41 protein-coding genes, 4 tRNA genes and 1 pseudogene (1 of these 46 running past the window's edge) are annotated in these 57,671 nt (G+C 59.3%); 27 read left to right on the top strand and 19 right to left on the bottom strand.

What is annotated here, in order from left to right; genetic code table 11:
- Positions 1 to 213 precede the first annotated feature (213 nt).
- Positions 214 to 1,017 carry a Cof-type HAD-IIB family hydrolase gene (locus MUW49_RS00295; RefSeq protein ID WP_201985636.1) on the top strand — a complete coding sequence of 268 codons (804 nt, stop codon included), beginning with the start codon at positions 214 to 216 and terminating at the stop codon, positions 1,015 to 1,017.
- Positions 1,018 to 1,087: 70 nt separating this feature from the next.
- Here the strand turns inward: MUW49_RS00295 and MUW49_RS00300 are convergent, their stop codons facing one another.
- The 5 genes from MUW49_RS00300 to MUW49_RS00320 all read right to left on the bottom strand — a co-directional run bounded on the left by MUW49_RS00300 (position 1,088) and on the right by MUW49_RS00320 (position 2,220).
- Positions 1,088 to 1,606 carry a lectin gene (locus tag MUW49_RS00300; RefSeq protein WP_049637084.1) on the bottom strand — a complete coding sequence of 173 codons (519 nt, stop codon included), beginning with the start codon at positions 1,604 to 1,606 and terminating at the stop codon, positions 1,088 to 1,090.
- A gap of 170 nt (positions 1,607 to 1,776) precedes the next feature.
- A tRNA-Pro gene (locus tag MUW49_RS00305) sits at positions 1,777 to 1,853 on the bottom strand.
- Positions 1,854 to 1,911: 58 nt separating this feature from the next.
- Positions 1,912 to 1,997, bottom strand: a tRNA-Leu gene (locus tag MUW49_RS00310).
- Between the two features lie 20 nt (positions 1,998 to 2,017).
- Positions 2,018 to 2,093, bottom strand: a tRNA-His gene (locus tag MUW49_RS00315).
- A gap of 50 nt (positions 2,094 to 2,143) precedes the next feature.
- A tRNA-Arg gene (locus tag MUW49_RS00320) sits at positions 2,144 to 2,220 on the bottom strand.
- A gap of 263 nt (positions 2,221 to 2,483) precedes the next feature.
- Between MUW49_RS00320 and MUW49_RS00325 the strand changes: the two genes are divergently transcribed.
- The 6 genes from MUW49_RS00325 (at position 2,484) to MUW49_RS00350 (ending at position 17,321) form a co-directional block, all read left to right on the top strand.
- On the top strand, positions 2,484 to 3,074 hold the full coding sequence (locus MUW49_RS00325) for a TetR/AcrR family transcriptional regulator (RefSeq protein WP_244812288.1): 591 nt from the start codon (positions 2,484 to 2,486) through the stop codon (positions 3,072 to 3,074).
- The gene (locus MUW49_RS00330; protein ID WP_244812289.1) at positions 3,071 to 4,177 is read left to right on the top strand and encodes an efflux RND transporter periplasmic adaptor subunit; all 1,107 of its coding nucleotides are present in this window, start codon (positions 3,071 to 3,073) and stop codon (positions 4,175 to 4,177) included. Before MUW49_RS00325 ends, MUW49_RS00330 begins: the two co-directional genes overlap by 4 nt.
- Before the next feature lie 15 nt (positions 4,178 to 4,192).
- On the top strand, positions 4,193 to 7,273 hold the full coding sequence (locus tag MUW49_RS00335; RefSeq protein ID WP_244812290.1) for a multidrug efflux RND transporter permease subunit: 3,081 nt from the start codon (positions 4,193 to 4,195) through the stop codon (positions 7,271 to 7,273).
- Positions 7,274 to 7,393: 120 nt separating this feature from the next.
- Positions 7,394 to 9,352: an ATP-binding protein gene (locus MUW49_RS00340; protein ID WP_244812291.1), complete on the top strand. Its 1,959-nt coding sequence runs from the start codon at positions 7,394 to 7,396 to the stop codon at positions 9,350 to 9,352.
- Positions 9,353 to 9,428: 76 nt separating this feature from the next.
- The gene (gorA, locus tag MUW49_RS00345; RefSeq protein WP_244812292.1) at positions 9,429 to 10,778 is read left to right on the top strand and encodes a glutathione-disulfide reductase; all 1,350 of its coding nucleotides are present in this window, start codon (positions 9,429 to 9,431) and stop codon (positions 10,776 to 10,778) included.
- Between the two features lie 396 nt (positions 10,779 to 11,174).
- Positions 11,175 to 17,321: an ATP-binding protein gene (locus MUW49_RS00350; protein ID WP_244812293.1), complete on the top strand. Its 6,147-nt coding sequence runs from the start codon at positions 11,175 to 11,177 to the stop codon at positions 17,319 to 17,321.
- A 421-nt stretch (positions 17,322 to 17,742) separates the two neighbouring features.
- Here MUW49_RS00350 and MUW49_RS00355 read toward each other — a convergent pair.
- Positions 17,743 to 18,947 (bottom strand): IS3-like element ISAs17 family transposase gene (locus tag MUW49_RS00355; protein WP_244812294.1). Its coding sequence is split into 2 segments (ribosomal slippage): positions 17,743 to 18,629 and positions 18,629 to 18,947, totalling 1,206 coding nucleotides; the frame shifts between segments, so codons are not numbered across the junction.
- Between the two features lie 101 nt (positions 18,948 to 19,048).
- Between MUW49_RS00355 and kdpA the strand changes: the two are divergent.
- From kdpA to MUW49_RS00380, 5 genes and pseudogenes are all read left to right on the top strand, one after another.
- Positions 19,049 to 20,731: pseudogene (gene kdpA / locus MUW49_RS00360) on the top strand (potassium-transporting ATPase subunit KdpA).
- Positions 20,732 to 20,786: 55 nt separating this feature from the next.
- Positions 20,787 to 22,844, top strand: coding sequence for a potassium-transporting ATPase subunit KdpB (gene kdpB / locus MUW49_RS00365; RefSeq protein WP_244812295.1), 2,058 nt, complete (start codon positions 20,787 to 20,789; stop codon positions 22,842 to 22,844).
- 58 nt (positions 22,845 to 22,902) lie between these two features.
- Positions 22,903 to 23,430 carry a K(+)-transporting ATPase subunit C gene (gene kdpC / locus MUW49_RS00370; protein WP_210556339.1) on the top strand — a complete coding sequence of 176 codons (528 nt, stop codon included), beginning with the start codon at positions 22,903 to 22,905 and terminating at the stop codon, positions 23,428 to 23,430.
- A 102-nt stretch (positions 23,431 to 23,532) separates the two neighbouring features.
- Positions 23,533 to 26,121 (top strand): sensor histidine kinase KdpD, encoded by a 2,589-nt coding sequence (locus tag MUW49_RS00375; protein WP_244812296.1) that lies wholly within the window; start codon positions 23,533 to 23,535, stop codon positions 26,119 to 26,121.
- A 38-nt stretch (positions 26,122 to 26,159) separates the two neighbouring features.
- The gene (locus tag MUW49_RS00380; RefSeq protein WP_069651584.1) at positions 26,160 to 26,843 is read left to right on the top strand and encodes a response regulator; all 684 of its coding nucleotides are present in this window, start codon (positions 26,160 to 26,162) and stop codon (positions 26,841 to 26,843) included.
- 96 nt (positions 26,844 to 26,939) lie between these two features.
- On the opposite strand, the gene MUW49_RS00385 is transcribed toward MUW49_RS00380, so the two are convergent.
- Positions 26,940 to 28,067, bottom strand: a complete 1,128-nt coding sequence (locus MUW49_RS00385; RefSeq protein WP_244812297.1) for a multidrug effflux MFS transporter — start codon at positions 28,065 to 28,067, stop codon at positions 26,940 to 26,942.
- Between the two features lie 92 nt (positions 28,068 to 28,159).
- Between MUW49_RS00385 and MUW49_RS00390 the strand changes: the two genes are divergently transcribed.
- Entirely contained in the window at positions 28,160 to 28,984 is an 825-nt protein-coding gene (locus MUW49_RS00390) for a helix-turn-helix transcriptional regulator (protein WP_244812298.1), read from the top strand.
- Here the strand turns inward: MUW49_RS00390 and MUW49_RS00395 are convergent.
- A complete protein-coding gene (locus tag MUW49_RS00395; protein ID WP_041214189.1) occupies positions 28,914 to 29,147 on the bottom strand; it encodes a hypothetical protein in 234 nt (77 codons plus the stop codon). The two genes, MUW49_RS00390 and MUW49_RS00395, sit on opposite strands and share 71 nt — an antisense overlap.
- 283 nt (positions 29,148 to 29,430) lie before the next feature.
- On the opposite strand from MUW49_RS00395, the gene MUW49_RS00400 reads away from it, so the two are divergent.
- A complete protein-coding gene (locus tag MUW49_RS00400; protein ID WP_244812299.1) occupies positions 29,431 to 30,681 on the top strand; it encodes a valine--pyruvate transaminase in 1,251 nt (416 codons plus the stop codon).
- Between the two features lie 73 nt (positions 30,682 to 30,754).
- Here the strand turns inward: MUW49_RS00400 and MUW49_RS00405 are convergent, their stop codons facing one another.
- A complete protein-coding gene (locus MUW49_RS00405) occupies positions 30,755 to 31,195 on the bottom strand; it encodes an Hsp20 family protein (protein ID WP_244812300.1) in 441 nt (146 codons plus the stop codon).
- Positions 31,196 to 31,287: 92 nt separating this feature from the next.
- Entirely contained in the window at positions 31,288 to 31,701 is a 414-nt protein-coding gene (locus tag MUW49_RS00410) for an Hsp20 family protein (protein WP_010672291.1), read from the bottom strand.
- Positions 31,702 to 31,957: 256 nt separating this feature from the next.
- Here MUW49_RS00410 and MUW49_RS00415 point away from each other — a divergent pair, with 256 nt between their 5' ends.
- Together MUW49_RS00415 and MUW49_RS00420 are read left to right on the top strand one after the other, a co-directional pair.
- Positions 31,958 to 32,728 carry an MBL fold metallo-hydrolase gene (locus MUW49_RS00415; RefSeq protein ID WP_244812301.1) on the top strand — a complete coding sequence of 257 codons (771 nt, stop codon included), beginning with the start codon at positions 31,958 to 31,960 and terminating at the stop codon, positions 32,726 to 32,728.
- Positions 32,729 to 32,813: 85 nt separating this feature from the next.
- The gene (locus MUW49_RS00420; protein WP_244812302.1) at positions 32,814 to 33,779 is read left to right on the top strand and encodes a helix-turn-helix domain-containing protein; all 966 of its coding nucleotides are present in this window, start codon (positions 32,814 to 32,816) and stop codon (positions 33,777 to 33,779) included.
- 98 nt (positions 33,780 to 33,877) lie between these two features.
- On the opposite strand, the gene gyrB is transcribed toward MUW49_RS00420, so the two are convergent.
- The 4 genes from gyrB to dnaA all read right to left on the bottom strand — a co-directional run bounded on the left by gyrB (position 33,878) and on the right by dnaA (position 39,949).
- On the bottom strand, positions 33,878 to 36,289 hold the full coding sequence (gene gyrB / locus MUW49_RS00425; RefSeq protein WP_042879717.1) for a DNA topoisomerase (ATP-hydrolyzing) subunit B: 2,412 nt from the start codon (positions 36,287 to 36,289) through the stop codon (positions 33,878 to 33,880).
- Positions 36,286 to 37,389, bottom strand: a complete 1,104-nt coding sequence (gene recF, locus MUW49_RS00430) for a DNA replication/repair protein RecF (protein ID WP_069784372.1) — start codon at positions 37,387 to 37,389, stop codon at positions 36,286 to 36,288. The genes gyrB and recF overlap by 4 nt, the downstream gene beginning before the upstream one ends.
- A gap of 2 nt (positions 37,390 to 37,391) precedes the next feature.
- On the bottom strand, positions 37,392 to 38,495 hold the full coding sequence (gene dnaN, locus MUW49_RS00435; RefSeq protein WP_039040646.1) for a DNA polymerase III subunit beta: 1,104 nt from the start codon (positions 38,493 to 38,495) through the stop codon (positions 37,392 to 37,394).
- An 83-nt stretch (positions 38,496 to 38,578) separates the two neighbouring features.
- On the bottom strand, positions 38,579 to 39,949 hold the full coding sequence (gene dnaA / locus MUW49_RS00440) for a chromosomal replication initiator protein DnaA (RefSeq protein WP_010672285.1): 1,371 nt from the start codon (positions 39,947 to 39,949) through the stop codon (positions 38,579 to 38,581).
- A gap of 311 nt (positions 39,950 to 40,260) precedes the next feature.
- Between dnaA and MUW49_RS00445 the strand changes: the two genes are divergently transcribed.
- The 8 genes from MUW49_RS00445 (at position 40,261) to mnmE (ending at position 46,536) form a co-directional block, all read left to right on the top strand.
- A complete protein-coding gene (locus tag MUW49_RS00445; RefSeq protein ID WP_244812303.1) occupies positions 40,261 to 41,019 on the top strand; it encodes an amino acid ABC transporter substrate-binding protein in 759 nt (252 codons plus the stop codon).
- On the top strand, positions 41,020 to 41,688 hold the full coding sequence (locus MUW49_RS00450; RefSeq protein ID WP_010672283.1) for an amino acid ABC transporter permease: 669 nt from the start codon (positions 41,020 to 41,022) through the stop codon (positions 41,686 to 41,688).
- Between the two features lie 12 nt (positions 41,689 to 41,700).
- Positions 41,701 to 42,435, top strand: a complete 735-nt coding sequence (locus tag MUW49_RS00455) for an amino acid ABC transporter ATP-binding protein (protein ID WP_010672282.1) — start codon at positions 41,701 to 41,703, stop codon at positions 42,433 to 42,435.
- Between the two features lie 269 nt (positions 42,436 to 42,704).
- The gene (gene rpmH / locus MUW49_RS00460) at positions 42,705 to 42,839 is read left to right on the top strand and encodes a 50S ribosomal protein L34 (RefSeq protein WP_005307156.1); all 135 of its coding nucleotides are present in this window, start codon (positions 42,705 to 42,707) and stop codon (positions 42,837 to 42,839) included.
- Positions 42,839 to 43,198: a ribonuclease P protein component gene (gene rnpA, locus MUW49_RS00465; protein ID WP_010672281.1), complete on the top strand. Its 360-nt coding sequence runs from the start codon at positions 42,839 to 42,841 to the stop codon at positions 43,196 to 43,198. Before rpmH ends, rnpA begins: the two co-directional genes overlap by 1 nt.
- The gene (gene yidD / locus MUW49_RS00470; RefSeq protein ID WP_010672280.1) at positions 43,165 to 43,413 is read left to right on the top strand and encodes a membrane protein insertion efficiency factor YidD; all 249 of its coding nucleotides are present in this window, start codon (positions 43,165 to 43,167) and stop codon (positions 43,411 to 43,413) included. The genes rnpA and yidD overlap by 34 nt, the downstream gene beginning before the upstream one ends.
- A gap of 5 nt (positions 43,414 to 43,418) precedes the next feature.
- Entirely contained in the window at positions 43,419 to 45,065 is a 1,647-nt protein-coding gene (yidC, locus tag MUW49_RS00475; RefSeq protein WP_113978282.1) for a membrane protein insertase YidC, read from the top strand.
- 109 nt (positions 45,066 to 45,174) lie between these two features.
- Positions 45,175 to 46,536, top strand: a complete 1,362-nt coding sequence (gene mnmE, locus MUW49_RS00480; RefSeq protein ID WP_244812304.1) for a tRNA uridine-5-carboxymethylaminomethyl(34) synthesis GTPase MnmE — start codon at positions 45,175 to 45,177, stop codon at positions 46,534 to 46,536.
- Positions 46,537 to 46,606: 70 nt separating this feature from the next.
- Here mnmE and fhuB read toward each other — a convergent pair whose 3' ends face one another.
- From fhuB to MUW49_RS00505, 5 genes are read right to left on the bottom strand one after another with little or no spacing between them, the layout of a single operon-like run.
- Positions 46,607 to 48,589 (bottom strand): Fe(3+)-hydroxamate ABC transporter permease FhuB, encoded by a 1,983-nt coding sequence (fhuB, locus tag MUW49_RS00485; RefSeq protein WP_214005904.1) that lies wholly within the window; start codon positions 48,587 to 48,589, stop codon positions 46,607 to 46,609.
- On the bottom strand, positions 48,586 to 49,479 hold the full coding sequence (locus tag MUW49_RS00490; RefSeq protein ID WP_244812313.1) for an ABC transporter substrate-binding protein: 894 nt from the start codon (positions 49,477 to 49,479) through the stop codon (positions 48,586 to 48,588). The genes fhuB and MUW49_RS00490 overlap by 4 nt, the downstream gene beginning before the upstream one ends.
- Positions 49,480 to 49,510: 31 nt before the next feature.
- Positions 49,511 to 50,275, bottom strand: a complete 765-nt coding sequence (locus tag MUW49_RS00495) for an ATP-binding cassette domain-containing protein (RefSeq protein WP_049637211.1) — start codon at positions 50,273 to 50,275, stop codon at positions 49,511 to 49,513.
- A gap of 46 nt (positions 50,276 to 50,321) precedes the next feature.
- Complete coding sequence (locus MUW49_RS00500) at positions 50,322 to 51,968, bottom strand: multidrug ABC transporter permease/ATP-binding protein (RefSeq protein ID WP_244812305.1); 1,647 nt, start codon at positions 51,966 to 51,968, stop codon at positions 50,322 to 50,324.
- A 60-nt stretch (positions 51,969 to 52,028) separates the two neighbouring features.
- Positions 52,029 to 54,137, bottom strand: coding sequence for a TonB-dependent siderophore receptor (locus MUW49_RS00505; RefSeq protein WP_244812306.1), 2,109 nt, complete (start codon positions 54,135 to 54,137; stop codon positions 52,029 to 52,031).
- Between the two features lie 371 nt (positions 54,138 to 54,508).
- Here MUW49_RS00505 and mioC point away from each other — a divergent pair, with 371 nt between their 5' ends.
- The 3 genes from mioC to rsmG form a co-directional block, all read left to right on the top strand.
- Positions 54,509 to 54,958 carry an FMN-binding protein MioC gene (mioC, locus tag MUW49_RS00510; protein WP_039040628.1) on the top strand — a complete coding sequence of 150 codons (450 nt, stop codon included), beginning with the start codon at positions 54,509 to 54,511 and terminating at the stop codon, positions 54,956 to 54,958.
- A 508-nt stretch (positions 54,959 to 55,466) separates the two neighbouring features.
- Positions 55,467 to 57,356 carry a tRNA uridine-5-carboxymethylaminomethyl(34) synthesis enzyme MnmG gene (mnmG, locus tag MUW49_RS00515; RefSeq protein WP_010672271.1) on the top strand — a complete coding sequence of 630 codons (1,890 nt, stop codon included), beginning with the start codon at positions 55,467 to 55,469 and terminating at the stop codon, positions 57,354 to 57,356.
- Positions 57,357 to 57,376: 20 nt separating this feature from the next.
- A protein-coding gene (gene rsmG / locus MUW49_RS00520; protein ID WP_010672270.1) for a 16S rRNA (guanine(527)-N(7))-methyltransferase RsmG crosses the window boundary here: on the top strand, positions 57,377 to 57,671 show its 5' portion. The gene runs 332 nt beyond the window's last position; only the first 295 of its 627 coding nucleotides appear in the window; the start codon lies at positions 57,377 to 57,379; the stop codon falls past the right edge of the window.

The following is a 57,671-nucleotide window of genomic DNA, read 5'->3' on the forward strand; positions in this document are numbered from 1 at the left end:
ATGACGGTATAACCTGGCCAGAAGGAGGCAATATCAATATGATGCACGGCGACAGCAGGGTGATGGTGGTGGTGTGTTTGGCGACAACCAGTTTACCAGCACCCTGTCTGTCAACTTCCACTTTCCCAGGATCCCGCGAAGAACCTAAATAAATGGGGTGACGGCAGACGCTGGGGTACACTCCCCCGGCGTTCAATTGAAGTCGAGGTAATGATGTTCAAGGTAGTTGTGTCCGATCTCGATGGTACCCTGCTCAACGGGCAGCACCAGATCTCCTCCCGCACCCGGGATACCCTGCACCGTCTGGTCGATCAGGGCGTCAAGTTCGTGGTCGCCACCGGCCGTCACCATGTGGATGTACGCAGCATCCGCGATGCACTGGGGCTGGATATCTACCTCATTACCTCCAACGGCGCCGTGGTACACGACAAGCAGGATCAGCTGGTCTACAACCAGGCGCTGCCGAGCACGGTGGCGGCCGAGCTGATCGCCATGGAGCGCGACCCATCCATCCACATCAACGTCTACTACGGCGACGAGTGGCTGGTGGAAGAGGAGCTGCCCTGGTTGCTGAAGTTCCATCACGACTCCGGCTTCAGCTACCGCCTGGCTGATCTCGCCAGCCACCCGAAGGACAGGGTCAACAAGGTGTTCTACATCGGCGACCACGACAAGCTGCTGAAGATAGAGGCGCACCTCAACCAGCAATATGGTGATCGACTCAACGTCACCTTCTCCCTGCCTGACTGCCTCGAGGTGATGCATGCCGGTGTGCACAAGGGTAATGCCGTGCGCGCCGTGCTGGAGCAGCACGGCCTGGAGATGTCACAGGCCGTGGCCTTCGGCGATGGCATGAACGACTTCGAGATGCTGAGCATGGTGGGCCGTGGTGTGGTCATGGGCAACGCCCACGATCGCCTCAAGCAGGCCCTGCCAGAGCACGAACAGACCCTCACTTCCGATGAAGATGGCGTTGCCGTCTATCTGGAGAAACTGTTCGCCTCCCAGACCCGCTGATTAGGCATCCCCATCGCGGATCGAAAAAGGGTGGCCCATGTGGCCACCCTTTTTGTTTCTCGCTCTCTTGTCACCACGCCAGTGCCGGGTGCATCAGACGGTTCAACAGCGTGCCGGATGGCGTCCACTCAAAGCTCTGGTTGGCGCCGCCATAGCATTCGGCGAGGCGCAGGGGGACGGCCGGCTTATGACGGCGACCCGCCACATCCAGGCGCAGCGACACCTGCCGATTAAACAGACGATCCCCCTGCCACTGCCATTGATGGCTCTCCTCCCGGCACACCTCCATCCCCAGACCATCTTCCCCTCTGGCGACCAGGCAATCCCCGGCCAGTTGCAGGGCGCCGACATCCCAGCTGAATGACTGGTTCGGTTGCTGATCGCAGGGCTGGGTCAGCAGACGGCCCTGCTCGCTCAGGGTCACGCAGAAGCCACCACTGGTTACCAAGGTGGCCTCGAGTTCGGCCTTTGGCTTGGGGGCGGCGCCCATCAGAAGATCTTCCGGTTTCGGCTGCAGGGCGCAACCACCCAGCAGCAGTGCGGCCATGGCCAGCACGGAGAGTTGAAGAGAAGTGATATGGTGATGCATAGGCCTTGTATCTGGTCCGTGCCCGAGCGTCCCCTGTCTCGCGGCTCCGGGCCCAGCATACCGAACTCGTGGCGAACAGGCGCCTGAAGAAGTGTAAAAAGACGTGACGGGAAAAAGCGGAAGAGAAACGCCAAAAAGCAAAAACCCCGCCTGAGCGGGGTTTTCAAATGTGGTCGGTGATAAAGGATTCGAACCTTTGACCCTCTGGTCCCAAACCAGATGCGCTACCGGGCTGCGCTAATCACCGAGGGGTATTCTAAAAACACAAAGATGACCATCTGGTCATCCTCGTCATACAGCAAGTATGGTGCGAAGAGAGGGACTCGAACCCTCACACCCGGGGGGCACTAACACCTGAAGCTAGCGCGTCTACCAATTCCGCCACCTTCGCGTACCTGACAAGCTGTAAAATGGGGTGGCTGATGGGGCTCGAACCCACGACAACCGGAATCACAATCCGGGACTCTACCAACTGAGCTACAGCCACCACAGCTGTTTTCGTTCTTCAACACGCCCGTTTAACCGGCGCACTTTTGATGGTGCGCCCGACAGGATTCGAACCTGTGACCTCTGCCTCCGGAGGGCAGCGCTCTATCCAGCTGAGCTACGGGCGCTACGCTGTCGAACGGGGCGCATTATTGATGATGATGCCGACCTTGTCTACTCTTTTTTTGACACAAAGAATCAAGTGCCTGTTTTTCAATCACTTCCGACCCTTTTCAACTATTTTTGTTTTGTTCAGGCTGGATCCAGCAATTCCCCACTACTTTTTGAATCCCTCACCCCATAGGGTCAGAGATGATGGGCAATGCTTGACTTGCCTTTGCGCCCACCTAGAATGAATGAACGTTCATTCAGTCGTTGACCTCTGATAACCATGGATAAGAAAGAACGCATTTTCGAAGCAGCTCACGAGATCCTCGGCGAGCAGGGCTTGTACGGCCTTTCCATTGCCGTGGTCGCCAAGAAAGCCAAGGTGGCGGCAGGCACCATCTATCGCTATTTCAGCGACAAGGATGACCTGATCCGCCAGCTCTATCAGCACACTATCCTCAAGTGTCATCCCCTGGTCATGGAAGGTGTGCAGATAGAAGAGGTGTCCTATGAGCAGTATCGGCGCCTCTGGCTCAACATCGATGCCATCTTCACCAGCTACCCCAATGCACTCAAGTGCAAATTGCAGTACGAAAGTTCTCCATTGGGGGCTGAATTGGAGCGGGATCCGGTCATAATGGCGACGTGGGCGCCACTTGAGCGCTTCTTTGAGCAAGGACGCCAACAGGGACTCTTCATCGATCTCCCCATTCTGGTGTTGCAAGCATTGAGTCTGGATTGCGTGGCCAACCTGGCACAGCAACGCCGGGTTCACGATTTCGAATTGACGCAGGAACAGCTGGAGACGGTCATCCGGGCCAGCTGGAATGCCATTTTAAACCCTAATGTTTCCATCACAGGAGCCTGTTCATGAAAAAGTGGATGGCCGTCATGCTGCTGATAGCACTCGCCCTGTTTGGCAGTGTCATCGGTTTCAATATGTTCAAACAGAAGAAGATCGCAGAGTTCATGGCCAATCGTCCCGAGCCAGAGTTCCCGGTGACCGCCATGGTGACCAAGGCCCAGGACTGGGTCCCCACCATAGAGGCGATCGGCTTCATCGAGCCGAATCAGGGGGTCACCCTCTCCAGCGAGCTGTCAGGCACCATCGACGCCATCCGGTTTGAATCCGGGGCGCACGTCAAGGCGGATCAGCTGCTGCTGAGCCTGGACTCCAGCGTGGAAAAGGCCAACCTGAACTCTTCCCAGGCCAGACTGCCGGCGGCCCGGGCCAAGTTCGAGCGCTACAAGAACCTGTACCAGAAGAACTCCATCTCCCGGGACCAGCTGGATGATGCCGAGGCGAGCTACCGCTCCCTGGAAGCGGACATAGACAGCCTGAAGGCCACCATAGCCCGTCGCGAGGTGCGCGCCCCCTTCAGCGGCGCCGTGGGCCTGCGCAACGTATTCCTCGGCCAGTACCTGGAGCCGGGAACCGAGATAGTGCGGCTGGAAGACACCAGCGTGATGCGCCTGCGCTTCACCGTGCCCCAGACCGACATCTCCAAAATCACCCTGGGCCAAACCATCAAGATCAACGTGGATGCCTATCCCCAGACCCAGTTTGACGGCCAGATCACCGCCATCGAACCTGCGGTCAACTACCAGAGCGGCCTGGTCCAGGTGCAGGCGGACATCCCGAACAACGAGGGCCAGCTCCGCTCCGGCATGTTCGCCCGCGCCAGCATCATACTGCCCACGGTGAAGGATCAGATCGTGATCCCGCAGTCCGCCATCTCCTTCACCCTCTATGGCGAGAACGTCTACGTCATTCACGAGGTGGACGGCGTGAAACGCGCCAAGCAGGTAGTGGTCAAGGCGGGTGAGCGCCGTGGCAACGACGTCCATGTGCTCTCCGGCATCAAGGCCGGCGATCAAATCGTGCTGTCGGGCCAGGTTCGCCTGAGCAACGACACCAAGGTACGCGTGGTCGAGAACGATGCCCTCGCCGTCCCGGCACAAACCCCGATGCTGTAAACGCGGAGATCTGCGATGCGATTTACCGACATATTCATAAAACGGCCGGTGCTGGCGATCTCGCTCAGCTTCCTGATAGCCCTGCTGGGCTTCCAGGCCATCTTCAAGATGCAGGTGCGGGAATACCCCGAGGTCACCAACACGGTGATTACGGTCACCACCAGCTACTACGGCGCCAGTTCGGACCTGATCCAGGGCTTCATCACCCAGCCGCTGGAGCAGGCGGTCGCACAAGCCGACAACATCGACTTCATGACCTCCTCGAGCCAGCTGGGCAGCTCCACGGTAACGGCCTACATGAAGCTGAACACCGACCCCAATGCCGCGCTGTCCGACATCCTGGCCAAGGTCAACTCGGTGCGTTCCCAGTTGCCCAAAGAGGCGGAAGACCCCTCGGTCACCTCCTCCACCGGCTCCACCACGGCGGTGCTCTACATGGGCTTCACCAGCCCTGAGCTCAACTCCAGCCAGATCACCGACTACCTGGAACGGGTCATCAAGCCCCAGCTGTTCACCGTGGGCGGGGTCTCCAAGGTGGATCTGTACGGCGGGGTCGAGTTCGCCCTGCGGGTGTGGCTGGATCCGGCCAAGATGGCCGCCTTTGACCTGACCTCCAGCGACGTGATGACGGTGCTCAACAGCAACAACTATCAGTCTGCCACCGGCCAGGCCACGGGTTACTTCACCCTGTTCAACGGCAACGCCGAAACCCAGGTCAGCAACATCGAGGAGCTCAAGCGCCTGGTGGTGGCGACCCGGGACAGCAAGGTGATCCGCCTCTCCGACATCGCCAAGGTGTCGCTGGAGAAGAGCCACGACATCTATCGCGCCAGCGCCAACGGCCGCGAGGCCGTGGTATTGGCCATCAACGCGGCGCCGACCGCCAACCCCATCAACATCGCCCACGATGTGCTGGAGCTGCTGCCGAGCCTGAAGAGCAACATGCCGAGCACCATGCAGGTGAACGTCCTGTATGACTCCACCATCGCCATCAACGAGTCCATCCACGAGGTCATCAAGACCATACTGGAGGCGGCCGCCATAGTGCTGGTCGTGATCACCCTGTTCCTGGGTTCGTTCCGGGCGGTCATCATCCCCATCATCACCATACCGCTGAGCCTCATCGGGGTGGTGATGATGATGGACATGTTCGGCTTCTCGATAAACCTCATGACCCTGCTGGCCATGGTGCTGGCGATCGGCCTGGTGGTGGATGACGCCATCGTGGTGCTGGAGAACGTCGACCGTCACATCAAGGAAGGGGAAGAGCCGTTCCGGGCCGCCATCATAGGCACCCGGGAGATCGCCGTGCCCGTCATCGCCATGACGGTCACCCTGGCCGCGGTGTACGCGCCCATCGCCCTGATGGGGGGCATCACAGGCTCCCTGTTCAAGGAGTTCGCGCTGACCCTGGCGGGGGCGGTCTTCGTCTCCGGCATCATCGCCCTGACCCTGTCGCCCATGATGTGCGCCAAGATGCTCAGGGCCAACGAGGAGCCGGGCAAGTTCGAGCGTACCGTGCACGATCTGCTGGACCGGATGACGGCCCGCTACGACAGCATGCTGCATGCCGTGATGCAAAAGCGCATCGTGGTCATCCTGTTCGCCGTCATCGTGTTCGCCAGCCTGCCGCTGCTGTTCAAGTTCATCCCGAGCGAATTGGCCCCGTCCGAGGACAAGGGGGTCATGGCCGTGCTGGGCACGGCGCCCTCCAACGCCAACCTGGACTACATCGAAAACACCATGGCGGACGTGAACAAGATCCTGGACGACCAGCCCGAGATCGCCTACTCCCAGGTCTTCTCCGGGGTGTTCAACGCCAACCAGGCCTTCGGCATCGCCTCCATGGTGCCCTGGAGCCAGCGTGAGGCGAGCCAGAAAGAGGTGCTGGATCGGGTCGCCGGTCTGGTGAAGGACATCCCCGGGATGGCCATCACCACCTTCCAGTTCCCCGAGCTGCCGGGTGCGTCGAGCGGTCTGCCCATCCAGTTCGTCATCACCACCCCGAACAGCTTCGAGAGCCTGTTCCTGATCGCGGGTGAGATGCTGGCGGCCACCCAGGCCAACGGCCAGTTCGTCTATTCGGATCTCGATCTGAACTACGACTCGGCCACCATGAAGATCAGCATCGACAAGGACAAGGCGGGTGCCTACGGCATCACCATGCAGGACATCGGCATCACCATGGGCACCATGATGGCGGACGGTTACGTCAACCGTATCGATCTGGATGGCCGCTCCTACGAGGTGATCCCGCAGGTGGAACGCAAGTACCGCCTGAACCCCGAGTCCCTCAAGGGCTACTACGTGCGCGCCGCCGACGGCAAGTCGATCCCGCTGGGCAGCCTGATCAAGATTGAGGTGGTGGGCGAGCCCCGTGCCCTGCCCCACTTCAACCAGCTGAACTCCGCCACCATAGGCGCCGTTCCGGCACCTGGCGTGGCCATGGGGGATGCGATCAACTGGTTCAAGGCCACCGCGGAAGAGAAGCTGCCCCAAGGCTATCGTTATGACTTCATGGGGGAAGCCCGCCAGTTCGTGACCGAAGGCAATGCGCTCTACGCCACCTTCGCCCTGGCCCTGGCCATCATCTTCCTGGTGCTGGCAATCCAGTTCGAATCGGTGCGCGATCCCCTGGTGATCATGGTGTCGGTGCCGCTCGCCATCAGCGGCGCGCTGATCGCCCTGGCATGGGGCATGGCCACCATGAACATCTACTCCCAGGTCGGTCTCATCACGCTGGTCGGTCTGATTACCAAGCACGGTATTCTGATCTGCGAGGTGGCGAAGGAGGAGCAGCTGCTGCACGGCCTGAACCGGATGCAGGCCGTGATGCAGGCCGCCAAGGTGCGTCTGCGCCCCATCCTGATGACCACGGCAGCCATGATCGCCGGTCTGATCCCCCTGCTCTATGCCTCGGGGGCGGGCGCGGCCCAGCGCTTCAGCATAGGCATCGTCATCGTGGCGGGGCTGGCCATCGGCACCCTGTTCACCCTGTTCGTGCTGCCGGTCATCTACACCTTCCTGGCATCCGAGCACAAGCCGCTGCCGGAATTCGACGAATCCATCCCGGCAAAAGCCAAGGGCGGTCACTGATCCCAGCCCACACAAACAAGGCCCCGAAAGGGGCCTTGTTTTTATCCATTGGATGACACACGACATAAGTCCATGAAGCAGTTAAACTAAACCGCACTCAATCCAGACCGCAAGGACGCCATGTCAGGAATCTTCTCCAAGGCCGTCGGCCTTAACGGACTCTCTTATCGTCTGCTTTCCTACATTCTGATCTGCAGTACGGTGCTGGCACTGCTCATCACCGTGCTTCAGCTCGCCTGGGACTACAACAAGGATGTGACCGTCATCGAGGCCAGCATCGGCCAGATCGAGGCCTCCTTCCTGCAACCCATCTCGGCCAGTCTCTGGAATCTGGATGAAGAGCAGGTGAAGGTGCAGATCGAGGGCATCATGAACCTGCCCAACATGCAGTTCGTCATGGTCAAGGAGATGCTGGGCAATTCGGAAGTGCCCCTGCTCACCCAGGGGGTGGAGCAGCCCCAATACGACATCTCCCGCGAGTTCACCCTGAGCTATCAGGGGGAAGTGGTCGGCAAGCTGTTCGTCGCCGCCTCCCTGGAGCAGGTCTACCAGCGCCTCATCGAGAAATCCGTGCTGATCCTGGTCAGCCAGACCATCAAGACCCTGGTCGTCTCGTTCTGCATCCTGGTCATCATTTACTATCTGGTGATCCGTCATATCAACCGCATCGTCAGCTATGCCCAGAAACTGAGCCTGGATCGCCTCGCGGTGGAGCTGACCCTGGAAGGTCGCCCCCTGCCCCGCAAGTCCCCTGATGAATTCGATACCCTGGCCGCCACCCTCAACCAGATGCGCACCCGGCTGAACGACGAGTTCACGGCCCGCCATCAGGCCGCCGATCAGCTCCAGCAGGAGCGGGACTTCTCCGCCACCCTGATCAACTCCGCCAACATGGTCATCTGCTGCATGGAGCCGGATCTCAACATCGCCAGCATCAACCCGGCGGCCATCCTGCTCACCGGCTATCACCACCAGGAGCTGTTGCAGCACAACTGGCTGGATCTCTTCGTCAGCAAGGAGCAGCGTGACGAGCTGGCCGCCACCCTGGCCGATCAGGGCGCTCTGGAGGACAGGGAGATCACCATGCACGACCAGCAGGGCAACGAGCTGGTACTGCAGTGGACCTTCGCTCCCTTCTACGAGGGGCCCAACCTCAAGTACCTGATCGGCTTTGGCTATGACATCACCCCCCTCAAAAAGGTGGAGCGGGAGATCACCCTGTTCAACGAGCAGCTGGAAGGCAAGGTGGCGGAATGCACCCGCAGCCTGAGCGATGCCAACGACCAGCTGGGCAAGGCCTATGACGATCTCAAGCAGGCCCAGCAGACCCTGGTGGAGTCGGAGAAAATGGCCTCCCTCGGTTCCCTTGTTGCCGGCGTGGCCCACGAGATCAACACCCCCATCGGCATCAGCGTCACCGCCTCCTCCTACCTGCAGGAGCGGGTGGCCGACTTCAAGCAGCATATCGAGGCCAAGCAGCTCTCCCGCACCTACCTCAACGAATTCACCCAGAATCTCGACGAGTCGATGCAACTGCTGCAAGGTAACCTGAGACGCGCCTCCGAACTCATCGCCAGCTTCAAGCAGGTAGCGGTCGATCAGTCCTCCGAGGCCCGCTACAACTTCAGCCTCGCCGACAACCTGCATCAGGTGGTGGTCTCCCTCGGCTACAAGCTCAAGAAGGCCCAGTGCGAGGTGGACATCCAGTGCGATCCCAAGCTGAGCATCTACTCCTTCCCGGGCAGCTTCACCCAGATCTATTCCAACCTGATCCTCAACTCCATCCATCACGGTTTCGATGGCTGGGACAGGCCCAGAAAGATCACCATCCAGGTGGCGCAGCAGGGAGACGAGCTGGTCATCGACTACAGTGACAACGGCCGCGGCATCCCCCCGGAGATACTGCCGCGCATCTTCGATCCCTTCGTCACCTCCAAGCGGGGCCATGGCGGCAGCGGGCTCGGCACCCACATCATCTACAACCTGGTGGTGCAACTGCTGCGCGGCCGCATCCACTGCGCCAGCGAACCGGGACAGGGTGCCCAGTTCCACATTCGCCTGCCCATCCAGCAGAACTGAGCACCGGCTCTTGTGAGCCGGCCGCTTTGTCCCCATCATGCTGTGATTGCATCCTCAACGAGCGGAGAACCTCGCAATGGCACAGCATTTTGACTACATCGCCATCGGTGGCGGCAGCGGCGGCATCGCCTCGGCCAACCGGGCCGCCATGTACGGCAAGAGAGTCGCCCTGATCGAAGCCAAAGAGCTGGGTGGCACCTGCGTCAACGTCGGCTGCGTGCCGAAGAAGGCCATGTGGTATGCCGGCCAGATAGCCGATGCCCTGAAATACGGTGCCGACTACGGCTTCGACACCACCCTCAACCACTTCAGCTGGGCCAGGCTGGTCGAATCCCGCCAGGCCTACATCGGCCGCATTCACCAGTCCTACCAGAACGTGCTGGGTAAGAACCAGATCACCGTCATCAAGGGCTTCGCCCGCTTCGTCGACAGCCATACCGTCGAGGTGAACGGCGAGCACTACAGCGCCGATCACATCCTGATTGCCACCGGCGGCCGCCCCGAGGTCCCGACCATTCCGGGCGCCGAACTGGGTATCGACTCCGACGGTTTCTTCGACCTGCAAAGCCAGCCCAAACGGGTCGCCGTGGTGGGTGCCGGCTACATCGCCGTGGAGATCGCAGGCGTGATGCAGGCGCTCGGCTCGGAGACCCATCTGGTGGTGCGCAAGCACGCGCCGCTGCGCAACTTCGACCCCATGATCCACGAGACCCTGGTGGAGATCATGGCGCAGGAAGGGCCCAGGCTGCATACCCACGCCATTCCCAAGGCCGTCATCAAGAACGCCGACGACAGCCTGACCCTGCAACTGGAAGATGGTCGCCACCTCACCGTCGACTGCCTGATCTGGGCCATCGGCCGCGTCCCGGCCACCAACAACCTCAATCTGGCTGCCGCCGGCATCGAGCTGGACGAGAAGGGTTTTATCCCCACCGACAAGTTCCAGAACACCAATGTCGCCAACCTCTACGCCGTCGGTGACAACACCGGCCGCATCCAGCTCACCCCGGTGGCTGTCGCGGCGGGCCGCCGCCTCTGTGAGCGGCTGTTCAACAACAAGCCCGACGAGCACCTCAACTACGATCTGGTGCCGACCGTGGTGTTCAGCCACCCGCCCATCGGCACCATTGGGCTGACCGAACCGGAAGCCGTCGCCGAATACGGTGAAGATCAGGTCAAGGTCTACCGCAGCCAGTTCACCGCCATGTACTCGGCGCTGACCCAGCATCGCCAGCCCACCCGGATGAAGCTGGTCTGCGTCGGCCCGGAAGAGAAGGTAGTCGGCCTGCACGGCATCGGCTTCGCCATGGACGAGATCCTGCAGGGCTTCGGCGTCGCCATGAAGATGGGCGCCACCAAGGCGGACTTCGACAACTGCGTCGCCATCCATCCAACCAGTGCGGAAGAGTTTGTCACCATGCGCTGAGGCTGAGGGAGTTGGGACATAGAGGTCAAACCGACCACGGCATCCCCACTCCCCATCCGACCTGCACAGAAGAGTTTGTTATTATGAGGGGTTAATGTAGAAAACCCACCAACACACGTTCTTACTCTAGAAAAACTGATAGGCCAGAGCATCGTTCTCTGGCCTTCATTGACTCATCGATACTAAAACGTTATGCCCCATTCAAAGTTAGCAACGCGACTTGAGATGAGCGTCACTCGCCTAATGTTGACCAAAATTGAGTAATGCGACAAAGTGACGACTGAAACGGTAGCGATTCAGTGCCCTCCTCCACCCAACTACTAATATTCGTTAAGTATATTTTTCTTAAATATCTAAAAGGAAGCGTGGCATTGTCTTTTTAAGGAGCATATTAGAGTGTCGAATACTAATTCAGGTGACGGTGAACGCACTGCAATGCTGGGGTATGTTCCGCAGTATGAAATAGCAGCAGGCTTAATATATGAAGCTTTGCTTGATGGAAGTCTTGAATGGTTTCGAGTCGCCGATCCTGATGCTGGAAGCTTGGATGACATACTGATTGCGACTACTGGTAAGCTTGATGCGTATCAGGTGAAGTGGGCGGAATACGTTGGAACAATTAGCTATGCAGATTTTGTAAGGGATAGTTCGACAAAGCAGGGAGATGAGAAACTTAGCCTTTTCAGGCAACTTTCAGAGGGATGGAAGCACTTAAGTACAAATAATAAAGATAGAATTGTAAAAGTTCATTTGCTTCATAAGTCAGTACCTAGCTCAAGCTCTAAAGCTCAAATCCCTTTAGGCGACACGGCTCCTCGACATGCTCACTTTCAATCTTTCTTGAAAGAATGTTGGTTCGATAGACGATGGTGTGAAACAGGCTTAGATACAGTATCCGTGTGCTGGCAAAAGGCACTGTTGGATCTACAGAAACGATCAAAATTTAATGATGACCAATTTTTGAATTTCATTCGCAACTGTGAGCTTGAATTCAACTATAAGCGACCAGCAGATATCCCTATAACTAATCAGGGACAAGCAAGAAAACAGGAGGATATTGGAAAAATATATAACCTCCTGACGAAAATGGCGGGAGGTGAACGTCGAATTATTGAGCTGTCCAAAGATGATATGTTAGATACGTTGGCGTGGAGTCATAGGTTTAAGCATAAGTTTGTTCATGAATTTCCTATCGATCGAACTTATCAAGAAATTGAAGAAACTGTTGGTTCTATATCTGATGTTTTATCACAAACCAAGCAGGGCTATGTCGCATTGCTTGGAAGCCCTGGCTCAGGAAAGTCAACAACGCTTACTCATACTTTAAAGTATAAAGCAGGATATAAACTAGTTAGATATTACGCATATGTACCCGATAGCACCTACCAAGGGCGTGGTGAAGCGACTACTTTTCTTCATGACATAACATTATCGCTAAGAAATCACGGCTTTCGTGGTGAAAGTTCCGGGCAGCCAGGCTCAAGAGAAGAGTACCTATCATTGTTAGGAGAGCAGCTTCAACAAGCCCATGACAAATGGAAAAATGATGGCGTAACCACCATCATAATGGTTGATGGGTTAGATCATATTCAGCGAGAACAAAACCCATTACAGAGTTTGTTGTCAGATTTGCCTCTCCCGAACACCGTGCCTGATGGAGTGATATTTGTTCTAGGTAGTCAAACGCTAGAGTTGAACGATCTTTCTGATACGATAAAGGAGCATGTCAGCCATGGAAGTCGAACCATTGTTATATCTCCTCTTACTCGGACAAATGTCTATGCAGCCATAAACGAATGGCCAGGCTGTTCCGACCTAACAGATGATAATAAGAAGAAAATTTTTGAAAAGTCATTAGGGCACCCACTATCTTTGGTTTATTTGCTGCAGTTTATTACTGGCGGATCGGGTAGGAGTTATGATGAAGCTATTGATGAATTTCCTCTTTACCAAGGGCATATTGAGCAAAGCTATTCAGTTTATTGGCGACAAATAGAGAGTAATCAGAAGCTTGTTGACTTGCTTGCGTTATTGTCAAGATTGAGGGTGCCAATAAATACTCACGTGCTTGAGAAATGGTCTGATCATTCAACTATTCGCGCTTTTATTTCAAGTGCAGCCCACTATTTCAAGAAGGATAGTGATGTAAGTTGGCGCTTTTTTCATAACAGTTTTCGACAGTTTATTTTAGACAAAACGTGCCGAAACCTATTTGGTAATTTTGATGATTCAAAAAATATTGAATATCACAAGGTATTAGCTAAACACTGTATTCAATCGTCTGAGGATAATGATCCAATGCGATGGGAGGCGGTTTACCACCTTTTTAATGCTCAGCAGATGCAAGATGTAATTGATACAGGGACTCAAAGTTACTTTAGAGACCAGTTCTTTAATCTTCGGAATACTTTGAGCTTAACAGATGATATTGACGCTGTTCTATTGTCGGCTAAGGAGCTGAATGATCCGCTTGCCGTAGTGAGATGTCTCTTAATTGAAAGTGAGCTTAGAGAGCGAAGAGACGCCCTTAATGAGGTTGATATACTTGCTCTCTTATTTTCATCGGAGGGGGTAAATTCAGCACTTAGCTACATATTCGATGGTGAACTGCTAAGGGTAAGTGATTCAGAAGCACTCAAATTTTCTAAAGTTCTAGCTGAGAACAAATTCTTTAATGAAGCTAAAAGGGTCTTTGAATCTGCTGAGCCGCTAAGTTACTTGTCAGGTGGAGACGCTATTGATCCGCATCATGGGGGAGCTGAAGATTTGAAACGATGGGCTGATGCAGCTCATTATTTCATGCCGCTAAGCGACCTTGTCTCAACTATACACCAAACGAAGTGTGAAGTTGATGGTGTGGGATCATGGAGTGGAAATGATGAAGACCTACATGCTCGCTTAATGAGACAGTTGGTCAATGGTATCTATGAAACAAAAGACGAAGAAAAAATAACTGAGCTTTTCTATTTCTTGTCAGAAAAAAGGAAGCACTTTGATAGTCTTATAGATTTATGTGTCTCCATATGCATTAACCAATATCCATTGGCTTTGATAGACACCGCATTCGAGGCTGTCATTGATTGGTCTGAAAATAATGACTTGGATTTTTCAGAAAAGTTGTTGGTTGCTGAACTGGATTACAGATCCAATGGAAATATAGAAAAAGCTAAAGAATGGATTGAAAATTTTGAACAGCCAAAACTTTATAAATATGGTGTTCATGGCCAATGGAAGAACCTAAGTCCATTCGCAGATAGAATTCGTCTTAACAGACTACGAGCAGCCCTGGGACAAGATGTTGATCCTGTTAAGTTGGTTCCAAATGAAAGCGAAAAAGAGTATACAGGAAACGTCTTATTTGAACGTGCTTTAGTGAGGTTTTCAAGCATTTGGGGACGGGGTTGGGCTGGAGAGAAGCTGCTACCAAGTTTTATTGTTCAGGAGATAAAGCCATCATTTGAATTGTTACGAAAGCCTTATGATCAAACAAGGGATTGGATTGGGTGGTATGAGTTCGAATCAGCCGCTGTTGATTACTTTAACTTCGCAATCAGGGCTGCTGCTCAGCATGGACATGATTGTATTTTGGCTTTAGCCGATGCGTTTAGAAAAGATTGGGATAAACGGCATTGGCCGACTGGCTGGCGCAGAGAGATTGCTTTCACTTTGTATAAAGAAGGATATAGCAGGGATGGTTTAGTTGACGTACTGGATCAAATCGAAAAAGAGATCCCCGATTTTGACGACATTCACTCTAAAATGTCTGAGTACTATGAACTTTCTATAATGTGGTCAAAGATTGGTAAACCAGATCGAGCGGCTAGCCTGTTACCAAAAATCTTCAAGGGTTCTTTTGGAATATATAATAGGAAAGACAGGCAATTTTCCCATTGGGTATCGTGGTTAGGTAAGTTGATCAGACAATATCCTGATTTAGCCTACGGTGAAATATGTCGATTTTCTTTGGCGTTAGTATATTTTGAACAGTCGGGAAATGGTCGTGGTACGCAGGAAGCAGGACTTGATCTCATCACTATGACCACACGTTGGAATCCGGGATATGGTTTAAAGCTCTTGAGGTGGTTATTCGATCATAAAGGGCTTGATTATGCTCCTGGCCTAACAGGGTTGCTGTCTGGAATGCTTGATGGCTCTAGTCCGCCATTGAAAGAAATATCAGTGATGACGAGAAAGCTGCTGATCCCTTTCGAAGAGTACAATCCTTCTGATCTGCCTAAAAAATTAGTGTCTCGGACCTGTCAATCCTCTGCTGATAGGGTGACGGATGAGATAGAAAAGCTTATTGCATCTATCAATGTACACTTATTGCCTTCAAATCGTTACTCGTGGTTAGAAGGGGTAGCGCTTGGCGTCAGGGAAGCGGGGTTGGACAATAGTTTTTATGCCTCAATGGCGATTTCTACTCCCCAGGAAAAGCATGTTACTCATGAACCTTCTCTGACACTAAATACAGGAGAAAAACTTACAGAAGAAGAGACTCAACTGAAAATAAATTCTCCTGAAAACCTTTTTCAGCTTCTTCGAACTGTGAAATCCGTTGAATATTTCCGCTGGATGAACTTAATTCAACCTTTTTTAAAAGGTATGAATGTCCCTCAATTAGAGGAACTCTATAAGCTCTTAAAGCCAGTTAAACCTGATAATAATGTTGTTTCTTGTATTGCTGGTGCATTGTCTTCACATGGTGAAGTGGATAAAGCGAACAGTTTATTAGAAGGTTTATTCGATAACTCAGATGCTAAAGGTTGGGATTTGCATTGGGATGGGGGTTCTAGACAGTCGATATTTAGAGCCCTTGTTGAAATTGATGCTAAACAGTGGCGCCCTAAAGCGCTCGCTTGTTTAGTTGATGATTACATTGGTGAATATAGGTATCCAAGCAGTTTAATTTGGAACTTACCAGAAATTGTCGATATCCTCTTTGAGGATAAAGATATCCTGCCCATTTGGAAGGAAATCAAAGAACATGCATACCAGCTAGACGCTTTTGAACAAGGGGCTGAGAAACCACCGGCACTGTTAGATGACATTGGCGAGAAGAAGGATGCTAGTTTACTCATTGAGTTTGCATTCGATATGCTTGATGTGGCTATTCCTGAATTAGGGGTTATGGCTCATCAGGCAATCGTTGACTTGGCTAAAATTGAAAAAAATTGGCCAGAGATTCTTAGGCAAGTAGCTCATAGAATAGACAAAATTGGGTTGACGCAGGTAAAAGTAGTATCTTTGTTAAGCAGCTTAGCAAAGGATTTCAAAGGGTTTGTTCTTCAATTTGAGCAGGAAATATCTTCACTCTGTGCGTCGGAAGACTTTAGTGTGAGGATGATTGCCTTGGATTTGTCTAGTAGGCTAGAAATAAAAGGTCGGCTACCTCCATATGAACGCTCAAAGTTACCTTTGATATACGGATTGGAGTTACCAGAAATAAGTAATAAAAAGGAAGCTATTCCTTTTTCAGCTATCCGTCCTGGAGAAACACTTCCTGATGTTGATGACCCGATTGAGTTGCTTAGACCTTTGATGACTGAAGCGATGCTTGTGGCTGATATGTCAAACGTACCGTTTGAAAATTTAGCCTACAAAGTTTGTGAATTTATGAAAACTTTGATTCCAGAGAGTGAATGGAATAAGCAGGCTGAGGAAATTTATAGAAACTGGTTGGAAGGCGTTGGACTAAAGCTGACCTATCATCGACTGAGACCAAAAGTGGCCAAGCTAGCTCTCTCATATGCGGTATGCGAGTTATTGGATGCAGGGCGAATACCTCCTCAAGGAGTTGATCTTCTGCGAGCTATTTTCAAACGTAGTGATGAATTGTTATTGGGGCTTGAGCCCGCTATTAGACCTGAGTGCATTGTTGTACCGAAAGCAAAAGATCGAAATATATCTCATAAGCACAATGAGTGGTTGGAAAATATTGAACAAGGTATTACACAATTTGAGGATCGAATAGACACTGGAAAACAAATTATTGGTGAACTTACAACCTGGAGCTGGCTAGATTGGGATTTACCGACGGAGGTTCGTATGTCTACAGTCTGTCATCCTGAATGGAATAACGATGTAGAAGTTACCTCACCTTATGCTTTCTTCCCAAGTATGATGCATTGGTCTGCAGTTGATTACCCTAGAATCACTGCTACCAGAGAACCATCACTGGTAATTTATGGTACAGGTTCATACATCGATCATGGAGGCATTGAGTGGTTAGCACTAAATCCATCTATTGGTTTGTTCCTAGGTTGGTCTATTTCTGATGAAGGAGTGTTTCGCTGGATCAATGAGAAAGGGGATGTAATGGTTGAAAGCATTTATTGGAAAGATGGTCCTATTTCTCGACAACCACCTAAAATGGATGATATTTGTTCGAATGGATGGCTTGTCATTGCCTCTGACGAGGCAGTTGAAAAAATCAGGGAAGTCATTGGCGAAGCGACAAAAGTAAATGCAGTAATACGTAGTTATGGTCGAAATACATACGACCCTGACACTACTTCCATCCAACAACGAATTAATTGGTAGTCACATTGGTATCGTTGTGCATTGTTGCATAGATCTGCTAGAGGTAGCTATCACCATGCGCTAACCGTATATCAAGGTCACAGCAACTTGCTCCCAAACCCGGCCCAGGCCGGGTTTTTTGTGCCTTGCCCGTCCACCAGCCGGCAAAACCCGCCTTCTTTACGCCGATTTTACGCCAGCCAAATCGGGCTTTATGGCGCCTTTACGCCCGTTTTACATACCCTTTCAGCGTCAATAAGACCTATGGGATCGACACGGATATGCATCGATCCCTGACGCTAATTACCTCAACGGAGTCGTTATGAATTGGCTATATCTGCTGCTGGTCCTCGCCCTCGCGGGTTATCTGCTGCGCGCTCTCGCGCGCACTCATGAGTGAGGAACTGGATTTGACCCCATAGATCCAGACACTTTTTCCCGCTTAGGGTTGTGATACCCGACTGCGCAGATATTCCCGGGGTGAACGGTATCCCAAGGCGCTGTGCGGGTGGTGCTCGTTATAATGCTCAAACGCGATAGCCAAATTGCCTACCGCTGTTCGGCTATCCGGTTTTGGCATCATCTCGATATAGTCTCGCTTCATCGTCTTCACGAAGCTCTCCGCTATACCGTTGCTCTGTGGGCTTCTCACCGCAGTCGTTCTGGGCTCCAACCCGATTTCTCGTGCAAACGCACGGGTCTCATGGGCTCGATATGCCGAACCATTATCTGTCAGCCATTCCACCGGTGATGCCGGCAACGAATCCCCGAAGCGACGTTCGACAGACCTCAGCATGACATCTTGCACCGTGTCACTGTCGTAACCCCCGGTACTGGCAGCCCAGTCCAACGCTTCCCTATCGCAGCAGTCCATGGCGAACGTGACCCGTAGTTTTTCACCGTTATCACAGCGAAATTCAAAGCCATCCGAGCACCAACGTCGATTGCTCTCTTTGACGGCAACACGCCCCTTATGTGCCTGCTGGGCCAATGGTGCCGCCGGTTTTCTTTCCAGCAGCAGGCCATGATCGCGCATGACGCGATATACCCGCTTGGCGTTTACCACAGGCTGTCGTGTTGCCTCTGACTGACGCCGTAACAGCGCCCAAACCCGGCGATAGCCATAGGAGGGAAGCTCTGCCATCGCCTCCATGATACGGCCAAGTAAGGCTGCATCATCACGCTGGCGATGATGACGACCATCTTGCCAACCCGGTTTTCGATGAACACGAACGGATAGCTGCGCACGCGATACATTAAGGGCCTGGCTCACAGCCCTTAATCGTCGTCCCCTGGCAACAAGGGCGCATGCGCTATCCATTTTTTTGCTCGACCATACTCCACGGCTTCTTTAAGGATCTCGTTCTCCATGGTCTTCTTCCCGAGCAAACGCTGGAGCTCTCGGATCTGCTTGATGGCAGCAGCCAACTCTGAGGCTGGAACAACATCCTCACCGGCGGTGATCGCCGTGAGAGACCCTTCCTGGAATTGCTTACGCCATTTGAAAAGCTGGTTGGCGTTGACGTCGTGCAAGCGAGCGACATGAGAGACGGTCATACCGGGCTCAAAGGTCTGCTGCACGATGGCGATTTTTTCTTGCGGAGTCCGGCGTCGACGGCGCTCAGCCCCTGTTAATACTTCGACCATCTTCTCGTTGCGACTAGTACTGAACATAGTTCCAAGACTACCTCTTAAGTTAAGAGGGGCGAAGTGTCTGGATCTTCAAGGGGCCAATCTAGGAACCGCATATGTGGCAAGAGATCATCTATCCCGTCGCGTTCGTGCTGCTGGTGCTGCTGCCGGCCCCTCTGCTTGGCAACTACCTCTATCGGGTGTTTGAAGGCAAGAGTCGCTGGCTGGCCCCGCTTGAGCGCGCCACCCTGGCCTGCTGCGGCACGGACGGGCGCGAGCAGGACTGGAAGTCCTACGCCCTCAGCCTGCTGGCCTTCAACGGCGCCGGCTTCGGCCTGCTGTTTCTGATCCTGCTGGCACAGGGGTTGCTGCCCCTCAACCCGCAACAGCTGCCCGGGCTGAACTGGCAACTCGCCTTCAACACCGCGGTCAGCTTCATGACCAACACCAACTGGCAGGCCTACTCCGGCGAAGCCAGCCTCTCCTACTTCAGCCAGATGGTGGGGCTCACCACCCAGAACTTCGTCTCCGCCGCCACCGGCGCCGCCGTCGCCATCGCCCTGTTTCGCGGCATCGCCCGCCAGCAGACCACCCACCTCGGCAACTTCTGGCAGGATCTGGTGCGTTTCTGTCTCTACGTGCTGCTGCCGATGGCGCTGATCCTGACGCTGCTGCTGGTCTGGCAGGGGGTGCCCCAGAGCCTGTCTGCCTACCTGCCGTTCCACGGACTGGAAGGCCAGGAGCAGCTGCTGCCGCTCGGCCCGGCCGCCTCCCAGATCGCCATCAAGCAGCTCGGCTCCAACGGCGGCGGCTTCTTCGGCATCAACTCGGCCCATCCGTTCGAGAACCCCACCGCCCTCTCCAACTGGCTGGAGATGGTCGCCCTGCTGACCCTGGCCGCCGCCATGGTCTGCACCTTGGGTCGCTACGTGAAGGATCTGGCCCACAGCCGCGCCATCCTCATCGCCATGACCATCATGCTGATACTGGGGCTCTGCCTCGCCATCGGCCAGGAGCTGCAGCCGGATCCCGCCCTCGCCCACCTCACCAGCGAAGCCGGCAACTGGGAAGGCAAGGAGAGCCGCTTCGGCCCCGTGCTCTCCAGCATCTGGGAAGTGGCCACCACCGCCGCCTCCAACGGCTCGGTCAACGCCATGCACGACAGCTTCGCCCCGCTCGCCGGCATGGTCGGCATGATCAACATGCTGCTGGGTGAAGTGGTGTTCGGCGGCGTCGGCGCCGGCATCTAGGGCATGATGCTGTTCGTGCTGCTCACCGTGTTCCTGTGCGGCCTGATGGTGGGGCGCACCCCGACCTATCTCGGCAAGCGGCTCGGCATCACCGAGATGAAGTGGGTGGTCGCCAGCATGCTGGTGATGCCGGTCGGGGTATTGGTGGTCGGCGGCATTACCCTGCTGATGCCGGACTCCGCCACCGTCATCGGTCACGATGGCCCCCACGGTCTGTCACGGCTGATCTATGCCTACGCCTCGGCCGCCGGCAACAACGGCTCCGCCTTCGCCGGCTTTGCCGCCGCTGACAGCTGGCAGTGCATCGCCATCGGGCTGGCCATGCTGCTCGGTCGCTTCGGCTACATCATCCCCGTGCTGGCCATCGCCGGCCAGCTGGCCCGCGCCCCTCGTCAGGAGCGAAGTGAAGGGGACTTCCCCGTCAGCGGCCCACTCTTCATCACCCTGCTGATCGTCACCGTGCTGCTGATGGGGGGTCTCTCCTTCCTGCCGGTGCTGGCGCTGGGCCCGGTGGCGGAGCACCTGAGCCTGCTGGGAGGTGCCTTCTGATGCTGCACACTCCACTGATCTGCGTGACCAACTATTCGATGCAGGGAGCTTTCCAATGAGCAAGTCCGCTTCAATGAGCACCGACACCATTCAGGTGAAGGGCAAGAAACAGAAATCACAGATCCTGCAGGCCATGGTGGAAGCCCTCTATCGCTTCAACCCCAGGGCGCTGTTTGGCAGCCCCATCCTGTTCACCCTCTGGCTGGCGGCCGTGATGGCAACCCTGGAGTCGCTGCTGGGGCAGCCGCTCTCCGGCGTTGCCCCATCGCTGGCCTGGCAGCTGACCGCCTGGCTCTGGCTCACCCTCTGGTTTGCCAACTTCGCCGAGACCCTGGCCGAGGGGCGCGGCAAGGCGCGGGCCGACAGCCTGAAGGCCGGCATGAGCCAGCTCAAGGCACGTCGAGTCACCAGCCCGCAGGATGACAAGGGCGAGTGGGTACCGGCCACCAGCCTGCTCAAGGGCGATCTGGTGCTGGTGCGCAGCGGCGAGATGATCCCGGCCGACGGCGAAGTGGTCGCCGGCATCGCCTCGGTCAACGAGGCGGCCATCACCGGCGAATCCGCCCCCGTCATCCGCGAGTCGGGCACCGACCGCAGCGGCGTGACCGGCAACACCACCGTCGTCTCCGACCAGATCTGGGTGCACATCAGCAACAACCCGGGCGAAAGCACGCTGGATCGCATGATTGCCCTGGTGGAAGGAGCCAAGCGGCAAAAGACCCCCAACGAGATGGCGCTGGATGCCCTGCTGGTGGGGCTGACCCTGATCTTCCTGCTGGTGGTGGCCACCCTGCCCTGGTTCCTCGACTACAACGGCACCCAGGTACCCCGGCTCTATCTGCTGGCGCTGTTCATCACCCTGATCCCGACCACCATCGGCGGTCTGCTCTCAGCCATCGGCATCGCCGGCATGGACCGGCTGGTGAAGCTCAACGTGATCGCCAAGTCGGGCCGGGCGGTGGAAGCCGCCGGCGACGTGCGTACCCTGCTGCTGGACAAGACCGGCACCATCACCTTCGGCAACCGGATGGCGGACGAGCTGATCCCGGCCCCCGGCGTCGATCCCTCCCTGCTGGCCCAGGCCGCCATGCTGGCCTCGCTCGGTGACAACACGCCGGAGGGCAAATCCATCCTGACCCTGGCGGGCAAGAGCCACACCAGACCGAGCCAGCTGGAGAGCGACATCCTCATCCCCTTCAGCGCCGAGACCCGGCTGAGCGGGCTGGATCGCAATGGCCATCACTATCGCAAGGGGGCGGTGGACGCTGTGCTGCGCTACCTCTCCCTCGATCGCAAGGCAGTGCCGGAGCTCATCCTCAAATCGGTGGACAACATCGCCCGCCAGGGCGGCACCCCGCTGCTGGTCTGCACCCACGAGAAGCTGTTGGGGGTGGTGTACCTCAAGGACATCATCAAGCCGGGCATCAAGGCCCGCTTCCAGATCCTGCGCCACATGGGGATCCGCACCGTGATGATCACCGGTGACAACCCGCTGACCGCCGCCGCCATCGCCGCCGAGGCCGGGGTGGACGACTTCATCGCCGAAGCGACGCCGGAGAAGAAGCTGGCCTACATCCGTCAGGAGCAGGCCGACGGCCGGCTGGTCGCCATGTGCGGGGACGGCGCCAACGACGCACCAGTGCTGGCCCAGGCCGACGTGGGCCTGGCCATGAACGAGGGGACCCAGGCCGCCAAGGAGGCGGGCAATCTGGTGGATCTCGACTCCAACCCCACCAAGCTGCTGGACGTGGTGCTGGTGGGCAAGCAGCTGCTGGTGACCCGCGGCGCCCTGACCACCTTCTCCATCGCCAACGACGTGGCCAAGTACTTTGCCATCCTGCCGGCCCTGTTTATCGCCGCCTATCCGCAGTTGGGGGTGCTGAACCTGATGCAGCTGGGCAGCCCGGAGAGCGCCATCCTGTCGGCCATCATCTTCAACGCCCTGATCATCGTCGCGCTGGTGCCGCTGGCCCTGCGCGGGGTGAGCCTGCAGGGCTCGGCCGCCAGCCTGCTGCGCCGCAACCTGCTGATCTACGGCGTCGGCGGCCTGATAGTGCCTTTCATAGGTATCAAGCTGATCGACCTGGTCATCACCGGCCTGGGACTGGTGTGACTACATAGCGGGGTGCAGGCCTGGCTTGTACCCCATCAATCTTTTGGAGCAAAAAATCATGATAGCAATCAGAACCCTGCTGACCCTGACCCTGCTGCTGGGGGTAGCGTATCCGCTGGTCGTCACCGGGCTGGCCCAGCTGCTCTTCCCCTGGCAGGCCAACGGCAGCCTGCTCACCAACGCCAAACAGCAGGTGGTCGGCAGCGCCCTGCTGGCACAGAAGTTCGAGCGGGCCGACTACTTCCACTCCCGCCCCTCCGCCAGCGATTTCGCCACCATAGGTGGCGGCGGAAGCAACCTGGGGATGAGCTCGCCCCTTCGGGCCGAGTTTGCCGCAGCTGCGGTCAGGGCGCAGCCGGAAGCCAGGGTCCCCGCCCTGCTGACCCGCTCCGCCTCCGGCCTCGATCCCCATCTGCCCCTCGATGCAGCGCTGGCCCAGGTGGATAGGGTCGCCGGGCAACGGGGGCTGGATCCCGTTCAGTTGACGGAGCAGGTCAAGTCGGCGGCACAAGCTGGTATCCTTGGCCCGCAGGTGGTCAACATTCTCCAGTTGAACCTGCAACTCGATCATCAAAAGGGCGCCTGAGGGCGCTCCTTGCCGTTCGGGAAGGCTCCCTTTCGACAACGGGGACAAGCATGAGCAATGAGGTCACGGCCGCAGTTCGGCCGATGCAACGGGAGCACGGGGATGCGTGATGAAGTGAGGGCGGACGCCCTGCTGGCGAGCCTGGAGCAGGAGCACAGGGGCAAGCTGAAGGTGTTTCTCGGCGCGGCCCCCGGCGTCGGCAAGACCTACGCCATGCTGCAAGCGGTGCGGGAGCAGGCCAGGGAGGGAGTCGACATCCTGATCGGGGTGGTGGAGACCCACGGCCGCCAGGAGACCCTGGCCCTGCTCGACAAGCTCGCCATCCAGCCGCGCAAGCTTCACCTGCACCGCCAGCAGCGACTGGAGGAGATGGATCTGGACGGTCTGCTGGCGCGAAAACCCGCCATCGCCGTGGTGGACGAGCTGGCCCACAGCAACGCCCCCGGCAGCCGCCACGAGAAGCGCTGGCAGGATGTGGAGGAGTTGCTGGGCGCCGGCATCGACGTCTACACCACCCTCAACGTGCAGCATCTGGAGAGCCTCAACGATCTGGTGTGGCAGCTGACCGGGGTCAGGGTCAAGGAGACCCTGCCGGATCAGGTGCTGCTGGAGGCCGACAGCCTGGTGCTGATCGACCTCCCCCCCAAGGAGCTGCTCGGCCGCCTCAAGGAGGGCAAGGTCTATGTGCCCCACCAGGCCAAGGCCGCCCTGCAGTCCTTCTTCTCCCTCAACAACCTGACCGCCCTGCGGGAGCTGGCAATGCAGACCGCCGCCAGCCACGTGGAGGGGGATCTGCAGTTGCAGTGGCAGGCCGCCGGCAAGACCACACTGCCGCTGCGGGGCAAACTGATGGTCTGCATCGGGGATGAGCACGGCGCCGCTCTGGTGCGTTACGGCCACCGCTTCGCCCAGCGCAGGCAACTGCCCTGGCTGGTGGTGCACATCGACAGCAAGGGGCAACGCTCCCCCGAGCTGGAGCAGGCGCTGGCCCTCGCCTCCCAACTGGGGGCCAGGGTGCTGACCCTCTCCAGCCCGGCCGTGGCCGATGCCCTGCTGGAAACCGCCGAACAGCAGCAGGTATCCCAATTGCTGCTCGGCAAATCCCGCAACCCGCCCTGGCGTCGATCCCTGGTACAGCACCTGCTCAAACAGGCGCAGGGATTCGAGATCACGCTGGTGGATACCGAGAAGCGCAAGCCCGGCCTGACCCTACCTACGGCAGGCCCGGGTGAGCTTCGCCAGAGCCTGCTCGCGGTGGCCATCATGGGGGGGACCTCGGCCGCGGTCTGGGCCCTCTCCCACTGGCTGCCCCCCGCCTCCCTGCCCATGCTGTTCGTGCTGGGGGTGCTGGCCACCGCGCTCACCACCAGCCTGGTCCCCGCCATCCTGGCCGCCGTGCTGGGCTTCGTCGGCCACAATCTGCTGTTCACCTTCCCCTACTTCTCCCTGAGCGTGGCCAGCCACAGCGACCTGCTCACCCTGTTCGTGCTGCTCATCGTCGGCATCGCGGCCGGGCGCCTCGCCTCCCGCCAGCGTCAGCAACTGGTCAGTCTGCGCGAGACCCAGCAGCTCGGTAACGCCCTGCTCTCCCTGAGCCAGGGGCTGGCCACCGCCAGCAGCCCGGTGGACGTGCTGAGACAGGGAACCCAGGCCATCGCCCTCGCCCTTGGGCAGCCCGTGTTCGCGCTCGATGGGGATTACCAGTACCGGACCGGTGACACCCAGACCGGGCCGGGCCAGACCGACAAGGCCGCCATTGACTGGTGCCTGGCCCAGAAGCAGAGCGCTGGTGCCCATACCGCCACCCTCAACGCCGCCGAGGCTCAGTATCATCACCTCGGCGATGACCTGGTGCTGGGCATCCGGCTGGCCAGCCCGCTCACCTCCGCCGCCGAGCACCAGCTGCAGGCCCTGCTCACCGATATCCGCGCCGCCCTGGCGCGGATCGATCTCAACGAGCGGCTGGCGGACAGCCAGTTGCAGGCGGAGACCGACCGGATGCGCGCCGCCCTGCTCTCCTCGGTCTCCCACGACCTGAAGACGCCGCTCGCCACCATCATGGGGGCCGGCAGCACCCTGCTGGAATACGGGGACCGGATAAGTGCGGAGGACCGCATCGAACTGCTGCACTCGGTGCAGGACGAGGCGCGCCGCCTGCACGGCTATGTGCAAAACCTACTGGACATGACCCGCATCGGTTCACCGGACTTCCAGTTGAAACGGGACTGGGTCGACCTGGCGGACCTGGTGGAGAGCGCCCGCCGCCGGCTCGACTCCTCCTGGCGCCAGCACAAGCTGCTGGTGCACTTCGATCAGCAGATCCCCCGGCTCTATGTGCACGGCGCCCTGATCGAGCAGGTGCTGGTCAACATCCTCGACAACGCCTCCCGCTACTCACCGGCCGGCACCCCCATCGAGTTCAAGGTGATGCTGGCGGATCCCGACCTCATCATCGACATCATCGATATCGGGGTCGGCATCGCCGAGTCGGATAGGGACAAGATCTTCAATCTGTTCTACACCCAGCCGGTCGGCGACTGCGGCAGCCGCGGCACCGGGCTTGGCCTCGCCATTTCCCGCGCTATGATAGAGGTCCACGGCGGCCGCATCTGGGCATTCGCCGGCCCCAACGGCAACGGCACCTGCATGCGCATCTCCCTGCCGCTGGCCCTCAACGCACCGGCGGCCTGATGGTCGACGCCCTTTTCAATCAGCAAACGGGAGGCTGAATGGCTCACATACTGGTCATCGACGACGAGGCGGCCATCCGCCGTTTTTTGCGGATCAGCCTGATCGCCGAGGGACATCAGGTGAGCGAGGCGGTCGGCGTCACCGAGGGGATGGCGCAGTATCGCCACCTCAACCCCGACCTGGTGATCCTGGATCTGGGCCTGCCGGACGGCGATGGCATGCAAATCCTGCACGCCATCCGCGAGCACCACGCCAATCCCGTGCTGGTGCTCTCGGCGCGGGACTCGGAGCAGGAGAAGGTGCGGCTGCTGGATGCGGGGGCCAACGACTACATGAGCAAGCCGTTCGGCGTCGGGGAGATGATGGCCCGTATCCGGGTGCTGCTGCGCCAGCGCGTCGGTGCCACCAGCGGCGAGTGTCGCCACTTCCCCCACTGTGGCCTGACCCTGGACAGCAGCAGCCACAAAGTCACTCTGCAGGGCGAGGAGATCCCCCTCTCCCGCAAGGAGTTCGCCCTGTTGCAGGCGCTGGTGTGCCACCCCGGCAAGCTGGTGCAACAGACCCAGCTGCTCATCGACATCTGGGGGCCAAGCCACAAGGAAGATACCCACTACCTGCGCATCGTCATCGCCAGCCTGCGCAAGAAGCTGGGAGATAACCCCCAGCAACCCACGCTGATCGAGACCGAATCCGGAATCGGCTACCGTTTTATCGGCAGCTGATGTTGCAGCAAGAAGCTGGGCGGCAACATTCCCAGCAACCCACCCTGATCGAAACTGAAGCCGGCATCGGCTACCGTTTTATTGGCACCTGATGTTTCACGTGGAACGACGCCAGCAACAACACAGTGCCAGCAGACCGCATCCCCCGAGCAGCAGCCCGAGATCCTGCAAGCTGGCTGCAACCGCCAACCCCAGGCTGAGCAGCAGGTAGTAACCGAGCCCGAACAGGGCCCCGGCACTGCCCGCCACCTCCCGATAGGCCAGCAGTGCCTGGCTCAGCACATTAGGGATAGCCAGCCCGAACGCGATCACCACTCCCGTCATGGGCAGCAGAAACCAGAGCGATGCCTGACTGGCCCACACCAGCCAGCCGGACCCCAGCGCCAGAACGGCGGCGAGCCGGATCAGCGAGGCAGGCGACCAGCCACGGCCCAGCAGACGCTTGTTGAGCAGGCTGCCCACCAGGGTCGCCAGCGCCAGCACGATGCCGGAGTAACCGAACTCGCCCGCACTCAACCCCAGCCCGGCAAACACAAACGGAGCCAGGCTGTAGTAGCCAAACAGCATGGTGTTGAACAGCGCTACCAGTGCGGCGCTGCGCCACAAGGCTGCATCACGCGCCATCCGTTGTGCCAGCGGCCAGAGTGCCACCCGCTGGGTGATGGCCGGCCGGGTTTCCGGCAGTTGCCAGCAAGTGACCAGCAGCAATCCGACTGCCAACACCAGCAGGGCGCTGAATACCCCCAGATAGCCGAACCCGCTCGCCAGCTGGCCGCCGCTCACCAGCCCCAGCACAGGACTCAGGGAGAGCGCGATGCCCATCACCGAAAAGACCCGCGCCAGATCGCTGCCCTGATAGCTGTCGCGCAGCATGGTCTGGGTCACCACGGAACCCACGGCGGCGCCGAAGGCCGCGATGACCCGGGCCAGCAGCAGGGTTTCAAATTGAGTGGCCAGCAACGCCAGCAGGGTGCCGGCGCCATAGGTCAGCAGCCCCGCCAGCATGGCGGGACGCCGCCCGATGAGATCGCACAACCAGCCCCAGCAGACCACGCCCGCCGCAAACGCCAGAAAATAGACCGACAGGGTCTGGGACGCCTGCCCCTCGCTCACCCGAAACTCCGTGGCGATATGGGTCAGCACCGGGCTGTAGATGGTCTCCACTATCTGGGGAAACATCATCAATCCGACCACCAGCCAGCGCGGTGGCAACCTGTTGTTCATGACACACCTCCTTCACAAGAGGTCGCCATTCTAGAGAGGGATAACATGTCCGATTACAATAAAGCGGACTATAAACAGCAAGAATCGGACACATGGCCTTTATTCTTCCCGATCACCCCTTTGATCCGGACCAGCACGACGGCAGCGCCATCGGTATTGCCGCCGCCCTCGGCTGGCACGACTCCGGCCGCCATCAGCACCAGCGCCACCAGCTGCTGTTCGCCCAGGCAGGCTGCATGACCATAGAGCTGGACGATCAGGTCTGCCTGCTGCCGCCGACGCGAGCGGCCTGGTTGCCAGCGGGTCTGCCCCACCGGGTGTTGATGCGCGGAGTTGTGGCCTATCGCTCCCTCTACTTCCAGCCGGAGCCCGCGTTGCCAAACGAGATGGCGGTGCTGGCCGTCAACCCGCTGCTGCGGGAGATCATCGAGCGGATGGCGCTCTGGCCCTGGGACAAGCCGGAAGCAGAGCAAACCTGCACACTGGCATTATTGAAAGAAGAGCTGGCGCAAGCGCCGCGGGAATCCTGGCAGTTGCCGCTGCCGTCAGACGGGCGTCTGATCGGCTGGCTGCAGGAGATAAAGCGGGGTGACACCCTGCCCGATCGGCTCAACCGGCTGGCCGAGCGGGTGGGTGCCAGTGACAAGACCATAGGCCGCATCTTCATGCGGGAGACCGGTATGAGCTACCAGGCCTGGCGCCAGCAGTGGCGACTGCTGCGGGCCATGGAACTGCTGGCCGAAGCCGAGCCCATCAGCCGGGTGGCCGCTGCGCTGGAGTTCGCCAGCGACAGCGCCTTCATCGCCTTCTTCAGGCAGCACACGGGGCAGACCCCCTTGCGCTACCTCAACTCTCGGGGTGAGTCGCATCGGCCGAACTCGCCTCCACCACCAGAGTCTCCAGGGCCAGCGGCTTGAGGTTGTGGATGGCCTCTGCCACCACGTCATGGGAGGCCTGCTGCTGCAAGGCCAGCATCTCCTGCTGCAGGGCGGCGCTGTCCAGCTCGGGTCTGGGGTTCTCGGCGGCCATGGCATTCAGGCTCAGGCTGCTGGCAATCAGGGTAGCGATCAGGATCTTCATCTGGCGTGCTCCGGTGTGGTTGAGATGACCAGATAGCTATTCCAATAGTTGTGCCAGATTTATAACAGCATGATTTTATTGATATAAATAATTTTTTGATGCTGCCACCCCCCTTCCTGAATCGAATGTTGGTTATTTTAAAACCTATAAATGGTTTTTTTTACCACCTCCATCATGGCAACCCTGTTCCACGTGAAACGCCCCGTTTTTTTGATCGACACCCGCTTTTGAAGTGAGCTATGGTGCTAGCTCCCCCCTTAACTGACTCTGGATTTGCCACCGAATGGAATTCTCCTTGTTCGGCGAGAAGTTCACTCGCCACGCCGGTATTACCCAACTCATGGACGACCTCAATCAAGGGCTGCTGAATCCCGACGTCATCATGCTGGGAGGCGGCAATCCGGCCCCCATCCCCGCCATGCTGGAACGCTTTCAGGCCGAGGCCAATACCCTGCTCGACAACGGCGAACTGATCAAGGCCATGGCCAACTACGATGGCCCCCAGGGCAAGGACAGGTTCACCAAGGCGCTGGCCGCCCTGCTCAGCAAGGAGCTGGGCTGGGAAATCTCCGCCCGCAACATCGCCCTGACCAACGGCAGCCAGAACGCCTTCTTCTATCTGTTCAATCTGCTGGCCGGCGAGTTCGCCGACGGTCGCAAGAAGAAGGTGCTGTTCCCCCTGGCCCCCGAATACATCGGCTATGCCGACTCGGCCCTCTCGGACGATCATTTCGTCACCTACAAGCCCGCCATCGAGAAGCTGCCCGACGGCCAGTTCAAATACCACGTGGATTTCGAGAGCCTGCAGGTGGGCGACGACATCGGGGTGATCTGTGTCTCCCGGCCGACCAACCCCACCGGCAACGTGCTCACCGACGAGGAGATCGAGCACCTCGATCAGATTGCCCGTGACAAGGGGATCCCGCTGCTCATCGACAATGCCTACGGCGTGCCCTTCCCCGGCATCATCTTCAGCGACGCCAAGCCGTTCTGGAACGCCAACACCATCCTCTGCATGAGCCTCTCCAAGCTCGGCCTGCCGGGCACCCGTTGCGGCATCGTCATCGCCGACGAGAAGATCATCCGGGCTATCACCAACCTGAGCGGCATCATCAATCTGGCGCCGGGCAGCCTGGGTCCGGCCATCACCATTCCGATGATCGAGAGCGGTGACATCATCACCCTGAGCGAACAGGTGGTGAAACCCTTCTACCAGCAGAAAGCCACCTTCGCGGTCCAGCTGCTGCGCGAGGCCATTCCGGATCCGCGCTTCCACATCCACAAGCCGGAGGGTGCCCTCTTCCTCTGGCTCTGGTTCGAAGACCTGCCGATCCACTGCCAGGAGCTGTATGAGCGACTGAAGGCGAAGAACCTGCTGATCGTGCCCGGCCACTACTTCTTCCCCGGCATCGACGACCCCGAGTGGCGCCACAGCCAGGAGTGCATCCGCCTCAACTATGCCCAGAGCGAAGATCTGGTGCGTCGTGGCATCGCCATCCTGGCCGACGAGATCAACGCCCTCTACGCCGGTTGATTCCCCCTTCGGCATGAAAAAAAGAGGCCTGCAGATGCAGGCCTCTTTTCTATCAGGTGGTCAGCGATGTTGTTTAACCGGGCAGTGTCAGCTGATCGGGTTTGCCGATGGGGATGGCGCGGGGCTTGAGCGCTTCCGGCAGCTCCCGGGCCAGCTCTATGGTCAGCAGACCGTGCTCCAGCCTGGCCCCCTGCACTTCCACGTGCTGGCTCAGCTTGAAGGCGAGCTCGAAGTCCCGCTCGGCGATCCCCTGATGGAGGAACTGGCGCTCGCCCATGGTGGCGACCTTGCGCCCCTTCACCTTGAGGGTACCGTTTTCGGTCTCCAGCTCCAGCTCATTGCGATCGAAACCGGCCACGGCAACCGTGATGAGGTAGCTGTCGTGATCCCCCTTTTCAATGTTGTACGGGGGGTAGGCCGAGGTCTTCTGATCGAACAGGCCTTCCAGCTCGCGGGCCATCCGCTCGAAGCCGACGGCATTGGAATAGAGATGAGAAAAATCGAGGTTACGCATGATCCTATCCTTCTATAAAGCAACAGGGTTTACTCTCCACGGGCCCGCCATCGGCACCCGGGAAACATCAGCAATGCAACGAGGTCAGGCTGTCAGCCGTTGATCTCGATCTTGCGGGGCTTCATCGCCTCGGGCACTTCGCGCACCAGGTCGATGTGCAGCAAACCGTTCTTGAGGTCGGCCCCCTTCACCCGCACATAGTCGGCCAGCTGGAAGCGACGCTCGAAGCCGCGTTCAGCAATGCCTTGGTAGAGGTAGTTGCGCTCGGTATCGGCCTGCTTGCTGCCCTTCACCGTCAGCAGATTTTCCTGGAAGCTCAGCTCCAGCTCTTCCTGGGTAAAGCCCGCCACCGCCATGCTGATGCGGTAGTCGCTGTCACCCAGCTGCTCGATGTTGTAGGGGGGATAGCCGGCATTGCCATTGCTGGCCGCAGATTCGATGAGAGTGGCCAGACGATCGAAGCCGATGGCAGAACGATAGAGCGGAGAAAAGTCGATAGAACGCATAGTATTACCCTCTTGTGAGCGATAACGGATTGTTTGCCCTCCTGATGGACGGGCGCCTGGTCGAAACCTCTGTCGAGCGTTCCGGCCTTGTTATCTATATAGGGGCCAGCATTTGGCTTTCAAGGGGTAAAAACAAAAGAAATGCAGGCCATCAAGAATGGCCCGATTAGATCGATAATAGGCCTGCGGGCCACTCATGATCCGTCCCTCATCCCTCCATACTGGCCGTGTCCCCAACGAGAAACTGGAGCACGCCATGAAGATTACCCAGGTTCGCAACGCCACCCTGCTCATCCACTACGCAGGAACCCGCTTCCTCATCGACCCCATGCTGGCCCCCAAGGGGAGCTATCCCGGCTTCGAAGGCATGGCCAACAGCCATCTTCGCAACCCCCTGGTCGAGCTGCCGCTGCCCATGGCGACCCTGCTGGAGGTGGATGCGGTGATTGTCACCCATGACCATCTGGATCACTGGGACGATGTCGCGAAAGCGAAGATCCCCAGGCACCTTCCCCTGTTCGTGCAGCATCAGAAAGATGCCGACACCATGAGGAGATGCGGCTTCGAGGATGTGCGCCTGCTGGGCGAGGTCGGCGAGTTCGCCGGCATCCGCCTGCAACAGACGGAAGGCCGGCACGGCAGCGATACCATCATGGCCCTGCTGGGGGATCGCCTTGGCGAGGTCAGCGGAGTGGTCTTCTCCCATCCCGCCGAAAAGACCCTCTATCTGGCCGGCGACACCGTCTGGAATGCCCAGGTTGAACAAGCGCTGCACCGGCACCAACCCGAGGTCGTCGTCCTCAACTGCGGCGATGCCCAGGTGACGGGTCTGGGCGCCATCATCATGGGCAAGGAGGATGTGGCCGCCGTCTATCAGGCCGCCCCGCAGGCCACCCTGATCGCCAGCCACATGGAGGCGGTCAATCATGCCCTGCTGTCCCGGCGGGAGCTGCGCGACTACCTGGACAGCCAGGGGATGGCCGCCCGGGTACGGGTGCCCGAGGATGGCGACACCATGGTGCTCTGAGCGAGAGGCCGGGCACCACATGGCTCTTCGGCTTTCTGTTGCTGCCCCGTATGATGGGGATCCGAGTGCAAAGGAGTCTGCCACCATGCCCCGTCCCCTTATCGTCGCCGTCATCACCTTCGATCGCTTCAGCCCCTTTCACTGCTCGGTGCCCTGCCTCATCTTTGGCGACAAGATGATGCCGGGCCAGTCGTTGTTCGAGCTGAGACTCTGCGCCGGGGATGACACGCGGCAACCCGCCTCCTCCCAGGGCTTTCGCATGGAGGCCGACTATGGCCTGGAGGGCCTGCTGGAGGCGGATATCATCATCATCCCCTTCTGGCGCGATCCGGCCGAGCGCCCCGCCCAACCCTTGCTCGATGCCCTGGTTGCCGCCCGGATCAGGGGAGCCCAGATCGTGGGGCTCTGTCTCGGCACCTATGTGCTGGCCTATGCCGGCCTGCTGGACGGGCGCGGTGCCGCCACCCATTGGGAATTTGAACAGGAGTTCGTCCAGCGCTTCCCCCGGGTGCGGCTCGATACCAATGCCCTCTACGTCGACGACGACGGACTCATCACCTCGGCTGGCACCGCCGCCAGCCTGGACTGCTGCCTCTATCTGGTTCGCCAGCATCACGGCAGCCAGATTGCCAACAAGCTGGCCAGGCGGCTGGTGGTGCCTCCCCACCGGGAGGGTGGCCAGGCCCAGTTCATCGAGCAGCCGGTACCCGCCTCCACCCGGGATGCCAGGATCAACCAGCTGTTCGATCACCTGCGCCTGCACCTGGCCGCGCCCCACACCCTGGACAGCCTGGCGGAACATTGCATGATGAGCCTACGCACCTTTAGCCGCCGCTTCCAGCTCGCCACCGGTCTCTCCCTCGGGGAGTGGCTGATGGCGGAGCGCCTGCGCTGCAGCCAGACGCTGCTGGAGTCCAGCTCCCACACCGTGGAACGCATCGCCGAACTGGTGGGGCTCGGGTCCGCCACCATATTGCGCAAGCACTTTCGCGCCCGCTTCGGGGTGTCGCCGCGGGAGTGGCGCCGCACCTTTCGTGGTGACAGAGTCTAGGTCCCTCATGTTTCACGTGGAACGCGCCCTCTTCCTTGCCCCAGAAAACAAAAAGCCGCTCACGAGGAGCGGCTTTTGATGGTTGTCGGACCGTCTGATTAGACGTCGAGGTTGGCAACCCGCAGGGCGTTGGTCTCGATGAAGTCGCGACGGGGCTCTACGGCGTCACCCATCAGGGTGGAGAAGAGCTGGTCTGCGCCGACCGCGTCGTCGATGGTGACACGCAGCATGCGACGGGCTTCCGGATCCATGGTGGTTTCCCACAGCTGCTCCGGGTTCATCTCGCCCAGCCCTTTATAGCGCTGGATGTAGATGCCACGCTTGCCTTCGCCCATCAGCCACTCGACCGCTTCAACGAAGCTGGCGACCGGCTTCACCTTCTCGCCACGCTTGATGTAACCGCCTTCCTCGATCAGGTTGGCGATCTCCTTGCCCAGGGAGACCAGCTGACGGTACTCGGAGGATTGCAGGAAGTCATAGCTCAGCGGGTATTCGCGGTCGACCCCGTGCTGGCGTACCACGGCGTGGGGCACGAACAGGCTGCGCTCCTCGTCGCGGCGTACCTGCATCTGGTACTGGATACCGTGGTTGCTCTCGTTGAGCACGGCTTCCATGCTCTGGCACCAGGTCTGCAGATCGCTCTCGCTGGCCAGCAGAGTTTCGTTCAACTCAGGCTGATAGATCAGCTGGGTCAGCACGGCTTCCGGCGCGCGGCGGGACATGCGGGTGATGAGGTGAGTCACGGCGCGATGCTGGTTGACCAGACGCTCCAGCGCCTCGCCACCGATGGCCGGGGCAGACTCGTTGACGTGCAGGGTCGCACCGTCCAGCGCCATGGCGGTCTGGTACTGCAACAATGCGTCTTCGTCTTTCAGGTACTGCTCCTGTTTGCCCTTCTTCACCTTGTAGAGCGGCGGCTGGGCGATGAAGACATAGCCACGCTCGATGATTTCCGGCATCTGACGATAGAAGAAGGTCAGCAGCAGGGTACGGATGTGCGCACCATCGACGTCCGCATCGGTCATGATGATGATGTTGTGGTAGCGCAGCTTGTCCGGGTTGTACTCGTCGCGACCGATGCCACAGCCCAGAGCGGTGATCAGGGTACCCACCTCCTGGGAGGAGATCATCTTGTCGAAACGGGCCTTCTCCACGTTCAGGATTTTACCCTTGAGGGGCAGGATGGCCTGGTTCTTCCGGTTGCGACCCTGCTTGGCGGAGCCGCCAGCAGAGTCCCCTTCCACGATGTAGAGTTCGGAGAGCGCCGGGTCTTTCTCCTGACAGTCCGCCAGCTTGCCGGGCAGACCGGCGATATCCAGCGCGCCCTTGCGGCGGGTCAGTTCGCGGGCCTTGCGGGCCGCTTCGCGGGCACGGGCCGCATCGATGATCTTGTTGACCACGATCTTGGCATCGCCCGGGTTCTCCAGCAGGAAGTCTGCCAGCTTCTCGCCCATCGCCTGTTCCACGGCGGTCTTCACTTCGGACGAGACCAGCTTGTCCTTGGTCTGGGAGGAGAACTTAGGGTCAGGCACCTTGACGGAGATAACGGCAATCAGACCTTCACGGACGTCGTCACCACTGGCGGCGGACTTGGCCTTCTTGCTGTAGTCCTCCTTGTCCATGTAGTTGTTCAGCGTCCGGGTCAGCGCGGTACGGAAGCCCACCAGGTGGGTACCGCCATCCCGCTGCGGAATGTTGTTGGTGAAGCAGTAGACCCCTTCCTGATAGGCGTCGTTCCACTGCATGGCGACTTCGACACCGATTCCGTCCTGCTCTGTGGTGAAGTGGAACACCTTGGGGTGGATCGGGGTCTTGTTCTGGTTCAGGTACTCGACGAAGGCCTTGATGCCCCCCTCGTAGCAGAAGTGCGCCTCGCGGCCATCACGCTCGTCCATCAGACGGATGGAGACGCCGGAGTTGAGGAAGGAGAGCTCGCGCAGACGCTTGGCCAGGATCTCGTAGTGGAACAGGGTGTCGCTGAAGATGGTCGGGCTCGGCCAGAAGCGAACTTCGGTCCCGGTGCCGGTGCTGTCACCAATCTGCTTGAGGGGTGCCTGCGGCTCGCCCAGGTGATAGGTCTGCTCGTAGACATGACCGTTGCGGCGGATGGTCAGCAGCAGCTTGTCGGAAAGCGCGTTCACCACGGAAACGCCCACACCGTGCAGACCGCCGGACACCTTGTAGGAGTTGTCATCGAATTTGCCGCCGGCGTGCAGCACGGTCATGATGACTTCAGCGGCCGAACGACCCTCTTCCGGGTGGATGTCCACCGGAATACCGCGACCGTTGTCGCGCACGGAGACGGAGCCGTCGGAATGGATCTTGACCTGGATATCGGAGCAGTAGCCAGCCAGAGCCTCGTCGATGGAGTTGTCGACGACCTCGAACACCATGTGGTGCAGGCCCGATCCATCGTCCGTATCGCCGATATACATCCCCGGGCGCTTGCGGACCGCATCCAGGCCCTTGAGCACCTTGATATTCGAGGAGTCGTAAGTATTTTCACTCATAGCTTACTCTCTGCCTTCTCTAACGTTTCGGAGATCTTGCCTTGTTCCACTTGGAACAGCTTGCAGTCACTCGCATCCATCATGTCTGCGAGCTGACCGGTATCGATGGCGGTGATGAACACCTGGGACGCGCACTGCTTCAGCCTTGCGGCCAGCAGACGACGTTTGTCGACATCCAGTTCAGAGGCAAAATCATCAATTAAAAAAATACAGCCGCGGCTGCTATGTTGATTCAAATAGAGCCCTTGGGCCAGCCGCATGGCACAGACCAGCAACTTCAGCTGACCCCTGGACAAAATATCCTGCGCGGGGACGCCGTTCGCCTTGAGCCGCACGTCCGCCTTCTGCGGACCGACCCCAGTGTACCCCAGCGAACGATCCCGTTCGAACCCCGCCTCCAGCAATGCGTCGAGGGGAGTGTCTTTTTCCCAGCCTCGATAGAATCCAAGACTGATATCGAACTCCGGCAGAAAATCTGCCGTCATCTCCTTGATCAGGGGTGTAATGGCCTGACAATAACTGGCGCGAAACCCCGCCAGCTCGCCGCCCAGTCGCACCAGCTCCTGATCCCAGAACGCCAGTTGACGATACTGGGTGTTCTGGCGCAGCAAGGCATTGCGCTGCTTCAGCAGCCGACGCACCCGCCCCCAGAGGGAGAAGAAGGTCGGCTCCTGATGGAAAACACCCCAGTCGAGCCAGGCCCGGCGAGCCTGGGGCCCACCGGTCAGCAGGCTGAAACCATCGGGGTGGATCAACTGTACCGGCAACAGCTCCGCCAGATCGGCGAGGCGCTGGGCCTGGGCACCGGCGATCTTGAGCTGGGTTTCGCCCCCCTTGTCCTTGGCAAGCCCGATGGGCACCTGACGCCCCTCCAGCTCGCACTGGGCAAACAGGGTAAAGGCCCGCTCGCCCTGGCGGATGACCCGCCCGGTCAAATGGGTACGAAACGAGCGGCCGAGACCAAGGTAATGAATGGCTTCCAGCACGCTGGTCTTGCCGCTGCCGTTGCTCCCGACCAGGATATTGAGGCCGGGAGACAGCGCGAGACTGGCGTGCTGAATGTTGCGAAAGTCGCTGAGCTGGAGTTTGACCAGGGACACGACTAGATCCGCATCGGCATCACCACGTACTGGGCATCTTGGTTCTCAAAATCCTCAATAATGGCGCTGCTGATGGAATCGCTCAGGCTGATCCGGATTTGGTCACATTTTAACGTATTCAACACGTCCAGCACATAGGAGACGTTGAAGCCGATCTCCATCTCGCCAGCGGCGTATTGTACGTCAAGCAGCTCTTCGGCTTCTTCCTGTTCCGGGTTGTTGGCGGTGATGCGCAGCAGGTTTTCCTGCAGATTGAGACGCACCCCACGGAATTTCTCGTTGGAGAGGATGGCGGCACGAGCAAAGGCCTGGCGCAGATCCTCGCGACCGGCGATCAGGGCCTTGTCGCTCCCTCTCGGGATGACGCGGCGCCAGTCCGGGAAACGGCCATCCACCAGCTTGGAGGTGAAGATGAAGCCATCCAGGGCGGCGCGCAGGTTGCTGCGGCCCACTTGCAGCCGTACCGGCTTGTCTTCCGCTTCCAGCAGGCGCACCAGCTCCAGCACCCCTTTGCGCGGCAGGATGACCTGATGATCGGGCAACGATTCCCCCACCACCTCGCGGCGGCAGGTGGCCAGCCGGTGACCGTCCGTCGCCACGGTACGCAGGCCGTGTCCTTCGCTCTCGAACAGCATGCCGTTCAGGTAGTAGCGCACGTCCTGGCTCGCCATGGAGAACTGGGTCGCGTCGATGAGTTTTTTCAGCTCCAGCTGGCTGATGTCGAACTCGAGCACGGATTCCCAATCCTCGATGTTCGGGTATTCGGTCGCCGGCAGGGTCGACAGGTTGAAACGGGAGCGACCGGAACGGATGATGAGGCGCTCTCCCTCGGTGCTGAGGCGGATCTCCGCCCCCTCCGGCAGACCGCGACAGATGTCCAGCAACTTGCGCGCCGGCACAGTGGTGCGGCCATCCTGGCTGTCGCTGTTGAGATAGACCTGTCCGATCATCTCCACCTCGAGATCGGTCCCGGTCAGCGACAGCAGGCCATTGCTGACATCGAGCAGGACGTTGCCGAGGATGGGCAGGGTCGGCCGGCCACCCAGGGCACCGGACACCAGTTGCAGGGGACGTAACAGGGCCTCACGGCTAATTTCGAGCTGCATCTGTGCTCTCCGTTGTTATTGGGAGGAAAGGATTCGGATCAGGCTGGAACATGCAATCTGCATCTGTGCACTCCGTTCCGTTATCAGGAAGAAAGGGTACGGATCAGGTTGGAATAATCTTCCTTGATGTCGTGACTCTCTTCCTTCAGCTGCTCGATCTTGCGGCAGGCATGAAGAACCGTGGTGTGGTCACGGCCACCAAAGGCATCCCCTATCTCAGGCAAGCTGTGGTTGGTCAGCTCCTTGGCCAGCGCCATCGCCAGCTGGCGCGGGCGGGCAACGGAACGGGAGCGACGCTTGGAGAGCAGATCCGCCAGCTTGATCTTGTAGTACTCCGCCACCGTCTTCTGGATGTTGTCGATGGTAACCAGCTTCTCCTGCAAGGCCAGGAGATCGCGCAGCGCCTCGCGCACGAAGTCGATGTTGATGGCGCGGCCGGTGAAGTTGGCATTGGCGATCACCCGGTTGAGGGCACCTTCCAGTTCACGGACGTTGGAGCGAAGTCGTTTGGCGATGAAGAAGGCCACTTCGTCCGGCAGATGGATCTGGTTCTCGTCCGCCTTGCGCATCAGGATGGCAACCCGGGTCTCCAGCTCGGGCGGCTCGATCGCCACCGTGAGTCCCCAGCCGAAGCGGGACTTGAGACGATCTTCCACCCCGTTGATCTCTTTCGGATAGCGGTCCGAGGTCAGAATGATCTGCTGGTTGCCTTCAAGCAGGGCATTGAAGGTGTGGAAGAACTCCTCTTGGGAGCGCTCCTTGTTGGCGAAGAACTGGATGTCATCGATGAGCAGGGCATCGACGCTACGGTAATAACGCTTGAACTCTTCAATGGCGTTATTCTGCAGCGCCTTCACCATGTCCTGCACGAACCGTTCGGAGTGCATGTAGATGACTTTGGCGTCTTTCTTGCGATCCTTGATGGCATTGCCAACGGCGTGCAACAGGTGGGTCTTGCCAAGGCCGGTGCCGCCATAGAGGAACAGCGGGTTGTAGGCACCACCCGGATTGTCGGCCACCTGACGGGCGGCCGCACGGGCCAGCTGGTTGGACTTACCCTCGACGAAATTCTCGAAGGTATAGTTCACGTTGGTGTTGCTCTTGTGGTTTGGCTCGGGCTTGTTTTCTGCCTTGTTTTCCCAGCTCTTGGGAGAGTTATTCACAGGATCGACACCACGGGCCGGCACCCTGGCGACCGCGACGGGATGAGGGCGATTGCCGATATCAAAACGCAGGGTGGGAGCGTCGGCTCCGCACAGCTCGTTGATGATGCCGTTGACCCGGAGCAGGTACTTGTCGCGTACCCAGTCCAGAACAAAGCGGTTCGGTGCATACAGGGTCAGAGTATTGTCACTCAACTCCGCTTGAAGCGGCCGGATCCACATGCTGAATTCTGCCGAGGGCAACTCATCTTGCAGCCGGTTAAGGCACTGCTGCCATAGCGAAGCAGTCACTCTAGACTCCCGTCAATTGATTAAGTAAAGACCGGCTATTCTACGTTTTTAGTGGCCGGATCTCCAGTTGCTGCCGCACGGATCCAGCAAATAAGATCCTTGACTTTCAAGGATCCAACGCCCCAGGATCCCATTTCATCCCCAAAGTTACCCACAGCCGGATATCGGCAATGTGGACAGAATGGCGTGCTGCAACCATAGTTATTTTATATAACCAAATATCATTTATTTTTTTATATTTTATTCCAATAACATCAGCGCCAACCCGTGAATACAACTAAAAATACAGCACTACAGAGAGAGGAATCCCCATGAAATCCACCATCAAACTGATTTCCGGCGCCGCCATTCTGCTGGCCAGCCTGTCCGGCCAGGCCATCGCCCAGGAAACCATCAAGGTCGGCATGTCCGGCAAATATTTCCCGTTCACCTTCGTCAAGCAGGACAAGCTGCAGGGCTTCGAGGTGGACATGTGGAACCAGATCGGTGAGCGCACCGGCTACAAGGTCGAGTTCGTGACCGCCAGCTTCTCCGGCCTGTTCGGCATGCTGGAAACCGGCCGCGTCGACACCATCTCCAACCAGATCACCATCACCGACGAGCGCAAGGCCAAGTACGCCTTCTCCCAGCCCTATGTCTATGACGGTGCCCAGATCGTGGTCCGCAAGGGCAACAACACCATCCACGGCATCAAAGACCTGGAAGGCAAGAAAGTCGCCGTCAACCTGGGCTCCAACTTCGAAGAGCTGCTGCGCAAGAACGACCCCAACAAGAAGATCGATATCCGTACCTATGACTCCGCCTTCGAGCAGGATGTCGCCCTGGGCCGCATCGACGCCTTCGTGATGGACCGCGTCTCCACCGCCCAGCTGATCAAGGAATCCAAGCTGCCGCTGCAACAGGCTGGTGCACCGTTCGAAACCATCGAGAACGCCCTGCCCTTCCTGAAGACCCCGGAAAAGCAGGCCGTGCTGAAGAAGGTTGACGATACCCTCACCGCCATGCGCAAAGACGGCACCCTGACCAAAATCTCCGAAAAATGGTTCGCAGCGGACATCACCAGCAAATAAATGATGGAATTTGACCTCGAGTACACGCTAGGGCTGTTTCCCATCCTGCTCAAATACCTGGGCACCACGATGGAAATGGCCCTGTGGGGATTCGTATTGGCACTCGTACTGTCGCTGATCCTGGCGATAGTACGGGTGTTTCGCGTTCCCGCACTTCACTGGCTGGCGATGCTGTATATCTCGTTCTTCCGGGGTACACCGCTGCTCGTCCAGCTGTTCCTGCTCTATTACGGGCTGCCGCAGCTCTTCCCCATCTTCGTGGGGATGGATGCCTTTACCGCCGCCATCATCGGCCTGACCCTGCACTTCGCCGCCTACATGGCCGAGTCGATCCGGGCAGCCATTCTCGGCATCCACAAGAGCCAGATGGAAGCCGCCCTCAGCATCGGCATGAGCCGGCTGCAGGCGATGCAGCGGATCATCCTGCCCCAGGCGGCCCGCATCGCGACACCGTCGCTGATGAACTACTTCATCGACATGATCAAGAGCACTTCCCTGGCGTTTACCTTGGGTGTGGCGGAGATCATGGGCAAGGCCCAGATGGAAGCGGCCTCCTCCTTCAAGTTCTTCGAGAGCTTCATGGCGGTGGCGCTGATCTACTGGGTGGTGGTCATCTTCTTCACCCGCTTGCAGCACCTGTTGGAAGTGCGGCTGAACCGTGCTTATTAAAGGAGGCCTGTCATGATCAACCTAACGGGTCTCTCCAAGGCCTATGACGGAAATCAGGTGCTCAACGGCATCGATCTTGAGGTAAAGAAGGGGGAGATTGTCGTCATCATCGGCCCCTCCGGTACCGGCAAGTCGACTCTGCTGCGCTGCCTCAACCTGCTGGAAACCCCGGATGCAGGGCGGCTCGTCATCGATGACCTCGCCGTGGATCTGGCCAAGGCCAGCGACCAGCAGGCCATCGAACTGCGCAAACGCGCCTCTTTCGTGTTCCAGAACTACGCCCTGTTCGCCAACAAGACGGCGCTGGACAACATCGCCGAGGGGCTGATCACCGTCTGGAAGCAGCCGAAGGCGGAGGCTCGTGCCACTGCCCTGGGCATCCTCAAGGACATCGGCCTCGCCGAGAAACAGGATGCCTACCCGGCCTCCCTCTCCGGCGGCCAGCAACAGCGCGTCGGCATCGGCCGGGCCATGGCGGCCCACTCCAAGGTGATCCTGTTTGACGAGCCCACCTCCGCCCTCGATCCCGAGTGGGTCGACGAGGTGCTGGGCCTGATGAAGCAGCTCGCCCGCCAGCACCAGACCATGGTTGTGGTGACCCACGAGATCGAGTTTGCCCGTGATGTCGCCGATCGGGTGATCTTCATGGAAGGAGGCCGGATCGTGGAGCAGGGCCCGCCGGATCAGATATTGGTCGATCCGCAGGATCCCCGTACCCGGGAGTTCCTGCGCAAAGTACTTAAATAGCTCTCTCTTTGGCGGCCTGGCCGCCTTTTTTCTTGAGGGATCCTTGTTTAACCCCGGGTTGCCAGTATAATTCGGGGCCCTTGATCCTCCGGATCCTGCCAGATTATCCCGCTCGGTCGACGAACGGGGCGAGATGGAAAGGAACGGCGGATTGACGAGAAGCTGAACTCTGTTTAGAATTCGGCCTCTTTTGCTAGTCGTCACACGCTATAGCTGGCGCGTCGGCTAAGTGTGACAATCAAAACTGTACAGAAATACGGAATCGAATCATGAAACGTACTTTTCAACCGTCCAACCTGAAGCGCAAGCGCTCTCACGGTTTCCGCGCTCGCATGGCTACTGCCAACGGCCGCAAAGTTCTGGCCGCTCGTCGTGCCAAGGGTCGTGCCCGCCTGGTAGTCTAATGCCTACCCAGCACACCTTCTCTCGGGAGTTACGTCTGTTAACTCCCGAACACTTCAAACGCGTTTTCGCCGAGCCTGTCCGGGCCGCTTCTCCGCAAATTACGCTTCTTGCTTGCCCCAACTCCCTCGAACACCCCCGTCTTGGCCTCGCCGTGCCCAAAAAGGCGCTCAAGCGTGCCGTCTGGCGCAACCGTGTAAAACGAGTGGTTCGGGAAAGTTTTCGCCTCAATCAAGCCAATCTGCCCGCTATCGACATCGTCGTGATCGCCAAGGGTGGCGTGAAGGAGATGGACAACGAAGCGCTGTTCAAGTTACTGGAAAAGCTATGGCGCACTCTGTCACGCCGTTGCAATGGGTAGCAATCAAACTGATACGCCTGTATCAGCTAATCATTAGTCCCCTGCTCGGGCCGCGCTGCCGTTTCACCCCGACTTGTTCCCAATTTGCGATAGAAGCAATCCGACTTCACGGTTTCATAAAAGGCGTTTGGTTAGCCAGCAAACGTCTATTAAAATGCCATCCCTTATCCGAGGGTGGTTATGACCCGGTTCCGCAACCAAAGCGAAGAAACTGAAGACTATGGAATCACAACGCAATTTACTCCTGATCGGTTTGCTGTTCGTGAGCTTCTTGCTCTGGCAACAGTGGGAGTCCGACAAGGCTCCGAAGCCGGCCCCGACTACCGTGGCCCAAACCGAACATTTCGTACCTGAAGCCGGTCAGACCGGTGATATTCCTCAGGTTTCCGAGCAAGCAAATGGTAACGCCGCGCGCAAGCTGATCACCGTCTCCTCCGACGTGCTCAAATTGACCCTGGATACCCAGGGCGGTGACATCGTCTCTGCCGAACTGCTGGCCCACAAGCTGGAAGAAGGCAAGGAACAGCCGTTCACCCTGCTGACCAGCCAGCCTGCCCACCTCTATGTGGCCCAGAGCGGTCTGGTCGGTCGCAATGGTCCGGACAGCCAGACCCAGGGTCGTCCCACCTATGAAGCCGCCCAGACCAGCTATCAGCTGGCCGACGGTCAGGATCAAGTCGTCGTTCCGATGACCTGGACCGACAGCAAGGGTGTGGTCTTCACCAAGGAGTTCGTGCTCAAGCGCGGTGATTACGCCGTGGGCGTCGACTACAAGATCGACAACAAGTCTGCCGAGCCGGTCCAGGTACAGTTCTACGGTCAGCTGAAGCAGACCATGACCACGCCGAAGGATCAGGAAGGTCATGCCATGGTGGCCAGTGCCTACCGTGGTGGTGCCTTCTCCAGCGAAGACTCCCGCTACAAGAAGTACACCTTCGACGAGATGAAGGATGCCGACCTGAACAAGACCACCCAGGGTGGTTGGGTCGCCATGCTGCAGCACTACTTCGTCTCCGCCTGGGCCCCGAATGCCAACGACACCAACAGCTTCTACAGCCGCGTGATCCCGGGCAAGGACCAGGCCATCATCGGCTACAAGGCGCCGCTGGTTGACGTCGCTGCCGGCCAGCAGGCCGAAGTGAGCGGCAAGCTGTGGATCGGTCCCAAGCTGCAGGATCAGATGGCCAAGGTGGCAAACCACCTGGATCTGACCGTCGACTACGGCTGGCTCTGGTTCATCGCCCAACCGCTGCACTGGCTGCTGACCGTGTTCCACGGTTTCGTCCAGAACTGGGGTCTGGCCATCATCATGCTGACCCTGCTGGTGCGCGGCATCATGTTCCCGCTGACCAAGGCCCAGTACACCTCCATGGCCAAGATGCGCATGCTCCAGCCCAAGCTGGCTGCGCTCAAGGAACGCTTCGGTGACGATCGCCAGAAGATGTCCCAGGGCATGATGGAGCTGTACAAGAAGGAGAAGGTCAACCCGCTGGGCGGCTGCCTGCCCATCCTGGTACAGATGCCCATCTTCATCGCCCTCTACTGGGCACTGATGGAGTCTGTCGAGCTGCGCCACGCGCCGTTCGCCCTGTGGATCACCGACCTGTCGGTGAAGGACCCCTTCTTCGTGCTGCCAATCCTCATGGGTGCCTCCATGTGGTATCTGCAGAAGATGAGCCCGACCACCATCACGGACCCGATGCAGCAGAAGGTGATGCAGTTCATGCCGATCATCTTCACCTTCATGTTCCTCTGGTTCCCGGCAGGTCTGACTCTGTACTGGCTGGTGAGCAACGTCATCTCCATCATCCAGCAGACCATCATCTATCGTCAGCTGGAGAAGAAAGGCCTGCACTCACGCAACTGATGCGCAGCCCATCTTTCCTGATGACAAAAGAGGCGGCCTTCGGGCCGCCTTTTTTATTACAATGTCCCCCACCCTCTTACTCATTCAGCCAACCAGCGAGTCAAGCAAGATGACAACAGATACCATCGTGGCCCAGGCCACCGCCCCCGGCCGTGGCGGCGTCGGCATAGTCCGCGTCTCCGGCCCTGCCGCCGAGCGGGTCGCCGAGATAGTGCTCGGCAAGCTCCCCAGGGTGCGTTATGCCGAATATCTGCCGTTCAGGGACGAGCAGGGCCAGGCGCTGGATCAGGGCATCGCCCTGCTGTTCAAGGCCCCCAACAGCTTCACCGGCGAAGACGTGCTGGAGCTGCAGGGCCATGGCGGCCCCGTCATTCTCGACATGCTGATCCGCCGCATCCTGCAGATCGACGGCATCCGCCCCGCCCGCCCGGGCGAGTTCAGCGAGCGCGCCTTCCTCAACGACAAGCTGGATCTGGCCCAGGCCGAGGCCATCGCCGATCTCATCGAAGCCTCCAGCGAGCAGGCCGCCCGCAGCGCCATGCACTCCCTGCAGGGGCAGTTCTCCGGCAAGGTTCAGCAGTTGGTGGAGAGCCTCACCCGGCTGCGCATCTACGTGGAAGCGGCCATCGACTTCCCGGATGAAGAGATCGACTTTCTCTCCGACGGCAAGGTGGCGGGTGACCTCTACGCCATCATGTCCGAGCTGGACGACGTGCGCGGCGAGGCCAAACAGGGCGCCTTGCTGCGAGAGGGGATGAAGGTGGTGATCGCCGGTCGTCCCAACGCCGGCAAATCGAGCCTGCTCAACGCCCTCGCAGGCCGCGAGTCCGCCATCGTCACCGAGATCGCCGGTACCACCCGCGACGTGCTGCGCGAGCACATCCATCTGGACGGCATGCCGCTGCACATCATCGACACCGCGGGCCTGCGCGATACCCAGGACAAGGTGGAACAGATCGGCATCGAGCGCGCCTGGGCCGAGATCGAACAGGCCGACCGGGTGCTGTTCATGGTGGACGGCACCACCACGGATGCCGTCGATCCCCACGACATCTGGCCGGAATTCGTTGATCGGTTGCCAAAAAACATCGGCCTCACCGTGGTGCGCAACAAGGCGGACCTGACCGGCGAGGATCTGGCACCGAGCCAGGATCAGGGCCACGCCGTCTATCGCATCTCCGCCAAGACCGAGCTGGGGCTGCCCGCACTGCGTGAGCACCTCAAGGCCTGCATGGGCTTCCAGGGCAACACCGAAGGGGGCTTCATGGCCCGCCGCCGCCACCTGGACGCACTGGAGCGCGCCGCCGAACGGCTGCGGGTAGCCAAGGAGCAGCTTGAGGTCTATGTGGCTGGCGAACTGGTGGCGGAGGAGTTGCGCCTGGCCCAGGAGTCCCTGTCCGAGATCACCGGCGAGTTCAGCTCCGACGATCTGCTGGGCCGCATCTTCTCCAGCTTCTGCATCGGCAAGTAAGTCCGCAGAGCAGGCAATGAAAAGCCCGGGTTCATCCCGGGCTTTTTTTGTGCGCTTTTCATCCACCAACCTAGAGACGGCGCAGGCACCACATGAAGTAAGCGCCCCCTAACAGGGTGGAGACCAGACCGACGGGCACCTCCTGGGGAAAGAGGATCTGCTGGCCGATCCAGTCCGCCGACACCATCAGCAAAGCGCCACAGCCTGCGGCGCCGAGCAGGTGCCAGCGCGCCCTCACCAGCCCCATCAATCTGGCCAGGTGCGGCGCCAGCAGACCGGCAAAGGAGAGCGGGCCTATCACCATGGTGGCACTGGCGGTGAGCACGGCCACCAGCAGCAGGATGGTGAGCTGGGCACGGCTCAGGTGGATGCCGAGCGCCGTCGCTACCGCCGGCCCCATGGGCATGAGATCGAGCCAGCGGCTCACCAGCAGGCAGGCTGCCAGCATCAGCAGCGCCAACACCACCAGGGCAAGGGCCACCGGCTGGGTGACGTAATAGGTGGAGCCGGACATCCAGGAGAGCAGTTGCTGCACCCGCAGGTCGCCGTTGGCCAGGGCGATGGCCTGCAACGGCTCGAACAGCGCCGTGATGGCGATGCCAGACAGCAGTATCCGCTCCGGCTGGAAGCCGTTGCGCCGGTTGATAAGCACCAGCAGCAACAGGCAGGCGAAGGCGCCCACCAGCCCCCCCAGCAGCATCATGGGCAGCGGCAAGGCGGGCAGCAACAGGGCCGCCGCAATCACCCCCATGAAGGTGCCACCGCTCACCCCCAGCAGCTCGGGGCTCGCCATGGGGTTGTTGCTGACTCGCTGCAACAGGGTGCCTGCCAGCGCCAGCAACACGCCTGCGGCACCCGCTGCCAGCGTGCGCGGCAAGCGCCACTCCAGCTGGGCCTGCCACCGCAGCCAGCTCGGCCAGCCCCAGCCGCTCATCCCCTGCCCAAACAACAGGGAGGCGATCACCGCCGCAGCCAACCCCAACACCATCAGACCGACAAGGCGAGACGGCGCCGGATGGCGGGCCAACTGCAGGGAGGAGTTTGCCTTAGGCGCACTCTGCTTGATACCAAGACGCGGGATCAGCCAGAGCAGCAGCGGCGCCCCCAACAGGGCCGTCATGGCGCCGGTCGGGATCAGCACAGGCCAGAACCGGCTCAGGGTCTGCAGCAGCAGATCGGTGGCCGCCAGCAACAGGGCGCCGAGGATGGGTGCCCACAGCAGCCGCTGGGCCAGTTTTCTGACCCCCAGCAGCCGCACCATGGCGGGCGCCGCCAGCCCGATAAAACCGATCAGCCCCACCACGCTCACCACGCAGGCGGTGACGAACACGGCGAGACCCAGACCAGCCAGGCGCAAATGCTTGAGGGAGACCCCCAGGCTGCGAGCGCTGGCATCGTCCAGCTCCAGCACTGCCAGCGGGCGCACCAGCACCGCCGCCAGCATCGCGGCCAGCAGCAACCGTGGCAGCAGATAGCCGACGCCGCTCCAGCTGTTCTGGGCCAGAGATCCGCTCCCCCACACCAGCAACCCTTTGAGCTCCTCCTGGAAGAACAGCAGCAATCCCATGCTGATGGCGGCCAGATAGAGGTTGATCACCAGCCCAGCAAAGACGATGACCACGGGATTGAGCTGACGGCGCCAAGCCAGGGCGAAGACCAGCCCCATGGCCAGGCTTCCCCCGGCCATGGCGATCCACTCCCGCCCGATCAGCAGCCAGGAGGGGGCGAGCAGGGTCACCATCATCAGCGCCAGCTGGGCGCCGGAGGCCACCCCCAGGGTGGTGGGCGAGGCCAGGGGATTGCGCAGCACCTGCTGCATCAGGGTACCGGCGAGCCCGAGGGCGGCACCGGCCAGCAGACAAATGGCAAGGCGCGGCAGCCAGCTGAAATGGACCACCGCCTGGCGGGCATCGTCCAGCTCGGGGGAGAACAGGGCCTGCCACCAGAGCGCCCCCGGCAGTTGACGCGCCAGCTCGGCGCAAGCCAGCCCCAGTGTCAGCACCAACAGGCAGAGACCCGGGCGCAGCAGGGGCGAAGAAAGAGAAGAGCTCATTGATTTGATCCCCCGGTTGCTCTGTGGACAGTCTGCTCCCGCAAGGCACCGTCCAGCAGGGTGGCGAAGCGGCGGGCCGCCAATATGCCACCAAAACTCCATGTCGCAGGCAGATGGATAACCGGATTGTTCTGTACCAGCGGGAGATGCTGCCACAATCCAGGCTCCTGAAGTTTTTCACCAACTCCTACGGGCACGGGGTCCACCACCACCAGCCTGGCCTCCGACATCCCGAGAAACTGCTCCAGGCTCGCGACCGAGAATCCCCAGGCATTGGTCTCTCCCTGCCAGGCGTTGCGAAGGCCGAGGCGCTGCATCACTGCCTCGAACAGGCTGCCACGGCCAAACACCCGCACATGGCGCTCATCGATAAATTGCACCACCAGCAAGGGGGGCAGATCGGCGGGCTGCGCCGCCTGCATCTGTGCCAGATCCAGCTCCAGCGCGGCGAGCTGGCGTTCGGCCTCGGTCTCTTTGTTGACCAGGGCGGCGATGGTCAGGGTCGCTTCCCGCAGTCGCAGCCACAGATCGGTGCCCGGTTCATACAGGGCGATGGAGTGCACCGGCGCGATGCGGGAGAGGGTCGGCGCCAGGGGGGCCGCCAGCGGCGAGATGAGAATAAGATCCGGTTTGAGCTCCGCCAACAGTTCCCGGTTGGGCTGGGCACGCAGCCCTATATCGATCACCCCGGCAGGAAGCTGGGGTTCACCGACCCAGGCGCGATAGGGGGCCACATCCCCCACCGCCATCGGGGTGACCCCCAGAGCCAGCAGAGTCTCGGCTATGGTCCAGTCCACGGTGGCGATGCGGGGCGTGGCGCTGGTGGCGGTGACAAGCTGCCCGGCCTCCCCTGCCAGGGGCAGCAGCAGACTGAGCAGACAGGGCGCCATCTTCAATAAACGGTTCAAGAGCGGTCCCCGGTCAGACGATGGCGATGGCGTGGTCATGGGCCGGATGGCGAATGACCTCCATGGGGATGCCATAGATGGCGTTCAGGGTCTCCCCTGTCATGATCTGTTCGGGCTCGCCGTGGGTCAGCAGACGGCCGGAGTGCAGCGCCACCAGCCGATCGCAGAAACGGGAGGCCATGTTGATGTCGTGAATGACGATGATGACCCCGAGGTTGAGCTGGCGGCTGAGCTGCTTGACGAGCGTGAGCACCTCCACCTGATGGGCCACGTCCAGGGCGGCCAGCGGCTCGTCCAGCAGGATGAAACGGCTCTCCTGAGCCAGCAGCATGGCGAGCCAGACTCGCCCCCGCTCACCGCCGGAGAGGGTATCCACCAACCGATCGGCAAAGCGTTCGGTGTGGGTCAGGGCGATGGCACGCTCCACCTGACGGTGATCTTCCGCTCCCATCCGGCCCAGCAGTCCGCGCCAGGGGTAGCGCCCCATCTCCACCAGTTCGCGGCCGAGCAGGTTTTCGGCACTCGGCAGGTGCTGGGGCAGATAGGCCACCTGACGGGCAAACTCCCGGTGGCCCCAGGCAGACAACGGCTGGTCATCGAACAGGATCTCCCCGCCGCTGTGGGGTTGCTGGCGCGCCAGCAGCTTGATCAGGGTCGATTTGCCCGACCCGTTGTGGCCGATGAGGCCATAGACCCGACCTTGCTCGAAGCGAAGGCTGGTGGGGTGCAGCAGCGTGCGGTCATTGACCGCGAAGCTGGCGGATTTCATCTCGAACATAAGCAATTCCTGTGCTGGCTTGCTGCCAGTCTCATCGGTGCCAGCATCAGGCCGGCACCTTGCCATCCAGATGGGCGACCGCATCCCGGCTCACCTGCTCGCGCTGCTCGCCGGTCAGTTCGGTGAGACGGCCCTGGCGCATCTCCAGCAGGCGATCGGCCAGAGAGAAGTAGTGATCGTCGTGGCTGATGGCGATCACCGTCTTGCCCATCTCCTTGAGGCGCGGCAACAGCACCTGATAGAAGATGCGGCGGAACTGGGGATCCTGATCCGCGGCCCACTCGTCGAACAGCATCACCTCCCGCTGCTCTGCAAGGGCCAGCAGCAGGGCGACCCGCTTGCGCTGGCCCTGGGAGAGGTCGATATCGGCGATGAAGCCATCCTTGATGGCAAGCTTGCTGCCCATCTGCAACCGCTCAAGCCACTCGGCGACCAGCGCCTCTTTCGGCTCGGGCCCCAGCAAATGCTGGAACAGGTGGTAGTCGGTGAAGATGGCGGAGAAGAGCCCCAGATAGCCGTTGCGATCGGTGACCGGCTCCCCATCCAGCAGGATCCGGCCAGAGACCGGTTGATAGAGCCCGGTCAGCAGCATGGCCAGGGTCGACTTGCCGGAGCCATTGCCACCGATGAGGAATATCTGCTCCCCCCGCTCGATCACCAGATTGATGGGGCCCACGGAGAAACCGCCCTCCCCCTGGTAGTGAAAGCTCACCTGCTCCAGCTCGATGCGCTGCCAGGGGCGAGGCGCAGGCGGCAACGGGAACGCCTCGTCCGGCTCCGCCAGATTGAGGGCAGCTATCTTGTCGAATGCCACCTGGGCGGCGATCAGGGTCGGCAAGGCTCCGATCCCTTGTAGCAAGGGAGTGCGCAGGAACAGCAGGGTCAGGGCGAAGGTGGCGGCCACATTGGTGTTGGCCCAGCCCAGCCCGTTGGCCAGGAAGAAGACCAGGCCGATGGCACCCAGCATCATGATGTTCGACCAGTTCACCGCGCTCAGGTGGTAGGTATCGGCGCGGATGATCTGCTCCCGGTAGTCCCGGGCATTCTGCTCATAGAGCTGGTGGTAGACGAAGTGGGCACGCTCGCGGTTGAGCGCCAGCTCCTTGCACCCGGCGATGATGGACTGGTAGTTCTGGTAGAGCCTGTCTTCGGCCTGGCGCATGTGCGCCAGGTGGCGATAGACCCGGTTCACCAGCAGCCAGCCCACCACCATGGTCACGGTGACCCAGAGGGCGGTAACACCGAGCAAGGCGGGAGAGAGCAGGCCAAGGTAGATGATGGAGCCCAGGGTGAGCACCAGACCCTGTACCAGTTCCGGCAGGCGCACGAAGGCGATGGTGATCTGACCGATGTCGCTGGAAAGGGAGGCCAGGAGCGGCACCTGCCCTATTTGACGCAGACGGGCGACGTCGGTATCCAGCAGTTGCTTGAGCAGGCGGCCACGCAACCGGTAGACGAAATGGTGACCCAGGGTGGTCAGGGCCAGTTGGGATCCGAGCGTGATCACCAGCAGCAGCAAGACCAGGCCGACAAGCTGACCCAGGATCGGCAGCGGATCCCCGACTGATTCGATAAGTGATTGATTGATGAAGGCAATGACGCCTATCCCGCTGACAGCACTCAGCAGGCTGAGCAGGGTAATGGCGATGAAGGGCCAACGGTATTGGCGATAAACCAGTGACAAGAGTTCCATGACAGGCCTGTAGATGAATGGAAGGAGGGCGGGAGCCTTCGCCCCCGCCCGGCCTGTCGCTTACCAGCGGTAGTTGACGGTGCCGACTATGCTGCGCGGCTCGCCGTAGTAGCAGTAGTAGTCGCAGCTCGCCACATAGGTGTCGTTCAGCAGGTTGTTGACGTTGATCTGGGCACGCCAGTTCTTGGCAAAGTCATACCCGATCATCGCATCCCATACAGTGTGTGCCGGTACCTTGGCGGAACCATAGATGGGGGTGTAGTCCGCATTCACCGCGCCGATGCCGACGCTGGAACCCACATAGCGCACGCCGGAACCCAGCTCAAGACCGGATACCGGGCCCTGCTGCACCTTATAGTTGCCCCAGAAGGAGGCCTGGTGGCGCGGGATCAGGCTCGCACGACGATCGCCGTTGCCGGTGTCGTTGGTCTTGGCATCGGTATAGGTATAGGCAGCGGTCAGGCGCAACGCCTCGGTGGCCTGCACGCTCCCTTCCAGCTCGACCCCCTGGGAGGTCACTTCACCGGCCTGGGTCTGCTGGCCGGAGCCGGTAGAGACCAGGGAGTTGGTCTGCTCCAGATCGAACAGCGCCAGGTTGATGTAGCCATCGAGGAAGCTGGGTGCGTACTTGACGCCGGTCTCGTAGAGCTTGCCTTCCAGCGGCTTGTAGGAGTTGCCGGTGTTGGGGTCTATCCCCGGCAGCACTTCGAAGGATTCCGCATAGGCGAAGTAAGGGGAGAGACCGTTGTCGGCCAGGTACATCAGGCTGCCGGAGAGAGAGAGGTTGTCGTCGTACTGTTTCTCGTTCTTGCTCTTGGCTTCGCTGATGTTGTGGGTTTCCACGTAATCGAAACGACCGCCCGCGGTCAGCAGCCAGCGATCATCCCAGCGGATCTGGTGCTGGGCATAGAGGCCGCTCTGACCCTTGGTGCTCTTCTGATGGGTCGCGGTGGATTCATCAAAACCGGGGAAACCGCTGTAATCCGGGTTCATGGTGTTGATGGCGCCCATGCCATAGTTGTCGGCTTCCTGGCCTTCATTCACATGGCGCTGCAGATCCACCCCCAGCAGCAGGGTCTGCTCCGTGCTGTCGGTGTTCCAGTAGCCCACCATCTGGTTGTCCATGGTGGCGCTCTTGGTATCCCCATCCCGGTAGACCAGGCCGCGGTAGGCGGTGGTGCCTTCATAGGTCGGGAAGATATAGGTCTGGCGCAGCAGCAGATCGTTGTAGTTGAAGCGAACGTTCTGCTTGAACTCCCAGGTCTGGTTGAGCTGGTGGGCCAGCTCGTACCCGGCGGAGATCTGGGTATTGCGATTGCGATCGTAATCCGGCTGGCTCAGGTTGGTGGAGGGATCGATCTGGCCTCCGGAGGTATTCAGGGTGCCGTAAACCGGGAAGAAGCCGTTGGTCGGCACCCCTTCATCGTGCTTGAAGCTGGAAAGCAGCGTCAGCGTGGTGCGATCCGAAATATCCAGGGTCACGCTCGGCGCCAGATAGGCGCGCTCGTTGTAGGTGCCATCCAGCACGCCGTCCCGCTCGTTGTAGAGGGCCACCAGACGATAACGGCTGTTGTCGGTAAGGGTGTCGGAGACATCCACCCCGACCTGGCGCAGATCCCGGTTGCCCAGTTGCAGGTTCACCAGTCCCTGCGGGGTCGCGGTCGGACGCTTGCTGATGGCGTTGATGACGCCTCCGGGAGGGGCTTCGCCATACAGAATGGAGGCCGGGCCTTTGAGCACTTCCACGCTCTCAAGGCCGAAGGGCTCCGGGGTCCAGACATAGTAACCGGTGCTGAAAAGACGGTTGCCATCCAGGTAAGAAGCCGCATCGAAGCCGCGCACCTTGAACCAGTCAGCATCAGTGTCCGAACCATAGGACTGGGACAGGACGCCGGAGCGATAGCGCAGGGACTCGTCTAGCTTGAGTACGGCGTGCTGGTCCAGCTCTTCGCGATTGACCACGGAAACGGCACGGGGGGTCTCTGCCATGGGGACCTCGACCTTCATGGCGGTCCCGGTCACGACCATGGTTTCGCCCGCTTTGGGCAACTCTTTATCCGCCTGTTCCGCCGCCAACACGGGCAGGGACGCCAGCAGACAGGAGAGCGGCAGCAGCTGTGCGCCTCTCTTTCGCATCACGGCATTCGGGGTATTTTTTTGCGCAATCATATAAGTGTCTCAAATATCAATAATTTATGTTTGATTTCTTATTATGGGTGCCCAATTGGACCGGTCAGCCCGGCGCCTCAGGCGAATAAAGCAGCGCCATGCTACTACAGGTGCCGTGATCGAATCGATTCAATAATTGCTAATCATTTGCATCTGTATTGTTAATTGATGTTTTGAAGTGTCGTTTGACAACGAAAGGTGCGATGAGGTCGCAACAGGCGGAAAGAAGGCGCCACAACGGCTACGAGACCGGTTTTGGCTGCAAAAAAGTGGACAGGATCCTTATCCCCAAGCTTTATCCATATTTATCCACATGCTTTAGCGGTAAGATCCCCGCTCTTCACTTTTTCGATGACATCAGGATCCATTCCATGGCCAAACTCAACCTCGTCGTCGGCTCCATGCTGGGGGCCTCCGAATATGTCGCAGATCATGTGGTCGGCCTCCTTGAACAGGCGGGCCACCAGGCGGAGATCCACAACCCCGCCAGCCTGGCCAGGATCCTGACCGAGCCAGAAGCCATCGTGCTGGTGGTCACTTCCACCCATGGAGCGGGGGACGTACCCGACAATCTGCAGCCCTTTGCCCGGGATCTTGCCGAACAGCAGCCGGATCTCGCCGCCTTCAAGTACGGAGTGATCGCCCTGGGGGATCGCAGCTATGACACCTTCTGCCAGGGCGGCAAGACGCTGGATCGGCTGCTGGCCGGGTGCGGTGCCAGCCGACTGGGGGATCTCCTGGAAATAGACGTGACCCAGCACGAGATCCCCGAAGATGCCGCAGAAACCTGGATCCACGACTGGATGACCTTGATCGGCTGATCAGGGCCAGGGAGATCCGGTCACGACCCCCGATCTCCCTGGTTATCCCCAGATCCCTATCCACCAGGTTATTAACAGGTGGATCCGGATAAGTTTTTCCCGAGAGCTCCCCACATGAGCTCGGATAATTGTGCATAACTTAGGTGCTAAGCTCTGCAAAACCTATAGTTATTCATGTATTAGATCTTGCAGACCATATATCTGTGTATAAAAACCCATGTTATCCCCCCGTTCGCCCCCTCTGGATCCAAGCTTTTCCACAAGCAACGATCGACCTTAACCGAATGATCTTTATGATCAAAAATGCCTTATCAACAGAAGTCGCGGATCCTAATAAAAGATCCAATAAAAGATCGATCTAAAGATCCTTAAGATCTATTTAACCGATCCCTGATCCATACTGATCCTGAAGTAGACGTTCCCCTCCGGATGCTAAACAGATAGAATGATCCGCCCTTCAGACCAGGCAAACAAAGATCTTCAGGCGTGCAGATCAAGGTGATCCCCAATGCAATACCATGAACAATTTGATGTGATCGTCGTCGGTGGCGGTCATGCAGGAACCGAAGCAGCAACAGCGGCAGCCCGCATGGGTCTCAATACCCTGTTACTCACCCACAACATAGATACGCTGGGGCATATGTCCTGCAATCCGGCGATCGGCGGGATCGGCAAGGGACACCTGGTCAAGGAAGTCGACGCCCTTGGCGGGATCATGGCGCAGGCCATCGATCTCGGCGGGATCCAGTTTCGCACGCTCAACTCTTCCAAGGGCCCTGCGGTGCGGGCTACCCGTGCCCAGGCGGATCGCCTGCTGTACAAGGCTGTGGTGCGTCAGACCCTGGAGAACTACCCGAACCTGAAGATCTTCCAGCAGGCCTGCGACGATCTGGTCATGGACGGGGATCGCGTCGCCGGGGTCGTCACCCAGAGCGGGATCCGCATCAGCGGCAAGACGGTCGTACTGACCGTTGGCACCTTCCTCAATGGTCTGATCCACATCGGCATGGAGAACTACAAAGGGGGCCGCGCCGGTGATCCTCCCTCAATTGCCCTCGCCCAGCGCCTGCGTGAAATGCCGCTGCGCATCGATCGCCTCAAAACGGGCACGCCACCACGCATCGATGCACGCACCGTCGATTTTTCCGTGATGCAGCAGCAACATGGCGACGATCCTCGCCCGGTCTTCTCCTTCATCGGCAACGCCAGCCAGCATCCGCGCCAGATGCCTTGTTACGTGACCCATACCAATGAGCAGACCCACGAGGTGATCCGCAACAACCTGGATCGCAGCCCCATGTACGCCGGGGTGATCGAGGGGATAGGTCCGCGCTACTGTCCGTCGATCGAGGACAAGATCACCCGCTTTGCCGACAAGACGGCGCACCAGATCTTTGTGGAACCGGAAGGCCTGACCACCCACGAGCTCTACCCGAACGGGATCTCCACCAGCCTGCCGTTCGACGTGCAGGTGCAGATCGTCCGCTCGATCCGTGGCTTCGAGAATGCCCATATCACTCGCCCTGGCTACGCCATCGAGTACGATTTCTTCGATCCGCGGGATCTCAAGGCCAACATGGAGAGCAAGTGCATAGAGAACCTCTTCTTCGCCGGCCAGATCAACGGCACCACCGGCTATGAAGAGGCCGCTGCCCAGGGTCTGATGGCCGGTCTGAACGCGGGCTTGCGCGCCCAGGGCAAGGAAGCCTGGCACCCACGCCGGGATCAGGCCTACATGGGCGTGATGATGGACGATCTCTCCACACTGGGGACCCGCGAACCCTATCGCATGTTCACCAGCCGTGCCGAATATCGCCTGCTGCTGCGGGAAGACAACGCGGATCTGCGCCTGACCGCCATCGGCCGCGAGCTGGGTCTGGTGGATGATCATCGCTGGAGCCTGTTCAATGCCAAGGTGGAACAGGTGGAGCAGGAACGTCAGCGCATGCGCTCGACCTGGATCCACCCGCAGCATCCGTCTCTGGAGGCCGTCAACGCCCTGGTCAACACTCCCCTGACCCGGGAGCAGAGCCTGGAAGAGCTGCTGCGTCGCCCCGAGGTGACCTACGATGCCCTGATGGCCATCGAGGGTGTGGGGCCTGCACTGACCGATGCGGCTGCCGCGGATCAGGTGGAGATCCAGATCAAGTACGCCGGTTATATCGAGCGTCAGCACGACGAGGTGGAGAAACAGCTGCGCAACGAAAACACCCTGCTGCCGCTGGACATGAACTACCGCGACGTGAACGGTCTCTCCAACGAGGTGATCGCCAAGCTCAACGATGCCAAGCCAGAGACCATTGGTCAGGCGTCCCGCATCTCCGGCATCACCCCTGCCGCCATCTCCATCTTGCTGGTGCACCTGAAGAAACACGGCCTGCTGCGTAAAACCGCCTGAGGAATTCCCCGTTGGACAACATGCTGCAAAGATTGAACGGCCTGCTCATGCAGGCCGGAATTGTTATCACCGAAACCCAGAAGACCCAGTTGGTGCAGTTGGTCGAGTTGCTGCACAAGTGGAACAAGGCTTACAATCTCACCTCGGTGCGAGATCCGGACGCCATGCTGGTCAAGCATATCCTCGACAGCCTGGTGGTGAGTCCTCACCTGCACGGTGAACGCTTCATCGATGTGGGAACGGGTCCGGGTCTGCCCGGACTGCCGCTGGCCATCATCAATCCGGACAAACAGTTCGTGCTGCTCGACAGCCTGG

Source organism: Aeromonas sp. LsrichE-8G (assembly GCF_022869435.1).
In the GTDB taxonomy this organism is placed as follows: Bacteria; Pseudomonadota; Gammaproteobacteria; order Enterobacterales; family Aeromonadaceae; genus Aeromonas; species Aeromonas caviae.

Coding starts and splice junctions, on each gene's coding strand:
- MUW49_RS00405 (WP_244812300.1), bottom strand. CDS start 31,195: ATGCGTAACCTCGATTTTTCTCATCTCTATTCCAATGCCGTCGGCTTC.
- MUW49_RS00340 (WP_244812291.1), top strand. CDS start 7,394: ATGTCAGGAATCTTCTCCAAGGCCGTCGGCCTTAACGGACTCTCTTAT.
- MUW49_RS00420 (WP_244812302.1), top strand. CDS start 32,814: ATGCCCCGTCCCCTTATCGTCGCCGTCATCACCTTCGATCGCTTCAGC.
- MUW49_RS00445 (WP_244812303.1), top strand. CDS start 40,261: ATGAAATCCACCATCAAACTGATTTCCGGCGCCGCCATTCTGCTGGCC.
- fhuB (WP_214005904.1), bottom strand. CDS start 48,589: ATGAGCTCTTCTCTTTCTTCGCCCCTGCTGCGCCCGGGTCTCTGCCTG.
- MUW49_RS00410 (WP_010672291.1), bottom strand. CDS start 31,701: ATGCGTTCTATCGACTTTTCTCCGCTCTATCGTTCTGCCATCGGCTTC.
- MUW49_RS00450 (WP_010672283.1), top strand. CDS start 41,020: ATGATGGAATTTGACCTCGAGTACACGCTAGGGCTGTTTCCCATCCTG.
- kdpC (WP_210556339.1), top strand. CDS start 22,903: ATGATAGCAATCAGAACCCTGCTGACCCTGACCCTGCTGCTGGGGGTA.
- MUW49_RS00380 (WP_069651584.1), top strand. CDS start 26,160: ATGGCTCACATACTGGTCATCGACGACGAGGCGGCCATCCGCCGTTTT.
- MUW49_RS00455 (WP_010672282.1), top strand. CDS start 41,701: ATGATCAACCTAACGGGTCTCTCCAAGGCCTATGACGGAAATCAGGTG.
- MUW49_RS00335 (WP_244812290.1), top strand. CDS start 4,193: ATGCGATTTACCGACATATTCATAAAACGGCCGGTGCTGGCGATCTCG.
- MUW49_RS00415 (WP_244812301.1), top strand. CDS start 31,958: ATGAAGATTACCCAGGTTCGCAACGCCACCCTGCTCATCCACTACGCA.
- mnmE (WP_244812304.1), top strand. CDS start 45,175: ATGACAACAGATACCATCGTGGCCCAGGCCACCGCCCCCGGCCGTGGC.
- dnaN (WP_039040646.1), bottom strand. CDS start 38,495: ATGCAGCTCGAAATTAGCCGTGAGGCCCTGTTACGTCCCCTGCAACTG.
- MUW49_RS00385 (WP_244812297.1), bottom strand. CDS start 28,067: ATGAACAACAGGTTGCCACCGCGCTGGCTGGTGGTCGGATTGATGATG.
- MUW49_RS00400 (WP_244812299.1), top strand. CDS start 29,431: ATGGAATTCTCCTTGTTCGGCGAGAAGTTCACTCGCCACGCCGGTATT.
- yidD (WP_010672280.1), top strand. CDS start 43,165: ATGGCGCACTCTGTCACGCCGTTGCAATGGGTAGCAATCAAACTGATA.
- mnmG (WP_010672271.1), top strand. CDS start 55,467: ATGCAATACCATGAACAATTTGATGTGATCGTCGTCGGTGGCGGTCAT.
- MUW49_RS00395 (WP_041214189.1), bottom strand. CDS start 29,147: ATGAAGATCCTGATCGCTACCCTGATTGCCAGCAGCCTGAGCCTGAAT.
- gyrB (WP_042879717.1), bottom strand. CDS start 36,289: ATGAGTGAAAATACTTACGACTCCTCGAATATCAAGGTGCTCAAGGGC.
- MUW49_RS00300 (WP_049637084.1), bottom strand. CDS start 1,606: ATGCATCACCATATCACTTCTCTTCAACTCTCCGTGCTGGCCATGGCC.
- yidC (WP_113978282.1), top strand. CDS start 43,419: ATGGAATCACAACGCAATTTACTCCTGATCGGTTTGCTGTTCGTGAGC.
- MUW49_RS00490 (WP_244812313.1), bottom strand. CDS start 49,479: ATGGCGCCCTGTCTGCTCAGTCTGCTGCTGCCCCTGGCAGGGGAGGCC.
- MUW49_RS00505 (WP_244812306.1), bottom strand. CDS start 54,137: ATGATTGCGCAAAAAAATACCCCGAATGCCGTGATGCGAAAGAGAGGC.
- gorA (WP_244812292.1), top strand. CDS start 9,429: ATGGCACAGCATTTTGACTACATCGCCATCGGTGGCGGCAGCGGCGGC.
- rnpA (WP_010672281.1), top strand. CDS start 42,839: ATGCCTACCCAGCACACCTTCTCTCGGGAGTTACGTCTGTTAACTCCC.
- MUW49_RS00295 (WP_201985636.1), top strand. CDS start 214: ATGTTCAAGGTAGTTGTGTCCGATCTCGATGGTACCCTGCTCAACGGG.
- MUW49_RS00375 (WP_244812296.1), top strand. CDS start 23,533: ATGCGTGATGAAGTGAGGGCGGACGCCCTGCTGGCGAGCCTGGAGCAG.
- MUW49_RS00325 (WP_244812288.1), top strand. CDS start 2,484: ATGGATAAGAAAGAACGCATTTTCGAAGCAGCTCACGAGATCCTCGGC.
- MUW49_RS00390 (WP_244812298.1), top strand. CDS start 28,160: ATGGCCTTTATTCTTCCCGATCACCCCTTTGATCCGGACCAGCACGAC.
- rpmH (WP_005307156.1), top strand. CDS start 42,705: ATGAAACGTACTTTTCAACCGTCCAACCTGAAGCGCAAGCGCTCTCAC.
- MUW49_RS00495 (WP_049637211.1), bottom strand. CDS start 50,275: ATGTTCGAGATGAAATCCGCCAGCTTCGCGGTCAATGACCGCACGCTG.
- mioC (WP_039040628.1), top strand. CDS start 54,509: ATGGCCAAACTCAACCTCGTCGTCGGCTCCATGCTGGGGGCCTCCGAA.
- MUW49_RS00500 (WP_244812305.1), bottom strand. CDS start 51,968: ATGGAACTCTTGTCACTGGTTTATCGCCAATACCGTTGGCCCTTCATC.
- MUW49_RS00330 (WP_244812289.1), top strand. CDS start 3,071: ATGAAAAAGTGGATGGCCGTCATGCTGCTGATAGCACTCGCCCTGTTT.
- kdpB (WP_244812295.1), top strand. CDS start 20,787: ATGAGCAAGTCCGCTTCAATGAGCACCGACACCATTCAGGTGAAGGGC.